47 protein-coding genes and 1 pseudogene (2 of these 48 running past the window's edge) are annotated in these 57,671 nt (G+C 65.4%); 19 read left to right on the plus strand and 29 right to left on the minus strand.

Translation table 11 applies throughout. The features are described from left to right. The 4 genes from QCE83_RS02385 to QCE83_RS02400 form a co-directional block, all read left to right on the plus strand. Positions 1-777 carry the 3' portion of a carbohydrate ABC transporter permease gene (locus QCE83_RS02385; RefSeq protein ID WP_404984110.1) on the plus strand. The gene continues 87 nt to the left of window position 1, outside the view, so only the last 777 of its 864 coding nucleotides appear in the window; the start codon falls outside the window, past its left edge; the stop codon is at positions 775-777. Positions 778-787: 10 nt separating this feature from the next. Beyond that, positions 788-1,516: an HAD-IA family hydrolase gene (locus QCE83_RS02390; protein WP_309807403.1), complete on the plus strand. Its 729-nt coding sequence runs from the start codon at positions 788-790 to the stop codon at positions 1,514-1,516. Beyond that, positions 1,509-2,645 (plus strand): sn-glycerol-3-phosphate ABC transporter ATP-binding protein UgpC, encoded by a 1,137-nt coding sequence (locus QCE83_RS02395; RefSeq protein ID WP_309807404.1) that lies wholly within the window; start codon positions 1,509-1,511, stop codon positions 2,643-2,645. Before QCE83_RS02390 ends, QCE83_RS02395 begins: the two co-directional genes overlap by 8 nt. Positions 2,646-2,791: 146 nt before the next feature. Then, positions 2,792-3,643, plus strand: a complete 852-nt coding sequence (locus QCE83_RS02400; RefSeq protein ID WP_309807405.1) for an MOSC N-terminal beta barrel domain-containing protein — start codon at positions 2,792-2,794, stop codon at positions 3,641-3,643. A gap of 4 nt (positions 3,644-3,647) precedes the next feature. Here QCE83_RS02400 and QCE83_RS02405 read toward each other — a convergent pair whose 3' ends face one another. From QCE83_RS02405 to dalD, 3 genes are all read right to left on the minus strand, one after another. Further along, on the minus strand, positions 3,648-4,595 hold the full coding sequence (locus QCE83_RS02405) for a sugar-binding transcriptional regulator (RefSeq protein ID WP_309807407.1): 948 nt from the start codon (positions 4,593-4,595) through the stop codon (positions 3,648-3,650). 115 nt (positions 4,596-4,710) lie between these two features. Further along, the gene (gene xylB, locus QCE83_RS02410; protein ID WP_309807410.1) at positions 4,711-6,192 is read right to left on the minus strand and encodes a xylulokinase; all 1,482 of its coding nucleotides are present in this window, start codon (positions 6,190-6,192) and stop codon (positions 4,711-4,713) included. Between the two features lie 195 nt (positions 6,193-6,387). After that, entirely contained in the window at positions 6,388-7,776 is a 1,389-nt protein-coding gene (gene dalD / locus QCE83_RS02415; RefSeq protein WP_309807411.1) for a D-arabinitol 4-dehydrogenase, read from the minus strand. A gap of 394 nt (positions 7,777-8,170) precedes the next feature. Between dalD and QCE83_RS02420 the strand changes: the two genes are divergently transcribed. Beyond that, positions 8,171-9,715: an FGGY-family carbohydrate kinase gene (locus tag QCE83_RS02420; RefSeq protein ID WP_309807412.1), complete on the plus strand. Its 1,545-nt coding sequence runs from the start codon at positions 8,171-8,173 to the stop codon at positions 9,713-9,715. Between the two features lie 23 nt (positions 9,716-9,738). On the opposite strand, the gene QCE83_RS02425 is transcribed toward QCE83_RS02420, so the two are convergent. Next, a complete protein-coding gene (locus QCE83_RS02425) occupies positions 9,739-10,560 on the minus strand; it encodes an EAL domain-containing protein (RefSeq protein ID WP_309807413.1) in 822 nt (273 codons plus the stop codon). Between the two features lie 272 nt (positions 10,561-10,832). Here QCE83_RS02425 and hmgA point away from each other — a divergent pair, with 272 nt between their 5' ends. From hmgA to QCE83_RS02445, 4 genes are all read left to right on the plus strand, one after another. Next, positions 10,833-12,158: a homogentisate 1,2-dioxygenase gene (gene hmgA / locus QCE83_RS02430; RefSeq protein ID WP_309807414.1), complete on the plus strand. Its 1,326-nt coding sequence runs from the start codon at positions 10,833-10,835 to the stop codon at positions 12,156-12,158. Continuing rightward, positions 12,155-13,441 carry a fumarylacetoacetase gene (gene fahA / locus QCE83_RS02435; RefSeq protein ID WP_309807415.1) on the plus strand — a complete coding sequence of 429 codons (1,287 nt, stop codon included), beginning with the start codon at positions 12,155-12,157 and terminating at the stop codon, positions 13,439-13,441. Before hmgA ends, fahA begins: the two co-directional genes overlap by 4 nt. Positions 13,442-13,466: 25 nt before the next feature. Then, a complete protein-coding gene (locus tag QCE83_RS02440; RefSeq protein WP_309807416.1) occupies positions 13,467-14,804 on the plus strand; it encodes an MFS transporter in 1,338 nt (445 codons plus the stop codon). Positions 14,805-14,904: 100 nt separating this feature from the next. Continuing rightward, entirely contained in the window at positions 14,905-15,186 is a 282-nt protein-coding gene (locus QCE83_RS02445) for a hypothetical protein (RefSeq protein ID WP_309807417.1), read from the plus strand. A gap of 31 nt (positions 15,187-15,217) precedes the next feature. On the opposite strand, the pseudogene QCE83_RS02450 reads toward QCE83_RS02445, so the two are convergent. Further along, a pseudogene (locus QCE83_RS02450) lies at positions 15,218-16,387 on the minus strand (MFS transporter); the annotation flags it as partial. 16 nt (positions 16,388-16,403) lie between these two features. Continuing rightward, a complete protein-coding gene (locus QCE83_RS02455) occupies positions 16,404-17,576 on the minus strand; it encodes an MFS transporter (RefSeq protein ID WP_309807419.1) in 1,173 nt (390 codons plus the stop codon). 310 nt (positions 17,577-17,886) lie between these two features. On the opposite strand from QCE83_RS02455, the gene QCE83_RS02460 reads away from it, so the two are divergent. Beyond that, on the plus strand, positions 17,887-18,330 hold the full coding sequence (locus tag QCE83_RS02460; protein ID WP_309807420.1) for a hypothetical protein: 444 nt from the start codon (positions 17,887-17,889) through the stop codon (positions 18,328-18,330). On the opposite strand, the gene pdeM is transcribed toward QCE83_RS02460, so the two are convergent. The 4 genes from pdeM to QCE83_RS02480 are packed head-to-tail and all read right to left on the minus strand — an operon-like array spanning position 18,293 to position 24,302. Further along, positions 18,293-18,982, minus strand: coding sequence for a ligase-associated DNA damage response endonuclease PdeM (gene pdeM, locus QCE83_RS02465; RefSeq protein ID WP_309807421.1), 690 nt, complete (start codon positions 18,980-18,982; stop codon positions 18,293-18,295). The genes QCE83_RS02460 and pdeM overlap by 38 nt on opposite strands. After that, the gene (locus QCE83_RS02470; protein ID WP_309807422.1) at positions 18,983-21,601 is read right to left on the minus strand and encodes a ligase-associated DNA damage response DEXH box helicase; all 2,619 of its coding nucleotides are present in this window, start codon (positions 21,599-21,601) and stop codon (positions 18,983-18,985) included. Beyond that, positions 21,598-23,265, minus strand: coding sequence for an ATP-dependent DNA ligase (locus QCE83_RS02475; protein WP_309807424.1), 1,668 nt, complete (start codon positions 23,263-23,265; stop codon positions 21,598-21,600). The genes QCE83_RS02470 and QCE83_RS02475 overlap by 4 nt, the downstream gene beginning before the upstream one ends. Continuing rightward, positions 23,262-24,302, minus strand: coding sequence for a ligase-associated DNA damage response exonuclease (locus tag QCE83_RS02480; protein WP_309807426.1), 1,041 nt, complete (start codon positions 24,300-24,302; stop codon positions 23,262-23,264). Before QCE83_RS02480 ends, QCE83_RS02475 begins: the two co-directional genes overlap by 4 nt. A 264-nt stretch (positions 24,303-24,566) precedes the next feature. On the opposite strand from QCE83_RS02480, the gene QCE83_RS02485 reads away from it, so the two are divergent. Further along, entirely contained in the window at positions 24,567-25,064 is a 498-nt protein-coding gene (locus QCE83_RS02485; protein ID WP_309807428.1) for a plasmid fertility inhibition factor family protein, read from the plus strand. Between the two features lie 83 nt (positions 25,065-25,147). Here the strand turns inward: QCE83_RS02485 and QCE83_RS02490 are convergent, their stop codons facing one another. After that, on the minus strand, positions 25,148-26,200 hold the full coding sequence (locus QCE83_RS02490) for a LysR family transcriptional regulator (RefSeq protein ID WP_309807429.1): 1,053 nt from the start codon (positions 26,198-26,200) through the stop codon (positions 25,148-25,150). Between the two features lie 516 nt (positions 26,201-26,716). On the opposite strand from QCE83_RS02490, the gene QCE83_RS02495 reads away from it, so the two are divergent. Next, positions 26,717-27,562, plus strand: a complete 846-nt coding sequence (locus tag QCE83_RS02495; RefSeq protein ID WP_309807430.1) for an aldo/keto reductase — start codon at positions 26,717-26,719, stop codon at positions 27,560-27,562. A gap of 25 nt (positions 27,563-27,587) precedes the next feature. Here the strand turns inward: QCE83_RS02495 and QCE83_RS02500 are convergent, their stop codons facing one another. The 10 genes from QCE83_RS02500 to QCE83_RS02545 form a co-directional block, all read right to left on the minus strand. Then, on the minus strand, positions 27,588-28,019 hold the full coding sequence (locus QCE83_RS02500) for a hypothetical protein (protein WP_309807431.1): 432 nt from the start codon (positions 28,017-28,019) through the stop codon (positions 27,588-27,590). A gap of 99 nt (positions 28,020-28,118) precedes the next feature. Continuing rightward, the gene (locus QCE83_RS02505) at positions 28,119-30,185 is read right to left on the minus strand and encodes an ABC transporter ATP-binding protein (RefSeq protein ID WP_309807432.1); all 2,067 of its coding nucleotides are present in this window, start codon (positions 30,183-30,185) and stop codon (positions 28,119-28,121) included. After that, complete coding sequence (locus tag QCE83_RS02510) at positions 30,182-31,048, minus strand: ABC transporter permease (RefSeq protein WP_309807433.1); 867 nt, start codon at positions 31,046-31,048, stop codon at positions 30,182-30,184. Before QCE83_RS02510 ends, QCE83_RS02505 begins: the two co-directional genes overlap by 4 nt. Then, entirely contained in the window at positions 31,045-32,076 is a 1,032-nt protein-coding gene (locus QCE83_RS02515) for an ABC transporter permease (RefSeq protein ID WP_309807434.1), read from the minus strand. The genes QCE83_RS02510 and QCE83_RS02515 overlap by 4 nt, the downstream gene beginning before the upstream one ends. A 22-nt stretch (positions 32,077-32,098) precedes the next feature. Beyond that, positions 32,099-33,763: an ABC transporter substrate-binding protein gene (locus QCE83_RS02520; RefSeq protein ID WP_309807435.1), complete on the minus strand. Its 1,665-nt coding sequence runs from the start codon at positions 33,761-33,763 to the stop codon at positions 32,099-32,101. 138 nt (positions 33,764-33,901) lie between these two features. Beyond that, the gene (locus QCE83_RS02525; protein WP_309807436.1) at positions 33,902-34,384 is read right to left on the minus strand and encodes a cupin domain-containing protein; all 483 of its coding nucleotides are present in this window, start codon (positions 34,382-34,384) and stop codon (positions 33,902-33,904) included. Positions 34,385-34,517: 133 nt separating this feature from the next. Further along, positions 34,518-36,623, minus strand: coding sequence for an elongation factor G (fusA, locus tag QCE83_RS02530; RefSeq protein ID WP_309807437.1), 2,106 nt, complete (start codon positions 36,621-36,623; stop codon positions 34,518-34,520). 210 nt (positions 36,624-36,833) lie between these two features. Next, positions 36,834-37,313: a DUF192 domain-containing protein gene (locus QCE83_RS02535; RefSeq protein ID WP_404984704.1), complete on the minus strand. Its 480-nt coding sequence runs from the start codon at positions 37,311-37,313 to the stop codon at positions 36,834-36,836. A gap of 265 nt (positions 37,314-37,578) precedes the next feature. Then, positions 37,579-37,782, minus strand: a complete 204-nt coding sequence (locus QCE83_RS02540) for a hypothetical protein (protein WP_309807438.1) — start codon at positions 37,780-37,782, stop codon at positions 37,579-37,581. 396 nt (positions 37,783-38,178) lie between these two features. Then, a complete protein-coding gene (locus QCE83_RS02545) occupies positions 38,179-38,754 on the minus strand; it encodes a pseudouridine synthase (RefSeq protein ID WP_309807439.1) in 576 nt (191 codons plus the stop codon). Between the two features lie 221 nt (positions 38,755-38,975). Here QCE83_RS02545 and icd point away from each other — a divergent pair, with 221 nt between their 5' ends. Then, positions 38,976-40,232: an NADP-dependent isocitrate dehydrogenase gene (icd, locus tag QCE83_RS02550; protein WP_309807441.1), complete on the plus strand. Its 1,257-nt coding sequence runs from the start codon at positions 38,976-38,978 to the stop codon at positions 40,230-40,232. A gap of 169 nt (positions 40,233-40,401) precedes the next feature. On the opposite strand, the gene cspD is transcribed toward icd, so the two are convergent. Beyond that, a complete protein-coding gene (cspD, locus tag QCE83_RS02555) occupies positions 40,402-40,608 on the minus strand; it encodes a cold shock domain-containing protein CspD (RefSeq protein WP_008351201.1) in 207 nt (68 codons plus the stop codon). Positions 40,609-41,134: 526 nt separating this feature from the next. On the opposite strand from cspD, the gene clpS reads away from it, so the two are divergent. After that, positions 41,135-41,449, plus strand: coding sequence for an ATP-dependent Clp protease adapter ClpS (clpS, locus tag QCE83_RS02560; protein ID WP_016344488.1), 315 nt, complete (start codon positions 41,135-41,137; stop codon positions 41,447-41,449). Continuing rightward, the gene (gene clpA / locus QCE83_RS02565) at positions 41,446-43,749 is read left to right on the plus strand and encodes an ATP-dependent Clp protease ATP-binding subunit ClpA (RefSeq protein ID WP_309807442.1); all 2,304 of its coding nucleotides are present in this window, start codon (positions 41,446-41,448) and stop codon (positions 43,747-43,749) included. Before clpS ends, clpA begins: the two co-directional genes overlap by 4 nt. A 94-nt stretch (positions 43,750-43,843) precedes the next feature. On the opposite strand, the gene QCE83_RS02570 is transcribed toward clpA, so the two are convergent. From QCE83_RS02570 to QCE83_RS02600, 7 genes are all read right to left on the minus strand, one after another. Then, the gene (locus tag QCE83_RS02570; RefSeq protein ID WP_309807443.1) at positions 43,844-46,357 is read right to left on the minus strand and encodes a hypothetical protein; all 2,514 of its coding nucleotides are present in this window, start codon (positions 46,355-46,357) and stop codon (positions 43,844-43,846) included. Positions 46,358-46,667: 310 nt separating this feature from the next. After that, positions 46,668-47,114, minus strand: a complete 447-nt coding sequence (gene dut, locus QCE83_RS02575; RefSeq protein ID WP_309807444.1) for a dUTP diphosphatase — start codon at positions 47,112-47,114, stop codon at positions 46,668-46,670. A gap of 11 nt (positions 47,115-47,125) precedes the next feature. Next, positions 47,126-48,127 carry an LLM class flavin-dependent oxidoreductase gene (locus tag QCE83_RS02580; RefSeq protein WP_309807445.1) on the minus strand — a complete coding sequence of 334 codons (1,002 nt, stop codon included), beginning with the start codon at positions 48,125-48,127 and terminating at the stop codon, positions 47,126-47,128. Positions 48,128-48,131: 4 nt separating this feature from the next. After that, positions 48,132-49,343, minus strand: coding sequence for a bifunctional phosphopantothenoylcysteine decarboxylase/phosphopantothenate--cysteine ligase CoaBC (coaBC, locus tag QCE83_RS02585; protein ID WP_309807446.1), 1,212 nt, complete (start codon positions 49,341-49,343; stop codon positions 48,132-48,134). A gap of 75 nt (positions 49,344-49,418) precedes the next feature. Next, on the minus strand, positions 49,419-49,925 hold the full coding sequence (lspA, locus tag QCE83_RS02590; RefSeq protein ID WP_309807447.1) for a signal peptidase II: 507 nt from the start codon (positions 49,923-49,925) through the stop codon (positions 49,419-49,421). Next, a complete protein-coding gene (ileS, locus tag QCE83_RS02595; protein WP_309807449.1) occupies positions 49,925-52,756 on the minus strand; it encodes an isoleucine--tRNA ligase in 2,832 nt (943 codons plus the stop codon). The genes lspA and ileS overlap by 1 nt, the downstream gene beginning before the upstream one ends. A 104-nt stretch (positions 52,757-52,860) precedes the next feature. After that, positions 52,861-53,856, minus strand: a complete 996-nt coding sequence (locus QCE83_RS02600) for a bifunctional riboflavin kinase/FAD synthetase (RefSeq protein ID WP_309807450.1) — start codon at positions 53,854-53,856, stop codon at positions 52,861-52,863. Between the two features lie 183 nt (positions 53,857-54,039). Between QCE83_RS02600 and purN the strand changes: the two genes are divergently transcribed. The 4 genes from purN to QCE83_RS02620 all read left to right on the plus strand — a co-directional run. Further along, entirely contained in the window at positions 54,040-54,690 is a 651-nt protein-coding gene (gene purN / locus QCE83_RS02605) for a phosphoribosylglycinamide formyltransferase (RefSeq protein ID WP_309807451.1), read from the plus strand. Then, a complete protein-coding gene (locus tag QCE83_RS02610; protein WP_309807453.1) occupies positions 54,687-55,988 on the plus strand; it encodes an RsmB/NOP family class I SAM-dependent RNA methyltransferase in 1,302 nt (433 codons plus the stop codon). The genes purN and QCE83_RS02610 overlap by 4 nt, the downstream gene beginning before the upstream one ends. Positions 55,989-56,000: 12 nt before the next feature. Continuing rightward, complete coding sequence (locus tag QCE83_RS02615; protein WP_309807455.1) at positions 56,001-57,365, plus strand: mechanosensitive ion channel domain-containing protein; 1,365 nt, start codon at positions 56,001-56,003, stop codon at positions 57,363-57,365. Positions 57,366-57,627: 262 nt separating this feature from the next. Continuing rightward, positions 57,628-57,671: the 5' portion of an acyl-CoA desaturase gene (locus tag QCE83_RS02620; protein ID WP_309807458.1), read on the plus strand. Its footprint extends 1,153 nt past the window's final position; 44 of the gene's 1,197 nt are visible here — the first part of the coding sequence; it begins with the start codon at positions 57,628-57,630; the stop codon falls past the right edge of the window.

Raw genomic sequence — 57,671 nt, forward strand, 5'->3', positions numbered from 1 at the left:
GTGGCGTGGATCGCGTCGATCCTGCTGTTCTTCCCGATCTTCTGGATGACGATCACGGCGTTCAAGACCGAGCAGCAGGCGTATTCGTCGTCGCTGTTCTTCACGCCGACGCTGGACAGCTTCCGCGAAGTGTTCGCGCGCAGCAATTACTTCGGCTTCGCGTGGAATTCGGTGCTGATCTCGGTCGGCGTCACGGTGATCTGCCTGCTGCTCGCCGTGCCCTGCGCCTACGCGATGGCCTTCTTCCCGACCAAGAAGACGCAGAAAGTCCTGCTGTGGATGCTCTCGACCAAGATGATGCCGTCGGTCGGCGTGCTCGTGCCCATCTACCTGCTGTGGAAGAACACGGGCCTGCTCGACACGGTGTCCGGCCTCATCATCGTCTACACGCTGATCAACCTGCCGATCGCCGTCTGGATGGCCTACACGTACTTCAACGAAGTGCCGAAGGACATTCTCGAAGCGGGCCGCATCGACGGCGCGTCGACCTGGCAGGAAATCGTCTTCCTGCTGATGCCGATGTCGCTGCCGGGCCTGGCCTCGACGGGCCTGCTGCTCATTATCCTGTCGTGGAACGAGGCGTTCTGGAGCATCAACCTGTCGAGCTCGAACGCGGCGCCGCTCACGGTGTTCATCGCGTCGTATTCGAGTCCGGAAGGGCTGTTCTGGGCCAAGCTCTCGGCGGCCTCGCTGCTGGCGGTCGCGCCGATCCTGATCGTCGGCTGGCTGTCGCAGAAGCAACTGGTGCGCGGTCTCACCTTTGGCGCGGTGAAGTGAGGGCGCGCTCGTGAATCTCACACCCTCCAACGAAGCCAATCTCGACGATCGCCTGCTGATCTGCGATTGCGACGGCGTGCTCATCGACAGCGAGGCGGTCGCCGCGCGCATGCTCGTCACCGAGCTGCAGGCGCTGTGGCCGGGCGTCAATGTCGAGCCGGTCGTGATGCCGCTGCTCGGGCTGCGCATCGAGGCGGTGCTCGCGAGCGCCGCCGACACGGTGGGCCGCACGCTGACGCACGATCAGGTGGTCACGATCCGGCGCGCGGTCGAGGCGGCGGCGATCCAGGCGCCCACGGTGCCGGGCATCGCCGAGGCGCTCGCGGCCGTGCCGTTCATGAAGGCCTGCGCGAGCAACAGCTTCTCGACCTATGTCGATGCGGTGCTGCAACGCACCGGCCTCGTGCGCTTCTTCGGCGCGCGGCGCTTCTGCGCGGACATGGTCGAGAACCCGAAGCCCGCGCCCGATGTGTATCTCGCGGCGGCCCGCGCGATGCGCATCGATCCGCTGCGCTGCCTGGTGGTCGAGGACAGCGTGACGGGCGTGACGGCGGCGCGCGCGGCGGGCATGCCGGTGCTGGGTTTCATCGGCGGCGGACATGCGACGGAAGGACAGATTGGCGCGCTCCAGCAAGCGGGCGCACACGTGGTATTCGACGACATGACGCGCTTGCCGGCGCTCGTGGCGCAATGGCTGCAAGACGCGTCGTTCGACATGGGAGACACACATCATGGCTAGCCTGACCCTGCGCAACATCAGCAAGCGTTATGAAGAAACCGAGGTGATGCGCAACATCAACCTCGACATCAACGACGGCGAGTTCGTCGTGTTCGTGGGCCCGTCGGGCTGCGGCAAGTCCACCCTGATGCGCATGATCGCCGGGCTGGAGGACATCAGCGGCGGCGAGCTGATGATCGACAACACGCGCGTCAACGAACTCGCGCCCGCCAAGCGCGGCATCGCGATGGTGTTCCAGTCGTATGCGCTCTATCCGCACATGACGCTGTACGACAACATGGCGTTCGGCCTCAAGCTGGCCGGCGAGAAGAAGCCGGCCATCGACGCCGCCGTGAAGAACGCCGCGAAGATCCTGCACATCGACCATCTGCTCGATCGCAAGCCGAAGGCGCTCTCGGGCGGCCAGCGGCAGCGCGTCGCCATCGGCCGCGCCATTACGCGCAAGCCGAAGGTGTTCCTGTTCGACGAACCGCTGTCGAACCTGGACGCCGCGCTGCGCGTGAAGATGCGGCTCGAGTTCGCGCGCCTGCACGACGACCTCAAAACGACGATGATCTACGTGACGCACGATCAGGTCGAGGCGATGACGCTCGCCGACAAGATCGTCGTGCTGTCGGCGGGGAACATCGAGCAGGTCGGCACGCCGAACACGCTGTATCACGCGCCGGCGAACCGCTTCGTTGCGGGTTTCATCGGCTCGCCGAAGATGAACTTCATGTCCGGCACCGTGGCCGCCGTGCAGAACGACGGCGTGCTGGTCAAGTACGCGACGGGCGAGACGCAACTGGCCGGCGTGCTGCCGGGCAATGCCAAGCCGGGCGATACCGTGACCGTCGGCGTCCGTCCCGAGCACTTGCAGCCGAATTCGCCCGAAGCGGGCGAGTACGGCGTGTCGGCTTCGGCGATGACCGTCGAGACGCTCGGCGACGCGGCCTATCTCTATGCCGAAACCGATGTCGCGCCGGATGGCCTGATCTCGCGCATCCCGCCGCTCGAAAAGCATGCGCGCGGCGAGAAGCTCAAGCTCGGCGCCTCGGCGGAACACTGCCATCTGTTCAACGCGGAAGGGCAGGCGTTCACGCGCAAGGTCGTGGATGGCTGGCAGCGTGAGCACGCGACGGCGGCCTGAAGCGTCGAACCATCGCACCATCGCGGCACAGGGGCATGACGACGGCGCCGTTCGCAGGAACGGCGCCGTGTTTTTTAGCCGACGTAGGATAATCGCGTGTGCGACCGGCTGCGTCCGACAGCCGGCGCGCTCCCACCGACATCGCCATGCCCGTCCTGAACGAACTCTTTGTCTATCCGGTCAAGTCCTGCGCGGGCATCGCCCTGAAGCGCGCGACGCTGCTCGAAACCGGTCTCGAATACGACCGCCACTGGATGATCACCGATCCGTCCGGCGGCATGCTCACGCAGCGCGCGCATCCGCGCATGGCGCTGATCCGGACAGCCTTCGCTGACGATTCACTCGTGCTCGACGCGCCCGGCATGCCGACGCTGCGCACGCCCTTGCGCGCCGAAGCGCTCGTCGATGCGCAGCCCTTGCGCACGACCGTCTGGCGCGACAGCTTCGATGCGCTGGATACCGGCGAGGAAACGGCGCAGTGGTTCAGCGCGTTCCTCGACATGCCGGCACGGCTGGCCCGTTTTGCGCCGCAGGTGCGGCGTGTGGTCGATGAAACCTGGACCGCGCCGCTCAGCACGCATACGCGCTTCGCCGACGGCTTTCCGCTGCTCGTGATGAGCCAGGCCTCGCTCGATGATCTCAACGCGCGTCTCGTCGCGAAGGGCGCGCCCGCGATTCCCGCGAACCGCTTCAGGCCGAACCTGGTCGTCGGCGGACTCGATGCGTATGAGGAAGACTTCGTCGGTGAGATGCGGATCGGCGATGCGCAGCTGAAGCTCGTCAAGCTCTGCTCGCGTTGCCCGATGCCGACCATCGATCAGGACACGGGCGCGGCGGATCCCGCGTGGCCGCACGAGCCGCTCGACACGATGAGCGCCTACCGCGCCAGCGAGCAGATGGGCGGCAAGCTCACCTTCGGCAAGAACGCGATTGTCCTCGCGGGCGAGGGCATGGCGCTGCACGTGGGGCAGGACGTCGAGGCCGAGATCGACTTCTGAGGCGTTACGCTTCGAGCGCGGCCTTCGCGCACAGTTCGTCGGTGACGAGACCCGACAGCCATTGCCCCTGCAACGCGGCGATCAGCGCATCGAGCTTGCGCTGGCCGCCCGCGAAGCCGATCGTGGGACGCCGCGGCGGCGAGTCGAGCTTGAGGCTCGTCACGCGCGCGCCGGTGCTCGACTGCACGCGCTTGCCAGCGGCGTCGATCGGCAGCCCGAGCCATTCGGCCACTGCGCCGGCCTCGATCATCTCTTCCACTTCCGCGCGCGTGATGAAGCCGTCTTCATGAAGCGGACAGTTCACGGCCACGTTGCCGATGCCGACGAAGGCCACGTCCGCGCCTTGCGCGAGTTCATCGACGATGCGATACAGCCGGTGATTGACCCACTGGGCGCGCTCGGATTCGCTGTCGGCCATCAGCGGTGCGGGCAGCATGAAGTGCTTGCCGCCGGTCTTCTCGGAAAGCTGCTGGGCCACGTCATAGCGGTTCGATGAACCGTCCTGCGCGATGGCGCCGACCATCGACACGAAGCGATGCTGCGGCCGCTCGATCTGCCCGATCTGCGCGACGCAGGCCTTCAACGTGCGCCCGCTGCCGATCGACACGACCAGCGGTTTCTCGTCGAGCAGATAGCGCTCCATCACTTGCGCACCCGCGACGGCGAGCTTGCGGTCGACCTGCTCGGGCGCGTCACCGTCGACGGGCACGACTTCGCACATCGCGAGGCCGTAGCGGTCGCTGAGCGCGCGCGCGAGCGACAGGCAATCGGCGATGCGATGATCGACCCGCACGCGGATCAGGTTTTTCTCGACGGCAAACGCGACGAGCCGTTGCGCCACCGGGCGCGAGATCTGCAATTTCTCCGCGATCTCGTTCTGGGTATTGCCGGCGACGTAATAGAGCCAGGCTGCGCGCGTGGCGAGGTCGAGTTTTTCGGTGGATTTGGGCACTGTGGTTGCGCGGCTGTCTGCTCTTAAGTTTTAGTTCTTATTTTGGACAACGTGATGCCAAATTCAGAACCACCCATGGACTCGATCGCCCTCACGAGCGCTCTTGGCGTCGACGTTATGCCAGCCTCGGCCGCGCCGGATCGAACAGCGGCCGCACGTGCTGGTACAGCTCCCGGAAACTTTTCAGCCGCTGCCTCAACAACGCATGGCGTTGCGCATCCGGCGTGAACTCCTGCTTGATCTCGGGTTTCGCGAGCACCGTCGCCGGGTCGCCGCCCGCCGCGAGCCAGCCGAGCCGCGCCGCGCCCAGTGCCGCGCCGGTTTCGCCGCCGCCGTGGGTGCGCGTCGGGGTATCGAAGGCGTCGGCGAACATCTGCGCCCAGTACGCGCTGCGTGCACCGCCGCCGAGCATCGACAACGCGCGCGCCTGCGTGCCCGCCGACTGCAGCGCGTCGAGACCATCGGTCAGCGAGAGCGTGACGCCTTCGAGCACCGAATAGCCGAGCAGCGCACGATCGGTCGCGTGCGTCATGCCGAAGAACACGCCTTGTGCGTAGGGATCGTTGTGCGGCGTCCGCTCGCCGCTCAGATACGGCAGGAACAGCGGCGCAGAGGACAGGATGTCGGCGGGCAGCGCCTCGATCTCGGCGAGCAGCGTGGGCTCGTCGGTCGAGGTCAGCTTGCAGACCCAGCGCAGGCAGCTCGCCGCCGACAGCACCACGCTCATCTGGTGCCAGCGGTCCGGAATCGCATGGCAGAACGCATGCACCGCGGAGGCCGGATTGGGCCGGAAGCGGTCGCCGATCACGCACAGCACGCCCGAGGTGCCGAGCGACAGGAAGCCGTCGCCCGGATCGGTCGCGCCGATGCCCACCGCGCTCGCGGCGTTATCGCCGCCGCCCGCCGCGACCACCACGCCTTCCGGCAGGCCGAGTTCACGCGCGAGCGCCGGCAGCAGGGTGCCGGACGGCGCGCTGCCTTCGGCCAGCGCGGGCATCTGCTGGCGCGACATGCCGCAGGCCGCGAGCAGTTCGTCCGACCAGTCGCGCCGCGCGACATCGAGCCAGAGCGTGCCGGCGGCATCGGAGGGATCGGACACCTTGGTGCCGGTCAGATGCATGCGCAGATAGTCCTTCGGCAACAGCACGCACGCGGTCTGCCGGAACAGGTCGGGTTCGTTGTGCGCGACCCAGAGCAGCTTCGGCGCGGTGAAGCCGGGCATCGCGAGATTGCCGGCGATTTCATGCAGATTGGGCGCGCGCTCGTACAACTCGGCGCACTCCTTGTCGCTGCGCATGTCGTTCCAGAGAATCGCGGGGCGCAGCACGCGGTCCTGCGAATCGAGCAGCACCGCGCCATGCATCTGACCCGAGAGCCCGATGCCGCGCACCTGGGCGAATTCAGCAGGGAATTTCTCGCGCAGCTTGAACAGTGCGGCGCGCGTGCCTTCCCACCAGTCGAGCGGATTCTGTTCTGACCAGCGCGGCTTCGGACGCGACACGGTGAAGGGCGTGCCCGCCGTGCCGATCACGCTGCCGTCGGCGGCGAGCAGCAGGACTTTCACTTCGGAGGTGCCGAGGTCGATGCCTAAGTACATGAACGTACCCTTGGGTCGTGGCCAGGTTCGCGCCCGGCGGAAAACGGGAAATGAGCGAGGTGTGAGGCCCGCGCAGCGGGAGGCGCTAATTTAACGCCACGCGCGGCGCCGCGCCATGGGCACATTACCCGAGCGGCGCGGCGCGCAGTTGACGCTGCGATTACGTTGGCGATAACCGCGCGCTGATGGAACGTCTCACGGACGGTTGGCGAGCCACGCGTCGACCTTGGCGACGGCATCGCGCATCACGCGTTCGAGTCCCTCGCTGCCGGCCATCTTGCCCCACAGCTGCTTGTCCGCGACGAAGGCCTTGACCGTATCGGGCGACGTGAAATAGCCATGCGCGACGGCCGGATCCATCACGCCGTCCTGATAGGCATAAGGCAGCTTGCCTTCGTGCCAGCGTTCGAGAAAGCGCAGGAAGAGCGCGGGCAGGATGGCGGTCGAAGCGGGATCGACGTTGCGCGCGAAGCACTCGGACAAGGTGGGCGCGATGAAGCCCGGCAGCTTCGAGAAACCGTCGGCCGCGACGCGCTGGTTCGTGTCCTTGATATACGGATTGCTGAAACGGTCGAGCACGATGTCGCGATACTTCGCGAGATCGATCGGACTCGGCGTGAGGCAGGGAATCACGTCGTCGGTGACATAGGCCTCCGCGAGCGCGCGAATCTCCAGGTCCTGCGTGCCTTCATGGATGTACTGCAGGCCGACCAGCGTCCCCGCCCATGCAATGCAGCTGTGCGGGGCATTGAGCACGCGGATCTTCGCTTCCTCGTACGCATGCACCGAGTCGACCATCTCCGCGCCAACCTTTTCCCACGCAGGCCGGCCGTCGATGAAGTCGTCTTCGACCACCCACTGGATGAACTTCTCGCCCATCACCGGCGCGCGGTCGTCGAAGCCGGTCGCCGCTTTCACGCGCTCGGCGACGTCGGGCGTCGGACGCGGCGTGATGCGGTCGACCATCGAGTTCGGGCACGACGTATTGGCGAGCATCCAGTCGCGCAGGTCGGTCTCGCCGCGCAGGCTCAGGAATTCGAGCATGCCTTTCTTGAAACGATCGCCGTTGCTGCGCAGGTTGTCGCAATTCTGCAGCGACACCTTGCCCGCGCCGTTCTTCATGCGCGCGGCGAGAATCGCGGCGATCGCACCGTAGATGGTCGTCCGGCCGCCTTTCAGGTCGGCGGCGAGATCCGGGTTCGAGGGATCGAGCCGATCGTGATCGTCGAGGTAATAGCCGCCTTCCGTCACCGTGAACGACACGATCTTGCACGACGGATCGGCGCCCGTGGCGATCAGCGCATCGAGGTCCGCCGACCACGGCAGAACCTTCTTGATGGCCTTGATCCGCTCGTAGTCGCGCTCGCCCTTGGGCGTCACGGTCTCGAGCGTGTACTCGCCGTTCTGGGCCGCGAGCGCGTCGAGCACGGCGTTCATGTCGCCGCGGATGTTGCCCACCGCGAGCGACCAGCGCTTGTCATTCGCATCGCCGGTCTCGATGAGGCGGTGCAGGTACCACGCCTGATGCGCGCGATGAAAAGACCCGGCGCCGATGTGCAGGATCACGTTGGCTTCGCTAGTCATGTCGTCTCTTCCTCTGATGGGCTGCGCGCCCGTTCTTCGCGGACGCTGGTCGCAACGGCGCGCGTGCGCGGGACATTGCGGCGGAGTGAGCATTTGCTCGTTTGATGATCTAATGATCGAATAATCGTATTCGCTCGAGGGAATGTCAAGGCGTGATGTGTCGTGCAACGCGGCGCAATTCGCGCGCCTCGGCGTGTGCAAGAGGGCAGCAACGCGAGGATGGAGACGACGCTGCGCCGCAGCAAGACAGCGCGCATGCACGTCTCCGGAATAACCCGGATAGGCAAGCCGGCGGCCATTGGACGAAGGTGCGTGAGCGCCTCGCCGGGGCCTGACTCGGAGCCTGAGCGGCACATTAGACGATAGGCGAAAAAACATCATGCAGGAGACAGAGATGAATTACGTGATCGGCATCGACATCGGCACGCAGAGCACGAAAGCCTTGCTCGTCGATACGCATGGCGCGATCGTCGCGCAGCATGCGAGCGCGTACCACCCGGACACGCCGAAGCCGTTGTGGGCGGAGCAATGGCCGTCGGTCTGGTTCGATGCGGTGAGCGCGTGCATCGCGGGCGTCACAGCCAAGGCGCGCGAGAAGGGCGTAACAGCCGCCGACGTGAAGTCGCTCTGCGTGAGCAGCCTGTACGGCGGTTCGGGCATTCCCGTCGATGAGCACATGGAGCCGCTGCATCCCTGTCTCATCTGGATGGACCGCCGCGCGACGGCTGAAGTGGACTGGGTGCGCGCGAACGTCGACGTCGAGCGCCTGGAGAAGATCACCGGCAACGGCGTGGACAGCTACTACGGCTTCACGAAAATGCTCTGGCTGCGCGAGCATCGTCCGGAGGTGTGGCAGAAGACGCGCTGGTTCCTGCCGCCCAATGCCTTCGTGATCCAGCGCCTGACGGGCGAACTGGCGGTCGATCACAGCTCGGCGGGCAATCTCGGCGGCGTGTACGACGTCGCGCAGCGCGCATGGTCGGCGCAGGCGCTCGACATGCTCGGCATCCCGGCGTCGATGATGCCGGAGCGTCTGGTGGAGTCATCGGAGATCGTGGGCGGCCTGTCGGCGCAATGGGCCGAGGCGCTCGGACTCGCCGCCGGCACGCCGGTCGTCGCGGGCGGAGTCGATGCCGCGGTGGCGACCTTCGCCGCGGGCGTCACGCAGGCGGGCCATCACGTCGCGATGATCGGCACGAGCATGTGCTGGGGCTACATCAACCAGACGGTGGATGCGCGTCACGGACTCGTGTCGATGCCGCACGTCTACAACGGCACGCGCGATCTCTATGTATTCGGCGGGGCGAGCACGGCGGGGCAATGCGTCGCGTGGTATCGCGACCAGTTCTGCCAGGCCGAGGTCGAAGCCGCGAAGCAGCTGCCGCACGGCGACCCGCACCGCTTGCTGGAAGAAGCGGCGTCGAAGATCGCGGCGGGTTCGGACGGCGTCGTGTTCCTGCCTTACCTGATGGGCGAACGCAGTCCCGTATGGGATGCGCGCGCCAGCGGCACGTTCGTCGGGCTGAACCTGTTCCATACGCGCGCCACGCTGTATCGCGCGGTGCTCGAAGGCGTCGCGTTCGCGCTGAAGCACAACATGGAGGCGGGACGGCGCGGGGCGCAGTCGCTGGATGACCGGCTGATCGTCGTGGGCGGCGCGGCGCATTCCGATCTGTGGATGCAGATCATCGCGGATGTGACGAACTACCCGGTGCTGTCGATCGAACAGGATGTGGAGGCGGCGATGGGCGCCGCGTTGCTGGCGGCGCTCGGGGCAGGACTGGTGTCGCGCGAAACGGCCGAGGGCGGCTGGGTCACGCTCGTCGAACGGGCGCAGCCGGATGCCGAACGACAGCGGGTCTATGCGGACCGGTTCGAGGTGTATCGCGAGCTGTATCCGGCGTTGAAGCCGCTGATGCATCGGTTGCGCAGCACGTAGCGCCGTGCAGGGCGCGCCGCGTTTTAACGCCCATGCACCGGATGCGCATCGAACACGGGTCCCTGCACGAAATGCACATCGAACTGCTGCAGGGCGTCGAACTGCGCTTCATCGGCGACGTTCGAGAAGATGAGCGGAATCCGCAGCCGATGCGCATACGCGACGAGATGCTTCACTACCGAATCGCGCAGGGCCGCGCCCGCATCCATCTTGATGAAGTCCAGGCGCGCCATGTCGGACACGGCCATGATCTGCCCGGCATTCGGCAGGTTGCCCGCCACCTTGAAGCCGTAGTGCTGATAGCTCTTGGTGAGATAGCCGAGAAAGGTCTTGTGCGCGACCGCGGCCGCCGGCAGTTCGATCACCACGCGCGACGGGCTCATGCCGAACTCCATCAGCACCGACGAGAAGTGCAGCCCGTGGTCGTACTTCACGCTCTTCAGCAGCCGTTCATGCACGCGCAGGAACAGCAGCCCCGGCCGATGCGGCCCGAAGAAATTGAACGCATGCAGCGCCCGCGACAGCCGGTCCAGCGTCACCAGCTCCTGATCGTCTTCCAGTTGCCCGAAGGGATCGCGCGGCGCATCGCCGTGAATGAGCGTCAGTGCCTGCACGCCGAGTTCGTCGCCGAAACGCTCGGCGCTTTCCGGCGACGCACTCAGCGTCTGCGGAAAGCTGTGCGTGCCGACATCGAAGATCGGCTCGTACGCGCTCGCAATGCACACGTCCCGATAGTGCGCGAAGGCCTCCTCCGTCTTGTCGTCGTCGCCCAGCACGATATGCGCCCCGAGGAAGGGATGTTCCTTGGCGCGGGCAACGAGTTCGGGCAGCGATGGGGAGATCATGAAAGCGGCGTCGGTTTTATAGGGGCGTGGCTAAGGGCGGATGCGCACTAGCTTCGATTGAATGGTCGATGGTATCAGCGCGTCATGCCGCGTCCAGCACCAAATTCACATATTGATATGCCGGATGAAACACGGTGCCTAGGGTTTACGATCAATTTCACTAAACGTAATTGGTTTTACCATTCGTAAATCGCGTCACGGGCACGAGTTTTATGCCGTACTGTTTCGCCCTGCCGCATTCGAATCGCGTTCACTCGCCGAGGACTTCGACCATGTCAACGTTCGACACCCACACGGACGCCAGCCGGCACTACCAGTCGGGTTTCGCCAACGATTTCGCCACCGAGGCGCTGCCCGGTGCGCTGCCGATCGGCCGCAATTCGCCGCAGCGCGTGGCCTACGGCCTGTACGCCGAGCAGTTGTCGGGCACCGCGTTCACCGCGCCGCGCGCGCATAACCGCCGGTCGTGGCTGTACCGCATCCGGCCGGCGGCGGTGCACCTGCCTTTCACGCAGATCGGCCGGGGCCGGCTGGTCGCGAATTTCGCCGAGGTGCCGCCGACGCCGCCCAACCAGCTGCGCTGGGATCCGCTGCCGATGCCGTCCGCGCCGACCGATTTCATCGACGGCTGGGTGACCATGGCCGGCAACGGCGCCGCCGAGTCGATGAGCGGCTGCGCCATTCACGTCTACGCGGCCAACCGCCCGATGCAGGACCGCTTCTTCTACAACGCGGACGGCGAGTTGCTGATCGTGCCGCAGCAAGGCCGTCTCGCGATCCGCACGGAACTGGGCAACGTCGATGTCGAGCCGAACGAGATCGCCGTGATTCCGCGCGGCGTGCGCTTCACGGTCGCGCTGCCGGATGGCGAGGCGCGCGGGTATATCTGCGAGAACTTCGGCGCGCTGTTGCAACTGCCGGATCTCGGTCCGATCGGCTCAAACGGTCTCGCGAATCCGCGCGACTTCCTCACGCCGCACGCCGCCTACGAAGACCGCGAAGGACGCTTCGAGCTGGTCACGAAGATGAACGGCGTGCTGTGGCGCGCGGAGATCGGCCATTCGCCGCTGGATGTGGTCGCGTGGCACGGCAACTACGCGCCGTACAAGTACGACCTGCGGCACTTCAATACCATCGGGTCGATCAGCTTCGACCATCCGGATCCGTCCATCTTCCTGGTGCTGCAATCGCCGAGCGATACGCCGGGCGTCGACAGCATCGACTTCGTGATCTTCCCGCCGCGCTGGCTCGCGGCCGAGGATACGTTCCGTCCGCCCTGGTTCCATCGCAACGTGGCGAGCGAGTTCATGGGCCTCGTGCAGGGCGTCTACGACGCGAAGGCCGAAGGCTTCGTGCCGGGCGGCGCGAGCCTGCATAACTGTATGTCGGGGCACGGGCCGGACGCCGAGACCTTTGAGAAGGCCTCGCACGGCGACACGACGCGTCCGGCCAAGGTCGGCGCAACCATGGCCTTCATGTTCGAGACCCGCACGCTGATCCGGCCGACGCAGTTCGCGCTCGACACCGCGCAACTGCAGGCCCACTACTACGAATGCTGGCAAGGCCTCACGAAACATTTCAACCCGGAGCAACGATGAACGACGCGCTGCAAGCCACCCTCGCGCCCTCGCTGAAGAGCTGGATCGAGTCCGCGAACGATCCGGCGAGCGACTTCCCGATCCAGAACCTGCCGTTCGGCATTTTCAGCGACGCCGTGAATGCGCAGCCGCGCGCGGGCGTCGCGATCGGCGACTGGATCGTGGACCTCGCCGCGCTGGAGGACGCGCGCCTGCTCGACGCGCACGGCACGCTGCACGCGCCGCGCCTGAACGATTTCATCGCGCTGGGCCGCGAGCACTGGCGGGCGGTGCGCATCGCGCTGAGCGGCCTGCTGGCGCACGGCAACGCCACCCTGCGCGACGATCCGGCGCTGCGCCGCCGCGCGCTGGTGCCGCGGGCGGACGCGACGCTGCATCTGCCGGTCGAGATTCCGGGCTACACGGACTTCTATTCGTCGAAGGAGCACGCCACCAACGTGGGCTCGATGTTCCGCGACCCGAAGAACGCGCTGCTGCCGAACTGGTCGGAGCTGCCGGTCGGCTACAACGGACGCGCATCGTCGGTGATCGTGAGCGGCGCGCCGGTGCGCCGCCCGAACGGCCAGATCAAGCTGCCCGACGCGGAACGTCCTGTGTTCGCCGCGTGCCGCAAGCTCGACTTCGAACTGGAGACGGGCTTCATCATTGGGCGCGGCAATGCGCTCGGCGAACCCATCGCCTGCGAGCAGGCCGAGGCGCATATCTTCGGCATGGTCCTGCTCAACGACTGGAGCGCCCGCGATATCCAGCAATGGGAATACGTGCCGCTCGGGCCGTTCAACTCGAAAGGCTTCGCGACCACCATCTCGCCGTGGATCGTCACGCTGGACGCGCTCGAACCGTTCCGCACCGCGACGCCGGCGCAGGACCCGCAGCCGCTCGACTACCTGCGTCATGCCGGCGATCACGCCTTCGACATCGACCTGCGCGTGACGCTGCAAGCCGAAGGCGCGAGCGAAGCCACGACGATCTCGCGCACCAACTTCCGGCTGATGTACTGGTCGATGGCGCAGCAGCTCGCGCATCACACGGTGAGCGGCTGCAATACGCGCGTCGGCGACCTGATGGGCTCGGGCACGATCAGCGGCCCGACGCCGGACTCCTGCGGCAGCCTGCTGGAAAGCACGTGGAACGGCCAGCGGCCGCTGCGGCTGGAAGGCGGCGGCGAACGCGCGTTCCTGCAGGACGGCGACGAAGTCGTGATCACCGGCGTGTGTCAGGGCGACGGTTATCGCGTCGGCTTTGGCGAATGCGCCGGCCGGATTCTGGCGGCGCGCGGTTGATTTCCGAATGAACAAGGACAAAGACATGAGTGAGACGACCATCGACGTCGAGCGCGCGCTCGGCAACGCGCACCGGCCCGGTTTCCAGTGGATGCTGCTCGCGCTGTGCGGGCTGTGTCTCGTCATCGACGGCTTCGATGCACAGGCCATGGGCTATGTCGCGCCCGCCGTCATCGCGGACTGGCATGTATCGAAGGCGGCGCTCGGGCCGGTGTTCAGCGCGAGCCTGTTCGGCATGCTGCTGGGCGCGCTCGGGCTCTCGGTGCTGGCGGACCGCATCGGGCGGCGTCCGGTGCTGATCGGCGCGACGCTGTTCTTCGGCCTTTCGATGATCGCCACCGCGTTCACCCACGACCTGACCGTGCTGACCGTGCTGCGCTTCGTCACGGGGCTCGGCCTCGGCTGCATCATGCCGAACGCGATGGCGCTGGTCGGCGAGTTCTCGACGCCCGAGCATCGCGTCAAGCGGATGATGCTCGTGTCGTGCGGCTTCACGCTCGGCGCGGCGCTCGGCGGCTTCGTCAGCGCCGCGCTGATTCCGGCGTTCGGCTGGCGCGCGGTGTTCTGGGTCGGCGGCGCGGTGCCGCTGCTGCTCGCGTTCGCGATGATCGCCGCGCTGCCGGAGTCGCTCCAGTTCCTCGTGCTGAAGGGCCGCGAGGCGCGTGCGCGGGACTGGCTCGCGAAGTTCGATCCGACGCTGCGCATCGACGCCTCGACGCGTCTCGTCGTGCGCGAGAAGGCCAGCGGCGGCGCGCCCGTGGCTGAACTGTTCCGCGCCGGCCGCGGACCGGTCACGCTGATCCTGTGGGCCATCAGCTTCATGAATCTGATCGACCTGTATTTGCTGTCGAACTGGCTGCCCACCGTGATGCGCGACGCCGGCTATTCGCCCGGCATGGCGGTGCTGGTCGGCACGTTGTTGCAGACGGGTGGCGTGATCGGGACGCTGTCGCTCGGCTGGTTCATCGAGCGGCTTGGCTTCGTGCGCGTGCTGCTCGCGTGCTTTGCGCTCGGCGCGCTGTGCGTCGGCATGATCGGCGGCGTCGCGCCTGTGCAGACCTGGCTGTTCGTGGCGGTGTTCGCGAGCGGGTTTTGCATCGTCGGCGGACAGCCGGCGGTCAATGCGCTTGCCGGCCATTACTATCCGACGGCGCTGCGCTCGACCGGCATCGGCTGGAGTCTCGGGATCGGGCGCGTGGGCTCGGTGATCGGACCGCTCGTCGGCGGCCAGATGATCGCGCTCGGCTGGAGCAACGTCGCGCTGTTCCATGCGGCGGCGCTGCCGGTGCTGTGCTCGGCGGGGCTCGTGATGGTGCTCGCGTTTGTGCGGCGGGAAAAGGGCGGGGCGGTGCAGGCGGTGTGATGCTGCGCTGCGCCGCGCCGAGTTAGGACAAATCGTATGGTCTCCGCGGTTCGAGTCGCGATAGAAACATGCATCGCAAAATACTCGTACCGGAGACCCAATGAGCGACCTTACTTGTCCGCACTGTCCTTACGGCGTACCCCGCGGAGCCCGCGTCTGTCGGGGCTGTCAGGCCGAGGTGTACTACGGCTTGCCGAAGCAACAGTCCCTGGCGATCTTGTTTGCCGCCGGGGTCACTGTCTTCCTGGGCTGGAAAATCTCGAACAATGCGCCTGCGGCCATGGTCGTGGGCCTGATCGTCGTAATCGCGCTGACGGTGGCAGCCAAGCGGAAATATGCGGATCACGTCGAATTCAAACGGCCCTATCGAACGCGAAAGTAGCGAACGTCGCGTTGATTCGACGTCTCGGGTTTCAACCTGAGGCACGTTCCGTCCCGCGTCGCCTTTCCCACCACGCCGCGACCAGGAACGCCCCCGCCGCCGCCGTCAGCACGCCGACCAGCGCATCTGCGCCGACGCGCTGCATCAGCGTTCCCGCGATGATCGGCCCGCCAAAACTCGCGACGCTCCAGGACGCCCCGACGATCGCCGTCGCGGACACGAGCGACGGTCCGCGAAAGCGCTCGCCGCAGGCTACCAGCGAAAGCGTGTAGACACTGCCCGCCGCCGCGCCGGTTACGAACAGCAGCGGCCAGCAGAGCCACGGAGTCGACACCGCCCACGGCAGCACCGGCAGCAGCGCGACGACGACGATCCCCGCGCCGGCGTGGACCTTTGCGCGCCCGAAGCGGTCGGCGAGCCAGCCGATCGGAAACTGCATGGTCGTGTCGCCCAGCAGGATCGCGGATGCGAACAGCACGCCGAGGTCCTGACTCACGCCGTGCGCCATCGCGAACAGCGGCATCAGGGAGAGCGCGAGCGTATCGAAGAGCGCGAAAAAGCCCGTGCCGATCACGAGCGCCGGCATGCGCGGCAGCACGTCGCGCCAGTTGCCGTGCCCGCTTTCGTCCGGGTCCGGCGCGAGCGTGTGCGGCTGACCGCGGATCGACGCCAGCGCCGGCAGCGCCAGCAGGAAGATCGCGCCGCAGATGGCGAAGCGCCACGCCGGCCAGCCGCCGATCACGCTCACCAGCACCGGGCCCGTCATCTGGAAGAGGGTGAAGTTCGTCGCGTAGATCGCGACGACGCGGCCGCGCGTGGCATCGTCGGCGAGCTGCGTGACCCAGGCTTCGCCGATGGTGAACAAGAGCATCAGCGCCGCGCCGAACACGAGCCGCAGCGCGGCCCACAGCCACAGGTTCGAGGTGAACTGCATCGCGATGGTGGCGCACGCCGCGAGCAGTACCGTCACGATGATGATCTCGCGCGCGCCGTAACGCGCCGTCACGCGGCCCGCGAACGGCGCGACCAGCAGGCCGCCGCCTGCCTGCATCGCCGTCATCAGGCCGACGACGCCGCTGCCGTGACCCGACTGCGTCAGTGCGAGGGCGGTCAGCGGCAGCGTTGCGCCGAGTCCCAGCCCGACGACCGCGACGCTCAGGATCAGCGCGAGAAAATCACGCGAGAGGATGCCCTTCATGCATTGCCGTAGGCGGCGTTCAGGCCGCCTGCCCGATCGCCAGACGGCGGGCGCGCTTGTCGAGCGTCGCCGACACGAGCGTCAGGCCGAACGCGCTCGCCGCCATCAGGATGCCGACCCAGGGCAGCGCGGTAAGCGGCGCGCCCGCGCTGATCACGCAGCCGCCGAGCCACGCGCCCGTCGCGTTGCCGAGGTTGAAGGCGCCCTGGTTCAGGGTCGATGCCAGATTGGGCGCGTCGCTCGCGCGGTTGACGATGAGGATCTGCAGCGGCGGCACGATCGCGAACGCGAGCACGCCCCAGAAGAAAATCGTCACCATCGCCGAAATGGGCTCGTGCATCGTGCCGGCGAAGATCATCAGGATCACGACGATGGCCAGCAGGAACGACAACAGCGAGCGCAGCAGCTTCCAGTCGGCCAGCTTGCCGCCCAGCGTGCTGCCCACCGTGAGGCCGAGGCCGAACAGCAGCAGCACGTAGGTGACCGCATGCGGCGTAAAGCCGGTTACGTCTTCGAGGATCGGCGTGATATACGTGAACACCGAGAAGAGACTGGCCGAGGCGAGCACGCTGATGCCGAGCACCATCAGCACTTGCGGATTCTTGAGCACGTCGAATTCGCGCAGGATGCTGGTTTCGCGCATCTCGATGTGCTTCGGCAGGCAGACGGCGAGCGCGCCGGCCGCGGCAATGCCGATCAGCGTGACGACCCAGAAGGTCGAGCGCCAGCCGGCCGCCTGGCCGAGCGCGGTGCCGAGCGGCACGCCGAGCACGTTGGCGAGCGTGAGCCCGGTGAACATCAGCGCGATGGCCTGGGCGCGGCGGTTCGGCGCGACGAGATCGGCGGCGACCACCGAGCCGATGCCGAAGAACGCGCCATGGCAGAACGCCGTGACGATGCGCGCGCCCATCAGCACCCAGTAGTTCGGGGCCAGCGCGCACAGCATGTTGCCGACGATGAACACGCCGATCAGTCCCATCAGCGCTTTCTTGCGGGGCATTTTCGCGGTGACCACGGCGAGGATCGGCGCGCCGATGGTGACGCCGAGCGCGTAGCCGGAGACGAGCATGCCGGCTGCGGGAATCGATACGGCGAGATCGCGTGCGACATTGGGCAGCAGGCCCATGATGACGAACTCGGTCGTACCGATGCCGAACGCGGCAATGGCGAGAGCGAAAAGAGGCAGGGGCATGGTGGAGACGGAGCGGGGTCACGCCGCGCGCGCATCGTCGGACTGAGCGATGCCGGCGTCGGGGCGGTTTGAAGGCTCGAATTGTACCGAAAGGCTTTTTGCGATGCTGGTATAAACCCTAGGTCGTCTGTCCCGGACGAGGCTCGGCGGCGCATGGAAATTCTTTTGTCGAGCACGCTGGCGCATGAGTCTTGCGAATGTCGCGCCGGCTTGCGTCAGATGTTTCCGGTAACAGTGCCGCTGCCGCGCATTCGTTGCGGATCGCATGACCGGGCCATTGTTGGAAAAACGCAGCAACTACTGAATAACGATGTCACCGACAAAATTCCGTATTCACGCCGCCTTAGCGGCCACGCTCATGCTCGCCGCACAGGCGTTCGCGCAAAGCAACGCGGCCGGGCCGATCCCCACGCCGGCGGGCACGCTGCATTTCCTGCAGGACGAGTCCGGCATGGCCGCGCTCATCGGCACGCAGGTGTTCGATCGCTTCGACGCGAAGCGCATCGTCCATTTCGACGACACGCCGGGTGCAGGCGATACCGTCACGCGCATGCTGGTGCAGACCGACACCGGCCCGGTCCTGTACGACCTGCGCCGCAATCCGCCGCTGGTGCAGCGCACCGGACAGCGCATGACGGTCAAGCGGGTGTTCTGGCAAGGCGAGGAAGCGGTGATGCAGTCGAATCTCGGCTGGTACGGCTTCACGCGCGGCAAGCTCACGAAGCTCCAGTCATCGACGAAGATCTATCACTGACCTGCAGCACCCGCTCGCCGGCGATCACATAGACCGCTTCGCGGCGCACGTCGTCGTTCACCTCGAAGCCGCCGGTGAACGCGCCGAATGCCGGCAGCACGCCCGCGCGCGCGCCGAAGCGGAAGCACGGCAGGCGCGCGCGGTCGAGGCGCGTCGCGAGCCGGTACACCGGATGTTCATGGCCCGCGAGCGCGTACGCGCCGTCCACCGTCTGCGGGTGATGACACAGCGCCCAAGGGCCGAGCCGGTACGGTTCCTTCACGAGTTCGACGCCGAATGCCGTGGGCAGCGCACCCGCGTGCCGGTCGTGATTGCCCTCGACCAGCACGAGCCGCAAGCCCCGATGTCTCTCCCGCCAGGCGCCGAGCGCCTCGAGCGTTTCCTGCGCGTGGGACTCACGTGCATGCAGCAGGTCGCCGAGAAACACCACGGATTCCGGCCGATGCGCCGCGACCAGCGCATCGAGCCGCGCGAGGCTTTCGCCGGTGGTGCCGGCCGGCACCGGAATGCCGCGCGCGCGAAACACGGCGTCCTTGCCGAAATGCGCATCGGCGATGAACAGACTCCCCAGGACGGGATCGAATGCCGCGCGGTCTGCCGAGAGCACGAGCGCGTGGCCGTTCACATCGATGGTCAGTGCTTCAATTGCCATTTACTTGTCCGCTGCCTTCTCCAGATCCGCGAGCATACGCTCCACGCGGTCCGACAGCTTTTCCGTGCTGACCTTTTCCCGCAACCGCGCGATGATCAGCGGGAAGGCGAACGGCGTCGGCTTCTTCGGATGGGTCAGCGCAAGGCGGCTCTCGCTCATGCGCTGCAGCGCCGCGCGGATGCGTCCGAGTTCGAGTTCCTGCAGCATGACTTCCTGATCCGCCTGCGCGAGCAGCAGATTGCCGCTGTCGTGCTTGCGGAAGACTTCATAGAACAGTCCGCTCGACGCCTGCAACTGACGCGCGCTCTTCTGCTGTCCGGGATGCCCTTGATAGATCAGCCCCGATACCCGCGCGATTTCGCGAAATCGCCGCGACGACAACTCCGATGCGTTGAGGCTGGCGAGAATGTCGTGTTCCAGGTTGTCCGGTGAAAACAGCCCGTCGGCGATGAGCGTCTCCCAGTCGAACGGCCGCGCTGACAACAGTTCGAAGCCATAGTCGTTCATCGAGATGGAGAAGGTGCTCGGCTGGTCGCGCGCGACGCGCCAGCCGATCAGAGATCCCAGCCCGATGTGCGCCATGCGTCCCGCGAACGGATAGCAGAAGAAGTGATGCCCTTCGCGCGATCGCACGCATTCCACCACGAGCACGCCCGGTCCCGGCAGCGCCGACCACTTCGCCTGCAAGTCGAGCAACGGTTCGACGGCGCGCATCTCGGGCTCGTCATAGATGCCGTCGCTGGCGCGGGCGAGCATCACGAGCGCGGCCTCCGCGAGTTCCGACGACAGCGGCATCTTGCTGCCGGCCCATTGCGGCATCGCACCGCGCGACGAGGTCGCGCGCTTCACGTAAGCGGTCATGTCGCGCACGCGCACGAGTTCGAGCGAGCGTCCGCCGAAGGTGAAGACATCGCCGGGTTTGAGACGCGAAATGAACGACTCTTCCATCGCGCCGATGCGTCCGCCCGTCATGTACGCCACGTTGATGGTTGCATTCGCAACGATCGTCCCGACGTTGTTGCGATGGCGGCGCACGAGGTCTTCGCGCGGCACGCGATACACGCCGTCATCGCCCTGTGCGACGCGATGAAAATCCGGATACGCGCCCAGCGATGTGCCGCCGCGCTCGACGAACGCGAGCGCCCAGTCGAACTCGGCCTGCGTGAGATCGCGATACGCGTAGGCGCGGCGCACTTCGTCGAACATCTCGGCCGCCGTGAAGCCGCCGCCGATCGCCACCGTCACGAGATGCTGGACCAGCACGTCGAGCGGCTTGAGCGGCATGTCGCGCCCCTCGATGCGTTTCTCGCCGATCGCCCAGCGCGCCGCCGCGGCCTCGACGAGTTCGAGCGCGTGAGTCGGCACGATGGTCACGCGCGACACGCGTCCGGGCGCGTGGCCCGAGCGCCCGGCGCGCTGCATCAGCCGCGCGACGCCCTTCGGCGAGCCGATCTGGAACACGCGATCCACCGGCAGGAAGTCGACGCCGAGATCGAGACTCGACGTGCACACCACGGCCTTCAACTGGCCGTTCTTGAGCCCGAGTTCGACCCAGTCGCGCACTTCCTTGTCGAGCGAGCCGTGATGCAGCGCGAGCAGGCCGGCCCATTCCGGGCGCAGTTCCAGCAGCGCGCGATACCAGATTTCCGCCTGCGAGCGCGTGTTGGTGAAGACCAGCGAGCTTTGCGCCTGATCGATCTCGGCGGCGACCGGCCCGACCTGGCGCACGCCGAGATGCCCGCCCCACGGAAACCGTTCGATGGTGTCGGGAATCAGCGTATCGACGACGAGTGTCTTCGGTTGCGCGCCTTGCACGACGACGCGCGGCGTCCTGACGGGATGCAGCAGCGCATCGTGCGCGAGCGCGAGGTTGCCGAGCGTCGCGGAAAGGCCCCAGATCTGCAGGTCCGGACGCCAGTGCGCGAGGCGCGCGATGGCCAGTTGCGTCTGCGTGCCGCGCTTGTTGCCGAGCAGCTCGTGCCATTCATCGACGACGATCATGCGCAGATGCCTGAGCTCTTCCTGCGCGTTGGCGCGCGTCAGCATCAGCGTGAGACTCTCGGGCGTGGTCACGAGCGCGGACGGCATGCGGCGGTTCTGGCGCGCGCGTTCGGTCGAGGTCGTATCGCCGGTGCGCAGGCCTACGCTCCACGGCACCGCCAGCACCGTGACTGCCGTTTGCAGCGCGCGGGCGCTGTCGGCGGCGAGGGCGCGCATCGGCGTGATCCATAGCACCGTGAGTGGCGCGGGCAGCAGGTTGTGCTGCGCGTTGTGCTGCGGCTTCGGCGCCTTGTCCGCGAAGGCGGCCAGTGCACCGAGCCACACGGCCCAGGTCTTGCCCGCGCCGGTCGTCGCATGGAGCAGGCCGCTTGCGCCCCGGGCGATCTCGCGCCACGCCTCGCGCTGAAAGGGAAAGGGCTGCCAGCCGCGGGTCTCGAACCAGCGCGCGAGGCGGGCCTCGAAGGGCTGCGCGGCCTCTTTCTCGTCGACGGCAAATGGCGCGGGAACGAACAGCTCGGCCGCGGCATCGAGCTTGGCCTGCGCGGCGCGCGTGCGCGGAATCCGGCGCGGCCGGGGCGCGCGGCGGCGGTCCTTGCCGCTGGCATCGGTCTCGCTCATGCCGTGACCTCGTTGAGGAAACCTTTGAGCATCTCCAGCGTGTCGGCGTCTTCGATCGCCTTGTCGGTGCGCCAGCGCAGCATGCGCGGAAAGCGCACCGCGATGCCCGACTTGTGGCGCGGGCTCGCCTGGATGCCCTCGAAGCCGATCTCGAAGACCAGGGTGGGCGTGACGCTGCGCACCGGGCCGAATTTCTCGATGGTCGTCTTGCGCACGATGGCATCGACGCGGCGCATCTCTTCGTCGGTGAGGCCCGAATAGGCCTTGGCGAACGGCACGAGCGTGCGCACGCCGTCGGTCTCATCCCAGACGGCGAAGGTGAAGTCCGTGTAGAGGCTCGCGCGCCGTCCATGGCCGCGTTGTGCGTAGAGCAGCACGGCATCGATCGAATACGGATCGATCTTCCATTTCCACCACGTCCCCGACGATTTCGTGCGCCCCACGCCATACATCGACTCGCGCTCTTTCAGCATCAGCCCTTCGACGCCGCGTGCACGGCTCTCGTCGCGCAACACGGCGAGCGCGCCCCAGTCGGATGCGCTCACCAGCGGCGACACGCGCAGCAGGTCGACCGCGAGCGTACTGGACATCGACTGGGCAAGCGCGTCGAGCCGCGCCCGCCGTGCGTGCAGCGGTTCGGTGCGCAGATCGCGGCCGTCCGCTTCGAGCAGGTCGTAGGCAAGCAGCGCGGCCGGTGAATCCGCGAGCACTTTCTTCGTCAGCGACTTGCGCGCGATGCGCGGCTGCAGGCGCGCGAACGGCAACGGCGCGGCAGCGCCGGGCTCCCACGCGAGGATTTCGCCGTCGATCACGGTGCCGTCGGGCAGCGCCGCGCCCAGCGACGCGAGTTCCGGGAAGCGGTCCGTGACGAGGTCCTCGCCGCGCGACCAGACCCACACGCGCCCTCCGCGTTTCACCAGCTGGGCGCGGATGCCGTCCCACTTCCATTCCGCGAGCCAGCCGGAGGGCGGCCCGAGCGTCTCCGGGTCGGCCTGCAACGGATGCGCGAGAAAGAACGGGTAGGGCAGGCCGAGATCGCTTTCATGCGGCGTATCGACGTCGTCGCCCTCGGCGGCCGGGGCGATCAGCCGCAGATAGCGCGCGGCGCTCGGCGCCTGGCGCGAATCGGTCCAGCCGACCATGCGCTGCGCGATGCGCTTGTGATCGACACCCGCGACTTGCGCCAGCGCGCGCACGACCAGCTGCCGCGCGACGCCCACCCGAAAGCCGCCGCCGATCAGCTTCGTCAGCAGGAAGCGCTCGCTCCAGTCGAGTTCGTCCCAGTAGGCGAGCAGGCGCGCGCGCAGTTCCGCGGGATCCGTGCCGCGCAATGTCAGCACGCGCTCCTCGATCCATTGCGCGAGCCCCAGTGTGGATTCGCCCGTTGCCGGCGGCAGCACATGCGCGATGGTTTCCGCGAGATCGCCCACGGCCTGATACGACTCTTCGAAGAGCCAGTCCGGCAGACCCGCGCGCTCGCGCGCAAATTCGGCCAGCAGACGCGCGGGCACCGACTGGCGCGGCTTGCCGCCCGCGAGGAAATACGCGGCCCATGCCGCATCTTCCGGCTCCGCCGCCGAAAAGTAGGCAATCAGCGCCTCGAGCTTTTCGTTGGTCGAGGTGGTGGCGTCGAGCGCGGTGTAGAGCGTCGCGAAGCGCTTCATGACGAGGCGGGTTCGGGTTGAGCGGTGTCGGCTTCGATGGCGTCGTCGCCGTATTCGGTCGTGAACGCGCCGGCTTCGAGGCCCTGCTCGGTGAGCCAGCGGACCATCGGCTCGATCTGTCCGTGCGTGACGATCACGCGTTCGGCCCGGCTCGCGCCGATCGCGAGTTGCAGGCCCGGCCAGTCGGCGTGATCGGACAGCACGAAGCCGCGGTCCACGCCCTTGCGCCGCCGCGTGCCGCGCAGGCGCATCCAGCCGGACGCGAAGGCGTCGCTGTAGTCGCCGAAGCGGCGCATCCAGGTGCTGCCTTGCGCGGACGGCGGCGCGACGATCAGCGCGCCCTTGAAGGCGGCCTTGTCCTTCGCGGCGATGTCGCTGACCGGGCGCGTCGGCGGCAGCGCCACGCCCGCTTGCGCATAGGCGCGATTGAGCGGCTCGACCGCGCCGTGACAGAAGATCGGCCCGATGGCGGCATCGACGCCGGCCAGCACGCGCTGCGCCTTGCCGAACGAATAGCAGAACAGCACCGATGCACGCCCTTGCGCCGCATTGTGGCGCCACCAGGAATCGATGCCGTCGAACAACACGCGCGGGTGATCCCAGCGATAGATCGGCAGGCCGAAGGTGGACTCGGTGATGAAGGTGTCGCAACGGACCGGTTCGAAGGGCGCGCAGGTGGGATCGGGTTCGACCTTGTAATCGCCGGACGCGACCCAGACGCGCCCTTTGTATTCGACGCGCACCTGCGCCGAGCCGAGCACGTGTCCCGCGGGATGCAGCGACACGCGCACGCCGTTCACGTCGATGGCTTCGCCGTATGGAAGCCCTTGCACGTCGATGCCCGGCAGCCGCGACAGCAGCACGCCGACGCCCGGTTCGGCGGCGAGATAGCGGGCGTGCCCGAAGCGCGCGTGATCGGCGTGAGCATGCGTGATGACGGCCCGTTCGACCGGCCGCCAAGGGTCGATATAAAAGTTGCCCGGAGCACAGAAGAGACCTTCGGGCCGCGCGACGATGAGATCGGAAGCGTTATCCACTTGAGCGTCCACGAGGCGTGTATGACGGTCGCGTGACAGCCGCGCCGCCGCTTTCGCCAGTCTGTTCAATTCTGGCAACAAAAGCACGCCACGTGCCCGTCACGGCGCTTTCATGAATCGCGTCTAGGGTGTAAAAGTTTAGCTGGGCCCGAGGTTCGCCGAGAGAGAACCGCGAGGCTGGTCAAGCAGAACGTTCAAGCGAAGCATGGATGCGAAACACGCGCGCACGGGGCGCGCGCGCCGCAGTCTTCATCAGATACCGACATGGACACGATGGTTACGCCGACCGCCGCAGAAGCGGTCTGGATCGTCAGGCTCCAGAGCCATCCGCAGTATGACTTCGTGCGCCTGAAGCGGGTTTTCACCGGTCGCGACTCGCGTCACCGGGTCGTGCTCGTCGACGTGAGGAAGCTGCTCGCGTGCGCCGATCGCGACGACACCGACTACGTGCTCAAGGCCGTCGACGACTGGCATGCCGGCAAGGTGCGCGGCATCCGCGAGTTTCTCGACCCGGACAATCCGCGCGTGCCGGAAATGCCCTACGTGACGATCTGCGTGCGGCGTTCGCCCGGCTTGCTCGGGTTGCTCGGCGTGCATCGGGAAGGGGTCGTGGCCTTTCGCAACGGGCAGCATCGCGCGCGCTACATGGCGTATGCGGGCGCGTTGTGCATGCCCGTTGAAGTGCACGAGCGCGAAGCGCCGCTGCTGCACGAGATGTGCGCGGCGCCGGATGTGGCCAGCGCCGAATACGGCGAGACCTGAGTACGGCGCGGCCTGCGCGCCGCACCGGCAGGGCGGGACGGGCTTCGATCGCGCCGTCCGGCCGCGGGAATCAGGACGCCACTTTAATTCGCGGCGGCCGGCACCGCGTTGACCGACGCCGGCACCGGTTTGAGCGCCAGGTGCGGCGCACGGAAACTTTCGTCCGGAATGCTCGTGGACGTCGCGAAACGCTGGCTGAGATAGTCCAGTGCGTAGTCAACGAAGAAGCGTGTCTTCGCCGGCAAGTACTGGCGTCCCGGATAGACGATCGACATCTTGATGTCCGGGTCGTCGATGGCGTAGTCGGGCAGCAGGCGGACCAGCGTGCCTTCCTTCAGGTCCGCATTGACGATGCCCTCCGGCAGGATCGCGAAGCCGATGCCCTTCAGCGTGCCCAGCCGCACCATCAAGCCGTTGTTCACCGTATAGACCGGCGCGAGCGTAATCTGGTCGGCGGCGCCGAGGTGATGCCGGAAATGCCAGGTCAGATTGCGCATCTCGTTCGGCAACGCGACCGAGGGCAGTCCGAGGAGATCGGCGGGCGCAACCGGCGCGCCGTGCTGCGCAATGAACTCGGGCGTAGCGACCGGCACGAAGGTGTTGGTGCCCACCGGCCGTTCGACCAGCGCCGTGCTCGACACCATGTAAGCCGTGACGATGCCGACGTCATAGCCGTCCTCGACGAGATCGACGTGGCGCTCGGCGAGCGTCAGGCGCACATTGACCTTCGGATGCAGCCTGCGGAAGCCGTCGATGAGCGGCGTGAGCGTCAGCAGCGACAGCGCGCTCGATGCCACGACACGCAGCGTGCCGCTCGGTTCACCCTCGGTATGGGTAATGGCGGATTCGAGATGATCCAGTTCTTCGAGTAACGCGCGGCAGCCTTCGAGATAACGGGTGCCGGCTTCAGTCAGCGAAAGATTTCGTGTGGTTCGATTAATCAACCGGGTTCTCAAATGCGCTTCCAGCATCGCGATTGCCCGCGTGACCAGTGCATTCGATACATCAAGTTGTTGAGCAGCCCGGCGAAAGCTTTCAGTATCCGCCACCCGCACGAAAACCCGCATTGCATGGATCTGGTTCATTGTTGCCCTCTCACTGTTGGAGTTATACAGGCACGCACTTGCCTGCCTCATATCCCAGGCGTGCGTCCAGTATTTGAACACCCCCGTTTCTTGTAGAAATAATATTGAGCGCCGACGCGAATTGCAATATCGATTTCTTTAAAGTTTTGCTACGAGTTTCTGATTTTTTCGTCATTTTCGAATATTCTTTTATGAGCATTCTCCCAGACGCGTTTTTTGGTGCAAAAAATGAAACCGGAGCGGGGGATTAGCAGATGATTGTTCGGCAGCAACGAATTTCTCTTTCATCGAATTCGAAATCGTATGTTGCATTCATTTAACGACGTTTGCATTAATTGAAGCGTGCGCTGGAATTAACTTCGGAAGTCATGCGTGAGCGCGTCGGAGTATGCGTAGTCAATGCTCTAAAAGAGGACTTGCTTTCGGCTTCTCGAATGCGAGTCGCCTTCTTCTGTGGTTCAGACATTCGGTATCGGACTTGTAATGAATGACTCGTCAAGCCGTCTTACTCAGGCGCTTCGGGCGTGTTCCGTGCTTCATGCTCTGCTGGCTTATCAGGAGGCTCGAATGACCCTTGCCGAATCAACCGTCACGCTGCCGAGCGGCGAAACCCTTCCGAAACTCGGACAGGGCACCTGGGAAATGGGCGAGCGCCCGAATGCGCGTGCCAAGGAAATCGCTGCCTTGCGCGAGGGCGTCGAGCTGGGCATGACGCTCATCGATACCGCGGAGATGTACGGCGACGGGGCAAGCGAGCAATTGATCGCCGAAGCGCTCGGCGACCGGCGCGACGCGTTGTTCATCGTCAGCAAGGTGTATCCGCACAACGGCAGCGAGCGCGGCGTTCAGGCCGCCTGTGAGCGCAGCCTCAAGCGGCTGAAGACCGACCGCATCGATCTGTATCTGCTGCATTGGCGCGGCGGCGAGGATCTGGAGGGCGTGCTGGCAGGGTTCGAGAAATTACAGCGCGACGGCAAGATTCGCCACTGGGGCGTGAGCAACTTCGATACCGTCGACATGGAAGAACTCTTCTCCCTCGACGGCGGCAACGCCTGCGCAACCAATCAGATTCTCTACAACGTCGCGCGGCGCGGCGCGGAATTCGATCTGCTCCCATGGCTGCGCGACCACCGCATGCCGGCCATGGCGTACAGCCCCGTGGATCACGCGCGCCTGCCGCGCGGCGGCGCGCTGGAAAAGATCGCGGCGGCGCGCGGGGTGTCGGCATTCCAGGTGGCGCTGGCGTGGGTGCTGAAGCAACCGGCGGTATTCGCCATTCCGAAGGCGGCGGACGTCGCGCATGTCCGTGAGAACCGCGCGGCGCTCGACCTGAAACTGTCGGCGGACGAACTCGCCGACATCGATCAGCAGTTCAGGCCGCCCCAGTCCAAGCGTCCGCTCGAAATGCTGTAGCAGATGGCCGTGAAGCCATGCCTGCTCAACTGCAGGCGTGATGCGCGTGCACCGAGCCCAGCACCGCCACTTCGGCGGGCGTGCGCTTCAGGTCGTCTTCGTTGACCTGCTTCGCGTCGGCGACGAAATCATCGATGATCGACGAGACCTTCGTGTCCATCAGGCACAGCGACACGCGCTTGGTCTCGGCCTCCGGCAGCGACATGCGTTGCGACAGGAACAGTACGCCGTACTGATAGCCGCGCACGATGCCGCGCACCGCGCCCAGGCATTGCGCCAGCGCGGCGTTATCCGACTTGTTGGCGCACTGCTGCGCGAGCGTGTAGGCGGAGAAGGTCGGGTCGGAGGCGCCGGGCGTCGGGGCGGGCGCGGTGGTCTGTGCCTGCGCAGCGAGGGTGACGGCGAAAGCAGCGCCGGCGACGAGCGATGCGCGGGCCATGGAACGGGCGGGTTTCATCGGTTGAATCCTCATTGTTGTTGAACGTCGAACCGATGAGAGACGTCGCGGCCCGCTTTGGTTCCGGCCAATGCTTGCGCCGGGCGGCCCGCGGCGCAATCAAATCTCCCGGCGCTGCAACGCCCGCAACTCTTCCACCGGAATGTGGCAATGAATCGCGTGATCGTTGCCGGCGGCGCGGCAGGGCGGCGTTTCGGTTTCGCACACCGCTCCGATCTTGCGCGGACAGCGCGTATGGAACACGCAGCCCGACGGCGGATGGGCCGCGCTCGGCAGGTCGCCCGACAAACGAATGCGCTGCGCATGCGTGCCGTCAAGCGACGGCGCCGACGACAGCAACGCTTCGGTATACGGATGCTGCGGGCCGCCGAAGACATCGGCGGCGCGGCCGATCTCCATGATGCGGCCGAGATACAGCACCGCGATGCGGTCCGACAGATACCTCACGACATGCAGATCGTGCGAAATGAACACATAGCTGACGCTGCGTTCGCGCTGCAGGTCGGCGAGCAGGTTGAGGATGGCGGCCTGCACGGACACGTCGAGCGCGGAGGTCGGTTCGTCGCACACGACCACACGCGGATCGCCCGCGAACGCCCGTGCGATCGCCACGCGCTGCTTCAGGCCGCCCGACAATTGCCGGGTGCGCGCGCCGAGATAGCGCGCCGGCAGCCGCACGGCTTCGGTCAGCTTGTGCAGGCGCGCCTCCTTCGCCGGGCCATGCAGCGCGGCGAGCTTCGACAGCGAACGTGCGATCAGTTGCCGCACCGAATGCGCGCGGTTGAGCGCCGAGTCCGGATTCTGGAAGACGATCTGCAACGACTTCACCTGCTCGTCGCTGCGCTGGGTGACGCGCTCGGGGAGGCTGGCGCCGTTGAGTTCGAGCGTGGCGCCCTTGTCGGGCGAGACGAGGCCGAGCAACAGCTTGGCGAGCGTCGTCTTGCCGCTGCCCGATTCGCCCACCAGCCCGAGCGTTTCGCCCTGCACGAGGTCGAGTGAGACATCGTGGACGGCGCGCACGTCTTCATCGCCGACCCGGAAGGTCTTCGACAGATTGCGCGCCGCCAGCGCAAGCTGTCCTGTGCCGTTCGCGACGGGCACCGGCGCTTCGTCGGTGGCGCGCGGCAGGTCTTGCGCACGCTCGTGATAATGGCAGCGCGCCATCTGGTCGCCGTGTGCGGCGGCGACGCGATACGGCGGCGGCGCGTCCTTGAGACAGCGCTCGTCGGCGAGCTTGCAGCGCGGCGCGAAGATGCAGCCCTGCGCGATCGCGCCCGGCAGCGGCAGCGAGCCGGGAATGGTGTCGAGCCGGCCGGTTTCCTTGCTGCGTCCCGCGCGCGGCAGGCAGCGCAGCAGACCCACCGTGTACGGATGACGCGGCTGCGCGAACACGTCGGCGGTCGCGCCTTCCTCGACGAGCTTGCCGGCATAGAGCACGCCGACACGCTCGCACATGCGCCCGATCACCGCGAGGTTGTGGCTGATGAAGAGCACGGCCGTGCCCAGCTCGGCGCGCAGCTGCGCGATCAGATCGAGCACTTCGGCCTCGACGGTGGCGTCGAGTCCGGTGGTCGGTTCGTCGAGGATCAGCAGTTCGGGATTGCAGGCCAGCGCCATCGCGATGACGACGCGCTGCTGCATGCCGCCCGACAGCTGATGCGGATAGCTTTCCATCACCCGTTCCGGCGACGCGATGCGCACGCGCCGGAGCATGTCGGCGGTGCGGGCGAGGGCTTCGTCGGCGGAGGCGCCCGTGACTTCGAACGCTTCGGAGACTTGCCGCGCAATCGTCAGCGACGGATTCAGCGCGCGCCCCGGGTCCTGATAGACCATCGAGACGGCGTTGGCGCGCATGCCGCGCAGCGCGTCGGGGCTGAGCCCGGCGACGTCGTTGCCGGCAATCGTGATCTTGCCCGCCTTCACGCGGCCGTTGCGCGGCAGATAGCGCAGCACGGCGAGCGCGGCGGTCGACTTGCCGCAGCCCGATTCGCCGACGAGCCCGTACGCCTCGCCGCGCTTCACGCGCAGGGTGACGTCCTGCAGCACGTCGCGCTCGCGTCCGCGCGACCGGTAGGCGACCGTCAGCCCGACGACGGTCAGCGCGTCGGCCTGATCGCCTTTCGCGGCGCCGAAGGTGGGGAAAGCAGAGGGCGGGGGGCCGTTCATCGGTCGAGCACTCCCTGCACGGCGTCCGCGACCAGATTCACCGCGACCACCAGCGTGGCGATCGCGGCGGCATCGAACACGACCGTCCACCACGCGCCGCCGGCCATCAGCGTGTAGCACTCGGAAAGGGCGAGACCCCAGTCGGCGGACGGCGGCTGGATGCCGAAACCGAGGAAAGAAAGCGTCGCGACGGCGAAGATCGCATAGCCGAGCCGCACGGTTGCTTCGACGATGATCGGCGGCAACACGTTCGGCAGGATCTCCGCGAACATGATGTACAGCGCGTTCTCGCCGCGCAGCTGCGCCGCGAGCACGTAGTCCAGGTGACGTTCGCCGAGCACGGCGGCGCGCACCGTGCGCGCGGTGATCGGCGCGAAGGTCAGGCCGATGACGAGGATCACCGTGGTATTGCTCGCGCCCACCGCGGCCAGCGCCAGCAGCGCGACGATCACGAGCGGCAGCGCCAGCAGCGCGTCGATGGCGCGGCCGATCACGGCGTCGACCCAGCCGCCGAAGTAGCCGACCATCAAGCCGATCGCCGTGCCCGCCGCGGTGCCGAGCAGCGTCGCGAGCGGCGCGATGGTGAGGATGTCGCGCGAGCCGACGATCACCCGCGCGAACACGTCGCGGCCGAGCTGATCGGTGCCGAACCAGTGTTCGGCGGAAGGCGGCGTGAGCGAATTGAGCGGGTCGGAGGCGAACGGGTCCTGCGGCACGAGCCAGTGGCCGAACAGCGCGCACAGCACCCAGAACAGCAGGATCAATACGCCGAGGTCGAAGCTGGCCGAACGCGCGAGCGCGCCGAGTGCCTCGTAGCGGCGCGGCGCGACGGGCGGGGAGGCCGGGGCGGTGCTTGTGCTCATGGTGCGTCTCCGCTGGATTCGGAGGTGCGCAGACGCGGATTCAGCACCACATACAAAGCGTCCGCGATCAGGTTCGCCCCGGTGTAGATCACGCCGATCGTCAGCACGCCGGCTTCGAGCATCGGAAAGTCCTTGCCTTGCGCGGCGGTGTAAATGAGTGAGCCGATCCCCTGATAGTGAAACAGCGTCTCCACCACCACGAGGCCGCCGATCATGTAGCCGAGCTGCGTGGCGGCGACGGTGATGGTCGGCAGCAGCGCGTTGCGCAGCACGTGCCGCAGGATCACGACGCGCTGCGGCAGGCCTTTCAGGATCGCGGTGCGGGTGTAGTCGGCGTCGAGCGCCTCGACCGTGCCCGCGCGCGCCATCCGCGCGATATAGCCGAAGAACACGAAGACGAGCGGCAGCACCGGCAGGACCAGATGTTCGAGCTGCGTGAAAAAGCCCGCGCCGGCGGGCGCGGTGGCTTCGATCGGCAGCCATTGCAGCCACACGCCGAAGATCAGGATCAGCACGATCGACGAGACGAACTCCGGCACGACCGTCGCCGTCAGTCCGCCGATGCTGATGAGCCGGTCGATCCAGCGGCCCGCGTGGAGCGCCGCGTACACGCCGCCCGCGATGCCGAGCGGCACCACGACGACGAAGGCCAGCGCGCCGAGCTTCGCCGAGTTCCACAGCGCGCCCGCGATGAACGGCGCGACCGGCGCGCGGAACGCATAGGACTCGCCCATGTCGCCGCGCAGGAAGTGGCTGATCCAGCCGGTGTATTGCGTGAGCAGCGGCCGGTCGACGCCCAGCTGGTGATTGAGCGCCGCGACCGCGCGGGCATCCGCGAGCGGGCCGAGGATCGCGCGGCCGACGTCGCCCGGCAGCAACTGGCCGCCCGCGAAGACGATCATCGACAGCAGCCAGAGCGTGATGAGCGCGAGCAGCAGCCGCACGCCGACGAAGCGCGCGATGCGGCGCAGTTTCGCGGCGCCGTTGCCCGGCGTGGCCACGCGCGTGGTGGGCGTGAGGGTGCTCATCGCGTGAACCTCCTTGCCGCGCTCAACCGGCCGCCACCGTCGCGCGGTCGAACCACATTTGCGAGATCGCGTTGAAGCGCACGCCCGAGACGGTCGCGCGCGTGACGATCAACTGGTCGTAGAAATAGGGAATCACGACCGGCGTTTCGTCGAGCAGCAGGCGCTGGATCTGCCCGGACAGCTTCTTCTGCGACGCGGCATCCAGTGCGGCCACGAACTGCGTGACCAGCCTGTCGTACTCCGCGTTCTTGAAGTGCGCCGCGTTCCAGGTGCCGCCGCTCGTCAGCGGCGCGTTCAGGAACACGTTCGGCACGCCGCGATGGCCGTAGTCCGTGATGCCGAGCGGCGAATCGAGCCAGTCCGACTTGCCGAAGGTCCCGGAACCGTAGTACAGGTCCTGGCTTTCCACCTTGAGCGTGATGCGGATGCCGATCGCCTTCGCCGCGTTCTGCACGACCACCGCGAGATCGGGAATCTCCATGTACTTCTCGGTGGTCAGCGTGATGTCGAAGCCGTTCGCCACGCCCGCTTCGCCCATCAGCTGTTTGGCCTTCGCGATATCGAACTTGCGCTGCGGCACGCTCAGATCGCTCGACGGAAACACCGGCGCGAACGGGCTGTCGTTGCCGACCTGCGCGCGTCCGCGGAACAGTCCCTTGACGATCACTTCGCGATTGATCGCGAGCGCCAGCGCCTGGCGCACGCGCTTGTCCTTGAACGCGCCCATGTCGCAGCGCATGTGGATCTGCCGGTGCGAACTGGACTTGGTGCCGAGCACCTTGAACTGCGGATTGGTCAGCATCGAGACGCCGCCCTGCACCGTGAAGTCGCCCATCACGTCGGCCTGGCGGCCCTGCATCGCGAGCAGTTGCGCTTGCTGGTCCGCATAGAACGAGAAGTTCACGCGATCCGGCAGCGACTTCTCCCCCCAGTAGTCGGGATTGCGCACGAACGATGCGCCGACCTTCGGCGTGTACTTCTCCAGCTTCAGCGCGCCCGTGCCCATGAAGCTTTTTTCATACGGACCGGTGAAGTTTGCCGGCAGGATCACCGCGTTATACGTATTCGAGGACACGTAATACGGGAAATTGCCGTTCGGGGCGTCGAGGTGGAATTCGACCGTGTGATCGTCGACGGCCTTCGCCGAATCCTTCGACAGCACGCCCTTCAGCACCGACAGCGCCGCCGAGCCTGCGCCCGGATCCGACAGACGGTTGAAGGTGGCGACCACGTCTTTCGCGCTCATCGGCTGGCCGTCGTGGAACTTCACGTTCGGGCGCAGCTTGAAGGTCCAGACGTCGCCCTTGTCGTTGGACTTCCACGAGAGCGCGAGCGCCGGACGCAGCGTCAGGTGCTCGCTGTCGTCGTCGATCAGGAATTCGCCGGTCTGGTTGATCAGCGCGAGACCGGCGGCGTCGGTGACGGTGAGCGGATCGACCGCGCCCGCCGGCGTCAGATGCGCGACGCGGATCGTGCCGCCCGGTTTGCCCGTGCCCTGCGCGCGCGCCGACGGCATGCCGAACAAGCCGCCGGCCGCGAGCGCGAAGCCAAGCATGCTCGCATGGCGCAGCAGCTCGCGGCGCGTGAGGCGGCCGGCCATGAATTCGTCGATCGCATGATTGCCCAGTTCTCCCGCATGCGGGCGGGCGAGGTCGAGGAGAGACGCGTCGGTGGAAGATGTCTTCATCGTGTGCGGATGTTGTAGTTGTCGCGCCCGCGCCGGGTTGCGCCGGGCGGGCGATCAGTTGAGCCGCGTCGAAAGCGCCGCCGCGTCTGGCCTGGGTAGCAAGATACGCGCCGCGCCGCCGTCCTCAGCGTGCCGCCTTCAATGGTCGTGCGGATGCTTGTGAATCGGATCGACCCAATAGACTTCCTCAGGCTGCTCCACGGCATCGATATTCAGATTCACGACGACCGCTTCGTTGTCGCTGCGCACGAGCACGCATTCGAGCGGCTCGTCGGTCCTGGCGTTGATTTCCTGATGCGGCACATAGGGCGGCACGAAGATGAAATCGCCCGGACCCGCTTCGGCCGTGAATTCGAGATGTTCGCCCCAGCGCATGCGCGCCTGGCCGCGCACGACATAGATGACGCTCTCGAGCGCGCCATGATGATGCGCGCCGGTCTTCGCATTCGGATGGATGGTGACGGTGCCGGCCCAGATCTTCTGGGCGCCGACACGCGCGGCGTTGATCGCGGCAGCGCGGTTCATGCCGGGCGTCTGCGCGGTGTTGGTGTCGAGCTGATCGCCCCGGATGACCTTGACGCCGTGCTCGCGCCAATCGATATGCTGATGTGCGTCGCTCATGTCGTGCCCGTGTCGCGGTGGGTTGTATCGTCTGCGGATAGAGAAAGTCCGTTGCGGCCAACCCAGCGCCGGCAACGGACCTCGAGGCTACAGGCATGCTACACGCATTTGCGCGCGCGCCTGCCTGGCGTTTCTACTTCGACTTCGAGTTGATGATCGCCTCGGAGACGTTCGACGGGGTCTCCGCGTAGTGCTTGAACTCCATCGTGTAGGTGGCGCGGCCCTGCGTCAGCGAGCGCAGCGACGTGGAATAGCCGAACATCTCGGCGAGCGGCACTTCGGCGCGCACCAGCTTGCCGCCGCCGCCCGCGATGTCCTCCATGCCCTGCACGATCCCGCGCCGGCCGGACAAATCGCCCATCACGTTGCCCATGAAGTCCTCGGGCGTCTCGACTTCGACGGCCATCATCGGTTCGAGCAGCACGGGCCGCGCGCGGCGCATGGCTTCCTTGAAGGCCATCGAGCCGGCCATGCGGAACGCGTTTTCGTTTGAGTCCACGTCATGGTAGGAACCGAAAGTCAGCCGCACTTTCACGTCGACGACCGGATAGCCCGCGAGCACGCCGGCCTTCAGCGTTTCCTGGATGCCCTTGTCCACGGCCGGGATGTATTCGCGCGGGATCACGCCGCCCTTGATCTGGTCGACGAACTCATAGCCCTTGCCCGCGTCCGGTTCCAGCGCGATCACCACGTGACCGTACTGGCCGCGTCCGCCCGACTGCTTGACGAACTTGCCTTCGACATCTTCGACCTTGTTGCGCACCGTCTCGCGATACGCGACCTGCGGCTTGCCGACGGTTGCCTCGACGTTGAATTCGCGCCTCATCCGGTCGACGAGAATTTCGAGGTGCAGCTCGCCCATGCCGGAGATGATGGTCTGGCCGGATTCCTCGTCGCTGGTCACGCGGAACGACGGATCTTCCTGCGCGAGCCGGTTCAGCGCGATGCCCATCTTTTCCTGGTCGGCCTTCGTCTTCGGCTCGACGGCCTGCGAGATCACCGGCTCCGGGAAGATCATCCGTTCGAGGATGATGACCTTGTTCGGATCGCACAGCGTGTCGCCGGTCGTCGCTTCCTTCAGGCCGACCGCCGCGGCGATGTCGCCCGCGCGCACTTCCTTGATTTCCTTGCGTTCGTTGGCGTGCATCTGCAGGATCCGGCCGAGGCGCTCCTTCTTTTCCTTGACCGGGTTGTAGACCGTGTCGCCCGAATTCACCACGCCGGAATACACGCGGAAGAAGATCAGCTGGCCGACGAACGGGTCCGTCATGATCTTGAAGGCGAGCGCGGAGAACGGCTCGTCGTCGCTTGGATGACGCTCGGCTTCCTGGTCGTCTTCCGTGTGACCGAGAATGGCGGGGACGTCGACCGGCGAGGGCAGGTAGTCGATGACGGCGTCGAGCATCGCCTGCACGCCCTTGTTCTTGAACGCGCTGCCGCACAGCATCGGCACGATTTCATTGGCGACGCAGCGCTTTCTGAGTGCCGCCTTGATTTCGTCCTCGGTCAGGCTCTCGTGATCTTCCAGATATTTCTCGAGCAACTCCTCGCTGGACTCGGCCGCGGCCTCGACCATCTTCTCGCGCCACTCGTGTGCGAGTTCCCTGAGGTTGTCGGGAATCTCCTCGTAGCTGAACTTGATGCCCTGGCTTTCGTCGTCCCAGACGATCGCTTTCATCTTCACGAGGTCGACCACGCCCTGGAAATGCTCTTCCGCGCCGATCGGAATCTGGATGGGCACGGCCACGCCCTTCAGGCGCTCGCCGATCTGCCGCTGCACGCGAAAGAAGTCCGCGCCGACGCGGTCCATCTTGTTGACGAACGCAATGCGCGGCACCTTGTACTTGTTCGCCTGACGCCACACGGTTTCGGACTGCGGCTGCACGCCGCCGACCGAGTCGTACACCATGCAGGCGCCGTCGAGCACGCGCATCGAACGCTCGACTTCGATGGTGAAGTCCACGTGTCCCGGCGTGTCGATGATGTTGATGCGATGTTCCGGATAGTTGCCCGCCATGCCTTTCCAGAAGGCGGTGGTGGCGGCGGAAGTGATCGTGATGCCGCGTTCCTGCTCTTGTTCCATCCAGTCCATCGTGGCCGCGCCGTCGTGAACCTCGCCGATCTTGTGCGTCACGCCGGTGTAGAAAAGGATGCGCTCGGTAGTCGTGGTCTTGCCGGCATCGATGTGAGCGCTGATTCCGATGTTCCGATAGCGCTCGATGGGAGTCTTGCGGGGCACGTGAACCTCCTGTGGATGAAACGACCGGAACAGGCAGTGCAAAGCCCGTTCCGGCCCATGCGAATCTTTGAAGAATAGCGCGTCGGCAGGCTTTTTGCAGGAATCACGGAAGGCGCGCGGCAGGTTCGGCAGGCGAAAAAAAACCGGCGGGATGCGCCGGTTTTGATCGTCGGAGGCGGTCTCTTCAGACGCTCAGCTTCACTGCACACGTCATTGCGCGCGCGGCAGCCCCTTGATCTGCATGCCCGGCTTGATGCCCTTCGCAGCGAACCAGCCCTTGCTCATTTCGAGCGCATACACGCCGTTGTTGCGCGGGCAGTGATTGTTCTCGGTTTCGGCCTGCATCTCGTCGATATCGGTGATCGTGCCGTCCGCGCGGATGAAGGCGATCGACAGCGGAATCAGCGTGTTCTTCATCCAGAAGCAATGCACGGCGTTCTCGTTGAACACGAAGAGCATGCCTTCATTCGGATTGAGCTGGCTGCGGTACATGAGGCCTTGCTCGCGATCGGCGTCGTTGGCGGCGACCGCTGCATCGATCAAGAACATGCCGGCGGTCAGCCTGGCGCGCGGGAAGTCGGAGGGTTGCTTGGCGCCGGGCGGCATGGTCTGCGCCTGGGCCGTCTGCGCGAGCGGCAGTGCCGCGCACGGCAGGGCGAGCGCGATCACGCACGCGCGCACCAGCTCGATGAGGTTGAGTCGTTGATTCCGGAAACGCGCGACGGCACGCAAGACGAGATTCACGGCAAAGCTCCCTTGTTCATTCGATTGCAACTCTGTTGCCCACTGTTGCTCACATTCTCGTTCGAGCGCGATCCGGGCAAACCCCGCGCATGTTACTCGATGCGGCAATACAAAACAAAAGGGCAGACGCCTTGCGGCGGTCTGCCCTGCAACGCCGTAAGGACGGCGGTAAGACTCGTTCTTTACAGCTATACGGCGTATTGCACCAAACTTACTGAGCTGCCGAAGCGGCTTCCGGAGCCGAAGCTGCCTTCTTGTGCGACTTCTTCGACGACTTGTGCGACTTCTTGTGAGCCGACGACTTGTGAGCCGACGAAGCAGCTGCCGGAGCAGCAGCGGCCGGAGCCGATGCGTCTTGTGCGAAAGCAGCGGTTGCGAACAGGCCAGCGACGAGAGCAGCGATCAGTTTGTTCATTCTGTAAATCCTCAGCTTGAGTTGATTTAACCAAGACGACCCGGTCATGGAGTCATGTCGGTAAACGAGCCACCTACCTTTCGGTTGACAGCCGTATCGATTGATTTAAAGACGACACGCCTGTGAACGTTGAACCTTTCAAACACCCTGGAGCACACAGCGTGCTGTAATCGGTTATTCGCTCATGCCGGATAGCTTTTCGCGGCATCTGGGGCCCTTAACGCAGCGCGCGAAGAGTCGGTTGACGCGGATTTCAGGAAATTGCACAGCAGAACCGAAAAAAATCCGGCCGACGTGAAACGCCGCGAACTGCATTAGCCGATCTTCATGACACGCGTATTCAAGCGCGCATCGACGCTCACTCAGCGAAGCATTTTTGCGAACGATGAATGGGATTCACCGAAGGCGTTGCCAGGGCGCGGCGGGCGGTACATCGACGGACTGACCCGGCGCAAGCCCGAGCGTGAAGATGTCCAGGGCGCCGATGGCAATGCGCACCAGTCGCAGCGTCGGAAAGCCGACCGCCGCCGTCATGCGTCGCACCTGGCGGTTCTTGCCTTCGGTGATGGCGAGTTCGATCCATGTCGTCGGAATCGCCGCGCGATAGCGGACCGGCGGCGTGCGTGGCCAGAGCGCCTGCGCGGCCTCATCCGCGACGAAGGCGGCGCGGCATGGACGCGTGACATAGTCGCCGAGATCGACGCCGCGCGCGAGATGCGCGAGCGCCGCGTCATCGGGCGTGCCTTCCACCTGCGCCCAGTAGCGCTTGACGAGCTTGTGGCGCGGTTCGGCGATGCGCGCCTGCAGGGCGCCGTCATCGGTGAGCAGCAACAGGCCTTCGCTGTCGGCATCGAGCCGTCCCGCCGGATAGACGCCCGGCGTGCTGACCCAGTCCGCGAGCGACGCGCGCGTTTCATGCGCGGAGAACTGGCAGATGGTGCCGAAGGGTTTGTTGAGGGCGATCAATGGCATGCGAAGCGTGCGCGGCTAAAGTGACGGGTTCGGCCCGGAGAATCCGGCATCTTAAAGCATGCGTGGCTCGGGTCCTCGCGGTCTCCGCGCCGCCCGCAGGCCGTCCGGCGTGGTTAGAATGACGGTCTCGCCATGCTGGCATGCACACACGCGCGCATGCCTGAAGGCGCGCTCTCCATCCAGTTTGCTTCCATTCAGCCCGGCCTTCTCTGGAGTCGACCATGCCGTATCAGCACATCAAGGTTCCGGCGGACGGTGACAAGATCACCGTCAACGCGGATTTCTCGCTCAACGTATCGGACCAGCCGATCATTCCGTTCATCGAAGGCGATGGCACGGGCGTCGATATCACGCCGGTCATGATCAAGGTCGTCGATGCGGCGGTGGAGAAGGCCTACGGCGGCAAGCGCAAGATCCACTGGATGGAGATCTACGCGGGCGAGAAGGCCACCCGCGTCTACGGCCCGGATGTCTGGCTGCCGGACGAGACGCTCGACGCGGTGAAGGACTACATCGTGTCCATCAAGGGCCCGCTGACGACGCCGGTCGGCGGCGGCATCCGCTCGCTGAATGTCGCGCTGCGCCAGCAACTGGATCTGTATGTATGCCTGCGTCCGGTGCGTTATTTCAAGGGCGTGCCGTCGCCGGTGCGCGAGCCGGAGAAAATCGACATGGTGATCTTCCGCGAGAACTCGGAAGACATCTATGCAGGCGTCGAATGGCCGGCGGAGTCGCCCGAGGCGAAGAAGGTCATCCAGTTCCTGCGCGACGAGATGGGCGTGAAGAAGATCCGCTTTCCGGATTCGTCGGGCCTGGGCATCAAGCCGGTGTCGCGCGAGGGCAGCGAGCGTCTGGTGCGCAAGGCGATCCAGTACGCGATCGACAACGACCGCCGCTCGGTCACGCTGGTGCACAAGGGCAACATCATGAAGTTCACGGAAGGCGCCTTCCGTGACTACGGCTACGCGCTCGCGCAGAAGGAATTTGGCGCGGAACTGATCGATGGCGGTCCGTGGATGAAGGTCAAGAGCCCGAAGACGGGCAATGACATCGTCGTGAAGGACGTGATCGCCGATGCCTTCCTGCAGCAGATCCTGCTGCGTCCGGCCGAATACGACGTCATCGCCACGCTCAACCTGAACGGCGACTACATCTCGGATGCACTCGCGGCGCAAGTGGGCGGCATTGGCATTGCACCGGGGGCGAACATGTCGGATTCGGTCGCGATGTTCGAAGCGACGCACGGCACCGCGCCGAAATATGCCGGCAAGGATTACGTGAATCCCGGCTCGGAAATTCTTTCAGCCGAAATGATGCTGCGTCATCTCGGCTGGTTCGAAGCCGCAGATCGCGTCATTCACTCGATGGAACAATCGATATTGTCGAAACGCGTGACTTACGATTTCGCCCGACTCATGGAAGGCGCGATTCAGGTTTCCTGTTCGGGCTTCGGCGAGGTGATGATCGAGAATATGTGACAGCTCACCGTTATTCGAGCGCGCATTATGAAAACCCCGAAAGACTTATGCCTTTCGGGGTTTTTATTTGGCGAATCCGCTCAATATGTGAGTCATCGCCAATGCGGAACCAGACATGAAAAAACCCGGCGCGGAGGCCGGGTTCACGAGGCAGGTTCTGATCGAACGGTCAGGCAGCGTCCTGGATGTTCGAAGCTTGTTTGCCTTTCGGTCCCTGGACAATCTCAAAGCTGACCTTCTGGCCTTCCTTGAGTGTCTTGAACCCATTCATTTGAATCGCCGAGAAATGTGCGAACAGATCCTCGCCGCCTTCATCGGGCGTGATGAATCCATAGCCTTTCGCGTCGTTGAACCATTTGACCGTACCTGTAGACATTCGTACTTCCCCTCTAACTCTCGTCGCATCCCAAGAGCCCTTGGAAAAGATTGGAACCCACCCCTCATTGCGAGTGCCCTCTTTTCTTCACTGGCTCACCTCGGGCATTTCTTATCCGTGGAGTGGCCCCCGGAAAAAAGTGCCAGTTTGATTGTTGAATCTCTTAAATCGGGTGTCAAGGAATTTTTGGGATGGCCGATAAGCTCGTTGCAAAGAGCACATTTGTAGGGGTAATTCCTGCTTTGCGTGTGCGGCGCCGTCCAAGCAGGGCACCTTGAAAAGACGCATAATCGACTCACTTGTGTGATACGGCCAGCACTCGCGGCGGGCGGCGCAGCCGGTTTTTTTGAAGCTGTGCGATACTGGGTTTGACGAGGTGCAAGCGGGCCGCGCCGGACCACAGGGGCCGCGGCAGGATTCGATGGACCTTCGCTGCGCGAGCACGTTTCCAGTCATTCATGCCGTGTCTTCGGGCCGGTGCTGGAGCGGCGATTGCGGGGATGTCCGTGTTGTTTAGAATGGGTGTATGGCGACCAATCCCAACAAGCAGGACGGCACGGTACTGGAGCGGCAGGAGCAGAAGCTCAAGAAGCCGGCCATGTACAAAGTGGTGCTGCTGAATGACGACTTCACGCCGATGGAATTCGTCGTGATGGTCGTGCAGGAATACTTCAATAAGGATCGCGAGACTGCGACGCAGATCATGCTGAAGGTTCATCGCGAAGGCAGGGGAGTTTGTGGGGTCTACACGCGGGATATTGCGTCGACCAAAGTTGAGCAAGTCGTTAGCCATGCACGGCAGGCGGGGCATCCGCTGCAGTGCGTGATGGAGGAAGCATGATTGCCCAGGAACTGGAAGTCAGTCTGCACATGGCGTTTATGGAAGCACGTCAGGCGCGGCATGAGTTCATAACGGTCGAGCATCTGTTGCTTGCCCTGTTGGACAATCCGACCGCGGCTGAGGTGTTGCGCGCCTGCGCAGCCAACATTGAAGATTTGCGGCAGAACCTGCGCAATTTCATTCATGACAACACGCCGACCGTGCCGGGCACGGACGACGTCGATACTCAGCCGACGCTTGGTTTCCAGCGCGTGATCCAGCGCGCGATCATGCATGTGCAATCGACCTCGAACGGCAAGAAGGAAGTGACCGGCGCGAACGTGCTGGTGGCGATCTTCGGTGAAAAGGATTCGCACGCGGTGTACTACCTGCAGCAGCAGGGCGTGACGCGGCTCGACGTGGTGAACTTCATTTCCCACGGCATCGCCAAGACGAACGGCGGCGAGTCCGCCAAGGCGAGCAGCGAGGCCAATCCGGAATCGGAAGACGCAGCCGCGCAGAAGGAAACACCGCTCGCGCAATTCACACAGAATCTCAATCAGCTCGCCAAGGACGGCAAGATCGATCCGCTGATCGGCCGCGAGCTGGAAGTCGAGCGCGTCGTGCAGGTGCTGTGCCGCCGGCGCAAGAACAATCCGCTGCTGGTCGGTGAAGCCGGCGTCGGCAAGACCGCCATCGCGGAAGGTCTCGCCTGGCGCATCACGCGCGGCGAAGTGCCGGATATCCTGGCGGATGCGCAGGTCTATTCGCTGGACATGGGCGCATTGCTCGCGGGCACGAAGTATCGCGGCGATTTCGAGCAGCGCCTGAAGACGGTGCTGAAGGAATTGAAGGAGCGTCCGCACGCCATCCTGTTCATCGACGAGATTCATACGCTGATCGGCGCAGGCGCGGCATCGGGCGGCACGCTCGACGCCTCGAACCTGCTGAAGCCGGCGTTGTCGTCGGGACAGCTGAAGTGCATCGGCGCGACTACGTTCACCGAATACCGCGGCATCTTCGAGAAGGACGCGGCGCTCTCCCGCCGCTTCCAGAAGGTCGATGTCACCGAGCCGTCGGTTGAACAAACCGTCGCCATCCTGCGTGGTCTCAAGACGCGCTTCGAAGAGCATCACGGCGTGAAGTACTCGTCGGGTGCGCTCTCGGCGGCCGCGGAACTGTCGGCGCGCTTCATCACGGACCGTCATCTGCCCGACAAGGCGATCGACGTCATCGACGAAGCGGGCGCGGCGCAACGCATCCTGCCGAAGTCGAAGCAGAAGAAGACCATCGGCAAGAGCGAGATCGAAGAGATCATCTCGAAGATCGCACGCGTCCCGCCGCAAAGCGTGTCGCAGGACGACCGCAGCAAGCTCCAGACGCTCGACCGCGACCTGAAGGCCGTCGTGTTCGGCCAGGATCCGGCCATCGACGCGCTGTCGGCGTCCATCAAGATGGCGCGCGCGGGTCTCGGCAAGACGGACAAGCCGATCGGCGCGTTCCTGTTCTCCGGCCCGACGGGTGTCGGCAAGACCGAAGTGGCGAAGCAGCTGGCGTTCACGCTGGGCATCGAACTGCTGCGCTTCGACATGTCGGAATACATGGAGCGTCATGCGGTCAGCCGGTTGATCGGCGCGCCGCCGGGCTATGTCGGTTTCGACCAGGGCGGCCTGCTGACGGAAGCCGTCACGAAGAAGCCGCACTGCGTGTTGCTGCTGGATGAAATCGAGAAGGCGCATCCGGACATCTACAACGTGCTGCTGCAGGTGATGGATCACGGCACGCTGACGGACAACAACGGCCGCAAGGCGGATTTCCGCAACGTCATCATCATCATGACGACGAACGCGGGCGCCGAGGCCATGGGCAAGTCGGTGATCGGCTTCACTTCGCGCCGCGAGTCGGGCGACGAGATGAACGACATCAAGCGCATGTTCACGCCGGAGTTCCGTAACCGTCTGGATTCGATCATCAGCTTCCGCTCGCTCGATGAAGAAATCATCCTGCGCGTGGTCGACAAGTTCCTCATGCAGCTGGAAGACCAGTTGCACGAGAAGAAGGTCGATGCCGTCTTCACCGACGCGCTGCGCAAGCATCTGGCCAAGCATGGCTTCGACCCGCTGATGGGCGCGCGGCCGATGCAGCGTCTGATCCAGGACACGATCCGTCGTGCGCTGGCCGACGAGCTGCTGTTCGGCAAGCTGATGAATGGCGGCCGCGTCACGGTGGATGTCGATGCCGAGGACAAGGTGCAGATCACCTTCGACGAGAATTCGGCGCCGCCGCGCAATCCGAATCCGGAGACGATCGAAGTCGAATAGGTCTTCAGAAGAGAGTAGAGAAAACGGCGCGAGTGACCCTCGCGCCGTTTTCGTTTGCTGCGTCAGCTGGTCAATCGATCAGTCAATCAATCGATCAGTCGCGCGACGAATCGAAGGCCAGCGGCGCCTCCATGTAGGCGCTCAGCTTGTCGCGCGTCCACGACTCCGGGTTGCCGATCGACGACACGATGCCCGTCGTCGATCCACCGCCCAGCAGCACCGCGAAGATGCCGCGCAGCGGGAAGTCGCCGTACAAGGGCGCGGAGATGTCGAACGGTTCCGAGCGGATGAACATGGCCTCGGCGTTCGCGCCCATGTCCGGGAACGACGACGAGAACGGCAGCGCGAGGATCGTCGGGTTCACGTTGTGATAGTCGCTGCCGATCGCCGCATCGCCCATGATGCAGCTGCCGCCCGTGCCCCAATGCTGGCTGTCGAAGTTCGCGTTGACCTGATCGTTCGTGTTCGGCGTGCGGCTTGCCGGAATCTGCCACGGCATGACGGGCACGCGCAACGCGCGGCTCACGTGCTCGCAGAAGTCGAAGTAACGCTGCCATTCACGCGGACCGTAGCAGTAGCCGTTCACGTAGGCGCGCTGCGTGAAGTCGTCGGCTTCATAGCGATCGATCGCCAGGAAGTCCGGCGCATACGGGCCGTCGCAGGCGCCGAGGCTCTTCACGTAGTCAGCGGTCTGCTGCGCCATCGAGGCCGTATCGACGTCCTTGTAGATCCACTCCGAATAGCCGACGCCCCACAGATTGATCTGCCAGCCGAAGGTCACCTTGGGCGCCACCGTGCGCGTCAGCCAGTTCACCGCCAGCACGTAGCCCGCGATCGTATCGGTGATGGACGAAGGCACCGCAGCCTGAACGTTCCAGTGCGCGAGCGCGGTCTTCAGCGGCTCGATCACCGGCATCGCGTAGCTCGCGCCGAAGCCGGCCTGCTGACAGGCGCCGAGGAAGTCGGGATTGACGATGAAGCCCGCCGGCACATCATGCTGCGCGTCCGCATTGCTCATCGCGATATTCAACGCGAGGATGTAATTCGCGAAGCTGTGCGCGTGCGCGTCGGCGTTGGCGAGAATGCCGGGCGTGTTGCCGAGCGACAGGTTGCACGTGTACGAGATGGCGACCGGCAGCACGGCTTGCGTATTGCCCAACTCGCTTTCCGTGTCGCGTGCGAGCTTGATCAACGCGCGGGTTTGCGGATCATCCGACAGATAGACGTTCGAATCGCCCGCGCCATCGGTGCCGGCATAGACGAAGATCGACGTGGCGCGCGCCGCGGCGAGATCGGCCTTGTTACCGGGCGTCAGGTCCACGCAGCCGCCGAAGCTCAGGTACGACGGGAAGCCGCGCACGTTGAGGTTCGCCGATGCCTCGATCGACACGTCGAGCACGCTCGAACCGTTAGCGGCGACGGCCAGCGAGGCGGGCGCATCGACGACGCGAACAATCCCGCCCGACACGAACGCGGGCGCCGTGACCGTGTACGTGCCCGGCTTGACGGGCGTCGCGAAGGAGGTCGTCTGGGTCGTGGCCGTGATCGTCTGCGAGTAGTTCATGTCGGCGCCTTGCAGACGCAGCACGATGTTCTGTGACAGCGGCGTATCGGCGGTGACGTGAATGGGCAGATTGACGAAGCCGGTGGTATCGACCTTCTTGGTCTTGACCTGCGACTGGCCGACCGTCACCGTCTGCAGCGCGTTTTCGAGCTTCACGTCGTGGATGTCGAACGTGTATTGCGCGTTGTTCACGTCGATGGCGTCGATCGCGATACGCACGTTGTCCGAAACCGGCAGCGAGCGCAGCGATGTCGTGGTGCCGGTCGTGGTGTCGAAAGCAGCCAGCGTCGCGCCGCTGTTCTTGTCCGTTACCGTGACTGAGAGGGTTTCGTCGGCGAGACCTTGAAGCGTGTCGATCACGATATCGAGCGCCGCCGTGCGCTGCACCGCGCCGAAGGCCACGTCCATGTCGACCGTCGCGCCGGCCGCGAGCGTGAACTGCATCGGCGCGACGATCAGCGGCGCCGCGACGGTCTGGTCGGCGGTATGCACGTCGCCGGTTTGCACGGTGTAGTCGCCTTGCTCGAGCGTCACCGAGGTCTTGGCCCCATACACGAGCGTGACCGGCGTCGCCTGCGAGCCGCGCAACAGCTTGATGACCGGCGACACGTCTTGCAGCGCGGCATCGGGTGCCGCGTCGCAGGCGATCTGGACGGTCGCGTTGACCGCCGGAGCCTGGTCCGCTGCGATGACGAACGAGTTCAGATACGTGTCGGGATTGGCGGTCAGGTCACCGTTGATGGAAATGGTGATCTGATCCTTCGGATCGATCCGGTGCGGCGCGTCGAAGTCCATCTCCAGCGCGATGGAATACAGGTTGTCGCCGATCGAAGTCGATTGCACCTGATTGGACGTCGACACCCACGAGGTGAAGCTCGGCCAGACGTCGGTAGCGCTCACGGCCACCGGCGACGAAAAGTTCAGCGCGAGATACTTGTTGACCTGAACCTGGCTGCCGTCTTCATAACGGAGATTGGAGACGATGATCTGGCCGTACCACTGGCCCGCTCCCGGGGCGACGACGGCGTCATATTGGATGTTCATAGTGTGGTTTCCTGAAAAATATAAAAACGAATTGATCGACGGCACGAAGCAAATCGGCCGATGCGATCACGCTTATTTGGATAACTGAATGAAATCTGTCTCAAGCAACGAAACAGATCAAAGGGAAGGACGTAGCTCCTGACGGAGCGACGGCGTCGTGACGGTTCAACCCGGAAGAGGGTTCGAATGAGCCGTCACTTGCCGATCAGAATAAGAAGCCGGGAGCAAAAGCAGCAGAGAGGACGCGCTACTTTTGTATAGGAGATGCTAGGTCAGGCGACGGGCGTCGCCTGCTTGCTGACTGATGACTTCAGTGCTTGCCAGTACTGCCGAAGCCGCCGGCGCCGCGCGCGCTGGCATCGAAGTCATCGACGATATTGAATTGCGCCTGCACCACCGGCACGATCACCATCTGCGCCAGACGCTCCATCGGATTGAGCGTGAAGGCCGTGTCGCCGCGATTCCACGTGGAGACCATCAACTGGCCCTGGTAGTCCGAGTCGATCAGGCCCACCAGATTGCCCAGCACGATGCCGTGCTTGTGACCCAGTCCCGAGCGCGGCAGGATCATCGCGGCATAACCGGGGTCGGCGAGATGGATCGCGAGACCGGTCGGCACGAGCACCGTCTGATGCGGTTCGATCACGAGCGCCTCGTCGAGACAGGCGCGCAGGTCGAGGCCGGCGCTGCCGGGCGTGGCGTAGGCAGGCAGGAAATCGCGCATGCGCGTGTCGAGGATCTTGACGTCGAGTTTCATGGAATCGGGTGTCAGCGGCCGAGCTCGAAAGCGTCGGCCAGGAGTTGATAGGACCGCGTGCGCGCGGCGTAGCTGCCGGCGACCGTCAGGACGATCAGTTCGTCGGCGGCGTACTGTGCCTGCAACGCGTGCAGTTGTTCCGTGACGCGCTCCGGCGTACCGATGATGCTGCGAGCCTTCTCATGCGCGATCACGGCGAGTTCGCGCTCGCCGTAGCGTTGCGCGATGCCCTGTTCGATCGATGGAATCGGCTGATTCAACCCATAGGCCATCTGCACGCGACGCAGGTCGACGGCCTTTTCGAGCGCCTCGGCTTCCTGCTTGGTATCCGCGCAGATCGCGAACACCGCCGCCGCGAGATAGGGCTGCGCTTCGTGTCCGGCCACGAAGCGCTCGCGATACGCCTGCGCCACGTGCTCGCCCATTCGCGGATTGATGAAGCTCGCGAAGGCGAAGCGGATGCCGAGCTGCGCGGCAAGCAGCGCGCCGAAATCGCTGGAACCGAGCATCCACAGTTCCGGACGCGTATCGATGCGCGGCTGCAGCAGCACGCCGTGCGCCAAGGAATCTTCCGGCACGGTGCCGTCGAACAGCGCGATGAGTTCCGCGACCTGCTGCGGGAAGATATCGCCGCGGTTATACGCGCCCGCCGCGACCGCCTGCGCCGTGCGCATGTCGCCGCCTGGCGCGCGCCCGACGCCGAGATCCACGCGTCCCGGGAACAACGCTTCGAGCATCTGGAACTGCTCGGCGACCTTGAACGACGCGTAGTACGGCAACATGACGCCGCCCGAGCCGATCCGGATGCGCTTCGTCAGACTGCCGATGCGCGCCAGCATCACTTCGGGACACGGATTCGACACGCCGTGCAGGCCGTGATGCTCCGCGCACCAGAAGCGGGTGAAGCCGAGGTCGTCGGCGAGTTGCGCGAGATCGAGCGTGGCGGCGATGGCGTCGGCCGCCGTGTGGCCGTGGATGACCGGCGTCTGGTCGAGTACGGAGAGCTTCGTCATCGCGTCAGGAGAGCAGCGCGCCGCCGGTCTTCGGCGCGCGTCGGGCAATCTCCGCAATCAGCGTGCGGGCAAGTTGCTGTTTGTCGGCGCGCGGCAGCGGCGTCGTGCCGCTTTCCTCGAAGAGCACGACTTCATTGTCATCGCGGCCAAACGCCAGCTGTCCAATGTTGCCGATGAGCAGTGGAATGCCCTTGCGTTTGCGCTTCTCGGCGCCATTGACGTCCAGATCGCCGCTCTCGGCCGCGAAGCCGACGCAATACGGCGGATTCGGCAGTCGCGCGACCGTGGCGAGGATGTCCGGATTCTCGACGAACGTGAAGCTGGGTTGCGGCGCGCCCGGCACCTTCTTGATCTTGTGTTCGCTGACCTGCTCAGCGCGCCAGTCGGCGACCGCCGCCACCGCGATGAAGATGTCGGCGTCGGGCGTGGCCTGCATGACGGCGTCGTGCATCTGCTGCGCGGTCTGCACGTCCTCGCGGAACACGCCCCACGGCGTCTCCAGCGCGACCGGACCCGCCACCAGATGCACGTCCGCGCCCGCCTGCGCCGCCGCGCGCGCCAGCGCGAAGCCCATCTTGCCGGACGAGCGGTTGGTCAGGCCGCGCACCGGATCGAGCGGCTCGAAGGTCGGGCCCGCGGTGATCAGCACGCGCTGGCCGCGCAGGATCTTCGGCTGGAAGAACGCGCAGATGGCCTCGAAGGCCGCTTCCGGCTCGATCATGCGGCCGTCGCCGACTTCGCCGCACGCCTGCGAGCCCGAGTCCGGCCCGAGCACTTCGATGCCGTCCGCACGCAGCTGCGCGACGTTGCGTTGCGTCGCGGGGTTTTGCCACATCTGGCGGTTCATCGCGGGCACGACGAGCAGCGGACAGTCGCGTGCGATGCACAGCGTGGACAGCAGGTCGTCGCACCGGCCGTGCGCGAGCTTGGCCATGAAATCGGTGGAGGCGGGCGCGATGACGATGGCATCGGCTTCGCGCGAGAGATCGATATGCGGCATGTTGTTCGGCATGCGCGCGTCCCATTGCGACGTGTACACGGGACGGCCCGACAATGCCTGCATCGTGACGGGCGTGATGAACTGCGTCGCCGCTTCGGTCATCACGATCTGCACGGTCGCGCCGGCCTTGATCAACAGGCGCGTGAGCTCGGCGATCTTGTAGCAGGCAATGCCGCCGGTCAGGCCCAGAACGAGATGTTTGCCTGCAAGTTCCACTTTGCCTCCGTCGCAATGAACGCGCGGCTCCGTGAAAGGAGCCGCGCTGCATACTTCACTTCACGTCACCTCGCGTCACTTCGAACCGCGTACGCGCCGCAGCTCGTCGAAGATCAGCAGCACCGCGCCGACGGTGATGGCGCTGTCGGCGAGATTGAACGCGGGCCAGTGCCACGTGTTCACATGGAAGTCCAGGAAGTCGATGACATGGCCATAGGCGAGGCGGTCGATCACATTGCCGATCGCGCCGCCCATGATGAGCGACAGCGCCGTGCAAAACAGCCGCTGGCCCGAATGGCGCTTGAGCAGATAGCAGATCACGATGGCCGCCACTACGCCCAGCGCCGTGAAGGCCCAGCGCTGCCAGCCGCCGGCCATGGCGAGAAAGCTGAAGGCCGCGCCGCGGTTATAGACCAGCAGCAGGTTGAAGAACGGGGTGAGTGCGTGCGGGTCGCCATAGGCGAACACTTTCTGCACCGCGATCTTCGTCAGCTGGTCGAACAGGATCACGATCAGCGCGACGCCGAGCCACGGCGCCAGCGATCCACTGCTTGTGCTTTGTTTTGCCATCGTCCTTGCCATTATGCTGCGCCTCGCGATTCGCCGGCGCCGAACAGGTTCGAGAAGCAGCGGCCGCACAGACCCGGATGATCCGCGTGAGCGCCGACGTCCGCGCAATAGTGCCAGCAGCGCTCGCATTTCAGATAGCTCGATGCCGTGACATCGACACCTTCTTCCGCCTCGCCCGCCACCTTCTCCACTTGCGCCGACGACGTGATCAGCACGAAGCGCAACGCGTCGCCGAGGCTGGCCAGCGCGTCGTAACGGGCGCCGCTCGCGCGCACCACGACTTCCGCCTGCAGCGACGAACCGATCAGGTTCGCCGTGCGCGCTTCTTCGAGCGCCTTGGTGACGTCGCCGCGCGCGCTGCGGATCAGGGTCCACTTGTCGAGCAGCTCGCCGCCGTTGGCGATGTCCGGATAGGTCGCATAGACCTCGGTGAAGATGGTGTCCTGACCCGGCTTGAGCACCTTGTACGCTTCTTCCGCCGTGAACGACAGATACGGCGCGACCAGGCGCAGCAGGCCGTGCGCGATATGGAAGAGCACGGTCTGTGCGCTGCGGCGCTCGCGCGAATCGGGCTTCGTGGTGTAGAGACGGTCCTTCAGCACGTCGAGATAGAAGCCGCCGAGATCTTCCGAGCAGAAAGTCGCGATCTTCGCGACCACCGGATGGAACTCGTACTTCTCGTAGTGCGCGAGGGCATCGTCCTGCAGGTTGCGGGTGAACGCGACCGCATAACGATCGATCTCGAGCCAGTCTTCCACCGGCAGCGCGTCCTTGTCGAAGTCGAAGTCCGACAGGTTCGCGAGCAGGAAGCGCAACGTATTGCGGATGCGCCGATAGGTTTCCGTCACGCGCTTGAGAATCTCCTCGGAGATCGCGAGCTCGCCGGAATAATCGGTCGACGCGATCCACAGGCGGATGATTTCCGCGCCGAGGCGGTTCGCGACTTCATGCGGATCGATGCCGTTGCCAAGCGACTTCGACATCTTGCGGCCTTCGCCATCGACGGTGAAGCCGTGCGTCAGCAGCGCGTCGTAGGGCGGGCGGCCATCGAGCATCGAGGCGGTCAGCAGCGACGAATGGAACCAGCCGCGATGCTGGTCCGAGCCTTCGAGGTACAGGTCCGCCGGGAACTGCAGCGAGTCCTTGTGCGAGCCGCGCAGCACGTGCCAGTGCGTGGTGCCGGAGTCGAACCAGACGTCGAGCGTGTCGCGGTTCTTCTCGTACAGATTCGCGTCGTCGCCGATCAGCTCGCGCGGATCGAGCGACTGCCACGTCTCGATGCCGCCTTGCTCGACGCGCTGCGCCACTTCCTCCAGCAATTCCAGCGTGCGCGGGTGCAGCTCGCCGGTTTCCTTGTGGACGAAGAAGGCCATCGGCACGCCCCACTGGCGCTGGCGCGAGAGCGTCCAGTCCGGCCGGTTGGCGATCATGCTGTAGAGGCGCTGCTTGCCCCACGACGGATAGAACGCCGTGTTCTCGACGCCTTCCAGCGCGATCTCGCGCAGCGTGCGGCCGCCGTCCTTCGGCGTGACGTCCATGCCCGCGAACCACTGCGACGTGGCGCGGTAGATGATGGGCGTCTTGTGGCGCCAGCAGTGCATGTAGCTGTGCGTGTACTTCTCGGTCTTGAGCAGCGAGCCCGCGGCCTCGAGCGCCTCGACGATCTGCGGATTCGCCTTCCAGATGGACAGCCCGCCGAACAGCGGCAGCGATTCGATATAGCGGCCGTCGCCCATCACCGGATTGATGATGTCCGAGTCCGACATGCCGTGCGCCTTGCACGACACGAAGTCTTCCACGCCGTACGCCGGCGACGAATGCACGATGCCCGTGCCGCTTTCGGTGGTCACGTAGTCGCCGAGATAGACCGGCGCGGTGCGCTTGTAGCCCGGGTGCGCCGCCGCCAGCGGATGATGGAAGCGCAGGTTGGCGAGCTTCTCGCCAGTCGTCGTGGCGATGACTTCGCCGCTCAGCCCGTAGTTCTTCAGGCACTCCTCGACGCGTTCCTGCGCGAGGATCAGCAGGCCGCGCGGGGTATCGACGAGCGCGTAGACGATCTCCGGATGCACGTTGAGCGCCTGGTTGGCGGGAATGGTCCAGGGCGTCGTCGTCCAGATGACGATGCCGCCCCCGGCCTTCGGCAGCGCATTCAGGCCGAACGCCTGCGCGGTCTTCTCCGGCTCGGCGAAGGCGAACAGCACGTCGATGGTCGGATCGGTCTTGTCCTTGTACTCGACTTCCGCCTCGGCCAGCGCCGAACCGCAGTCGAAGCACCAGTTCACCGGCTTCAGCCCGCGGAACACGAAGCCCTTCTCCATGATCTTGCCGAGCGCGCGGATCTCGCCGGCCTCGTTGGTGAAGTTCATGGTCTTGTACGGATTGTCCCAGTCACCCAGCACGCCGAGACGCCGGAAGCCGACCTTCTGCTTCTCGATCTGCTCGCCGGCGTAGGCACGCGCCTTCTGCATTACCTCGATGGCCGGCAGCGTCTTGCCGAACTGCTTTTCGATCTGGATTTCGATCGGCATGCCGTGGCAGTCCCAGCCCGGCACATAGACGGCGTCGAAGCCCGCCAGATTGCGCGCCTTGACGATCATGTCCTTCAGGATCTTGTTCACCGCGTGGCCGAGGTGGATGTCGCCGTTCGCATACGGCGGGCCGTCGTGCAGGATGAACTTCTTGCGGCCCTTGCTGGCCGCGCGGATCTTCTCGTAGATCTGCTTGTCCTGCCATTCCTTGACCCACGCGGGCTCGCGCTTGGGCAGGTCGCCGCGCATCGGGAAGGGCGTGTCGAGCAGGTTGACGGGGTACTTCGCGGAGGCTTTCTCTTTCTTGTCGCTCATGGGTGACTCGGTGAATTCGGTGAGGCGGCGCTTGTCTCGCGCGCGATGAATCGGGAGGCGGGGCAGCGGGCGGCGCCGGCGTGGTCAACGCGGGCGCCGCACGCTCACCTAATTCGGTCAGTCGCCGAAATGGCGAATCCCGTGGCGCGGCTGCCCGCGTTGCTGGCGGGCGGAAGGCCGAAATACGCGCGGGCGTTGTCGACGTCGCGCGAGATTGCAGCCGAGAGCGTTTCGAGGTCCACGTACTTTTCCTCGTCACGCAGCTTTTTCAGGAATTCGACCCGCACCAGCTTGCCGTAGGCGTCGCCGTGCCAGTCGAGCACGAAGACTTCGAGCAGCACGCGGCCGGAGTCGTCGACGGTCGGGCGCAGGCCCAGGCTCGCGACGGCGGGCAGCGGTTCGTCGGCGAGGCCGTGCACGCGCACGACGAAAATGCCCGCGAGCGCCGGACGCTTGTGCGCGATCGGCAGGTTCAGCGTGGGGAAGCCAAGATCGCGGCCGAGCTTCGCGCCGTGCACGACGTGCCCGCTGATGACATACGGACGTCCGAGCGCGACTTGCGCCGCGTCGAGATCGCCGGCGACCAGAGAAGCCCGCACCGACGACGACGAAATGCGCGCGCCGTTCGGATGCGCGACGGTGGCCATGCGTTCGACCTCGAAGCCGTATTTCTCGCCGGCGGCCTTGAGCGAAGCGAAGTCGCCCGCGCGTTTCGCGCCATAGCAGAAGTCGTCGCCGACCATGACCCAGCGGGCGTGCAAACCGTCGACGATCACGTTCTTCACGAAGGTGTCCGGCGACTGGCTTGCGAATGTCTTGTTGAAGTGCTCGACCACGACGCGGTCGACGCCGTTGGTGCGCAGCGCCTCCAGCTTGTCGCGCAGCATGGCGATGCGCGGCGGCGCGCCGGCCGGATTGAAGAACTCGCGCGGATGCGGCTCGAAGGTCATCACGCAGACGGGCAGGTTGCGCGCGTCGGCGGCTGCCCGGACGTGCGCGAGCAGCGCCTGGTGGCCGCGATGGACACCGTCGAAATTGCCGATGGTCAGTGCGCAGGGCGCCCGGCTTTCGGCATTGGGAAGGCCGCGAAAGACTCTCACGATAGGCGTTGGTCGGTGAGGCTGAGCGATGAGGGGCAGATGCTGCAAAGCGTTAGATTATAAACGCTCGCGCCGGCGCACGGGCGCGCGGGGCGGCGGGGCGTCCTGTGCGAGGCGCGCGCGGCCGCCCGCGCCGGCCTCTTTGGCACGATTTTCTCCCCGGCCGGATGATAAAATCGGCGGATGAAGAAAATCGTCATTCTGATCTCCGGACGGGGCAGCAACATGGAGGCCGTCGTGCGCGCCTGCGCGCGCGAAGGCTGGCCGGCCCGGGTCCAGGCGGTCATTGCAAACCGGCCTGATGCCGCCGGCCTGGGTTTCGCCCAGGCGAACGGCATTGAAACCATTGTGGTAGATCATCGTCAGTTCGAAAGCCGGGCGTCGTTCGACGCGGCGCTTGCCCGGGAAATCGACCGCTTCGCGCCGGATCTCGTCGTGCTGGCGGGCTTCATGCGGGTGCTGACCGACGCTTTCGTCGAACGCTATGCCGGGCGCATGCTCAATGTGCATCCGTCGCTGCTGCCGTGCTTTGCCGGACTGCGCACGCATCAGCAGGCGCTCGACGCCGGCGTGCGCGTGCATGGCGCAAGCGTGCATTTCGTGACGCCGACGCTGGATCACGGGCCGATCGTCGCGCAGGGCGCCGTGCCGGTGCTCGCCGGCGACGACGCCGCCGCGCTCGCCGCGCGCGTGCTGGCCGTCGAACACGTCATCTACCCGCGCGCGGTGCGCTGGTTCATCGAGGGGCGTCTTTCTATCGAGGGCGAACGCGTCGCTCTCACGCCGTCTGAGCCGCAATGGCTCTTTGCCGACATTGCCGGGGAGGGCGTATGAGGCTGCATGGATTTCTGATTGGACAAACCGAAACGCTGCTGGCGGATGTGCTGCGCTTCTCCGGCCCCGCCGATGCCGCGACCAGCCGCTTCTTCCGCGCGCATCCGAAGCTCGGGCACAGCGAGCGCGGCGTGATCGCCGAGGCGGTGTTCGCGGTGCTGCGCCGGAAAATGGAGTTTTCGCATCTCGCGGAAAGCGGCAGCGGCAACCAGGCGCGCCGCCTGGCGCTGCTCGGCCTGATGCAGACGGCCGGCCTGACGGCGCTGAAGCCGTTCGTGTCGGCGGATGAATATCAATGGCTCGCGCAGGTGTCGAAGATCGACCCGGCCAGCCTGCCGGTGCGCGTGCGCACGAATCTGCCGCAGTGGATCTACGAGGCGCTCGGCAAGCGTTTCGAGCCCGAGGAGCTTGCACAGCTCGCCGCTGCGCTGAACTATCCGGCGCCGCTCGATCTGCGCTCGAACCCGATCAAGGCAAGCCGCGAAGAGGTGCTGAAGGCGCTGGCCGCCGCCGGTATCGACGCGGGCGAGATGCCGTTCGCGCCGTTCGGCGTGCGCGTCGGCGGCAAGCCCGCGCTGACGCGGCTCGCGCCGTTCCAGGAAGGCTGGATCGAGGTGCAGGACGAAGGCAGCCAGTTGCTCTGCTCGCTGATGGCGCCGCGGCGCGGCGAGATGATCGTCGACTTTTGCGCGGGCGCGGGCGGCAAGACGCTGGCGCTCGGCGCGATGATGCGCTCGACCGGCCGGCTCTACGCGTTCGATGTCTCAGACCGCCGTCTCGCCAAGCTGAAGCCGCGGCTCGCGCGCAGCGGCTTGTCCAACGTGAATCCCGTGCTGATCGACAGCGAGCAGGACGCAAAAATCAAGCGTCTCGCGGGCAAGATCGACCGCGTGCTGGTCGACGCCCCGTGTTCCGGTCTGGGCACGCTGCGCCGCAATCCGGATCTCAAGTGGCGCCAGTCGCCGGATTCGGTTGCGGAACTGACGCCCAAGCAGCTGTCGATTCTCACCAGCGCCGCGCGCCTCGTGAAAAACGGCGGCCGTCTCGTCTACGCCACCTGCTCGATGCTCGAGGCGGAGAACGAAGGCGTCGTCAAGCAGTTCCTCGAGACGCATCCGAACTTCCGCGTCGTGCCCGCGCGCGACGTGCTCGCGGAGCAGCGCATCGACCTGGACACGGGCGACTATCTGTCGCTGTGGCCGCACAAGCACGGCACCGACGGCTTTTTCGCCGCCGTGCTGGAACGCGTGCCGGACGCGTCGAAGAAGCAGAAGCCCGCCGAAGAAGAGCCGGCGTAAGCCGCCGCGCGCATGGACGCCCGCTTCCTGCCCGAACTGACCGCGCGGTTGTCGCGCGATTTCGGCGAGCCGCAGGTGATCTGGCAGGTCGCGGCGCTGGCCGGGCTGCTGGCGGTGGCGTGGTGGTGCGCGCGCATTTTGCGCAAGAAGCTCGACGCGCGCCGCCAGTCGCGCTTCGAGGCGGTGCGCTTCGGCGCCGAGAGCCTCAACAAGGCGCTGTTCCCGCTGCTGGGCGCGGTGTTCGTGTCCATCGCGCAGGTGGCGCTCGCGCCGTTCATCCACACCGCGTTCCTGCGTCTCGCGCTGGTGCCGCTGTGCGGCATCGCCGTCATCTATTCGATGTTCTACGTCGTGCGGCGCGTGTTCCGGCGCGGCGAGACGGAGGACGACGCCGGCGCGCTGCTCTATCTGTTCGAGAAACTCGTCACGGTGATCGTCTGGGTCACGATGGCGCTGACCGTGATGGGCATTCAGGACGATGTCGTCGCCTGGATGGCGAGCGTGCGCTTCAACGTCGCGAATGCGCACATGACGCTGCTGTCGCTCGCGTCGGGCGTGCTGTGGGTGTGCGTGACGCTGATCGTCGCGATGTGGGCCGGCGCGCTGCTCGACGACCGTCTGATGCGCGCCCGCTCGCTCGACGCCAATCTGAAAGTGGTGCTGGCGCGGGTCGGCCGCGCGCTGATGATCCTCGCGGCCATTCTGGTGAGCCTGTCGATCGTCGGCATCGACATCACGGTGCTCGGGGTGTTCGGCGGCGCGCTGGGCGTGGGGCTGGGTTTCGGCTTACAGAAGATCGCGAGCAATTACGTGTCGGGCTTCATCATCCTGCTGGACCGCTCGCTGCGGCTCGGCGACATGATCAACGTGAGCGGCAGCCAGGGCACGGTCACGCAGATCCGCACGCGCTATACGGTGGTGCGCGGGCTGGACGGCATCGAAACACTGATTCCGAACGAAAAGCTGATCACCGACGTGGTGCAGAACCATTCGTCGTACCTTACGCGCGGCAACGCGAAGATTGCGGTGCAGGTGAGCTATCGCAGCGACGTGGAGCGCGCGATGCAGCTTCTCGTCGATGCGACGCAGGGCATCGAGCGCGTCCTGCAGGATCCGGCGCCGGCTGCGCTGCTGGCGAGCTTCGGCGCGGACGGCATCAATCTGGAACTGAGCTTCTGGATCGTCGACGCCGCAAAGGGCACGGGCGGCGTAAGGTCACAGGTGAATCGCGCGGTTTGGCGTTTATTCTGTGAGCACGGCATTGAAATCCCGTACGCACAGCGCGAGATACGGATTGTCGAAGGCGCGGCGCCGGCCGCAGGCGATTCGGTACTTAATACCGCAGGCCGCGGCACGGGCGCTTCGCCGACGGCGTGATCCCCGGTCCGGATGTACCGCTCGTAGGCTGAATCGTCGATTTGGAGCCGGAAACAACATCAGTTCGAGGCGTGAGTTTTTTCTTGTTTTGCTAACATGCAAAAAATTCACCTTTAGGACAAAGACTTGGAACGCTTGCAGTAGAATGCGATCGAACTTGCGAATGATCCTTTCACGTGGCCAACAGGCTGCTTAGCGTCAGATTTAAACCTGTTTTTTCGGCCATTTTTTCCGAATTTCACAGCTACACAGGTAAATTGCCTTGCTGAATTCTTCCCTCGATTTTCTCGCCAACGGATTGCTGGA

The organism is Caballeronia sp. LZ034LL (assembly GCF_031451215.1).
Lineage (GTDB): Bacteria > Pseudomonadota > Gammaproteobacteria > Burkholderiales > Burkholderiaceae > Caballeronia.

Bases quoted from the DNA above. Each gene is read 5' to 3' on its own strand.
- QCE83_RS02395 (WP_309807404.1), top strand. From the start codon at position 1,509: ATGGCTAGCCTGACCCTGCGCAACATCAGCAAGCGTTATGAAGAAACC.
- QCE83_RS02400 (WP_309807405.1), top strand. From the start codon at position 2,792: ATGCCCGTCCTGAACGAACTCTTTGTCTATCCGGTCAAGTCCTGCGCG.
- xylB (WP_309807410.1), bottom strand. From the start codon at position 6,192: ATGTACTTAGGCATCGACCTCGGCACCTCCGAAGTGAAAGTCCTGCTG.
- dalD (WP_309807411.1), bottom strand. From the start codon at position 7,776: ATGACTAGCGAAGCCAACGTGATCCTGCACATCGGCGCCGGGTCTTTT.
- QCE83_RS02420 (WP_309807412.1), top strand. From the start codon at position 8,171: ATGAATTACGTGATCGGCATCGACATCGGCACGCAGAGCACGAAAGCC.
- QCE83_RS02425 (WP_309807413.1), bottom strand. From the start codon at position 10,560: ATGATCTCCCCATCGCTGCCCGAACTCGTTGCCCGCGCCAAGGAACAT.
- hmgA (WP_309807414.1), top strand. From the start codon at position 10,833: ATGTCAACGTTCGACACCCACACGGACGCCAGCCGGCACTACCAGTCG.
- fahA (WP_309807415.1), top strand. From the start codon at position 12,155: ATGAACGACGCGCTGCAAGCCACCCTCGCGCCCTCGCTGAAGAGCTGG.
- QCE83_RS02440 (WP_309807416.1), top strand. From the start codon at position 13,467: ATGAGTGAGACGACCATCGACGTCGAGCGCGCGCTCGGCAACGCGCAC.
- QCE83_RS02445 (WP_309807417.1), top strand. From the start codon at position 14,905: ATGAGCGACCTTACTTGTCCGCACTGTCCTTACGGCGTACCCCGCGGA.
- QCE83_RS02455 (WP_309807419.1), bottom strand. From the start codon at position 17,576: ATGCCCCTGCCTCTTTTCGCTCTCGCCATTGCCGCGTTCGGCATCGGT.
- QCE83_RS02460 (WP_309807420.1), top strand. From the start codon at position 17,887: ATGTCACCGACAAAATTCCGTATTCACGCCGCCTTAGCGGCCACGCTC.
- pdeM (WP_309807421.1), bottom strand. From the start codon at position 18,982: ATGGCAATTGAAGCACTGACCATCGATGTGAACGGCCACGCGCTCGTG.
- QCE83_RS02470 (WP_309807422.1), bottom strand. From the start codon at position 21,601: ATGAGCGAGACCGATGCCAGCGGCAAGGACCGCCGCCGCGCGCCCCGG.
- QCE83_RS02475 (WP_309807424.1), bottom strand. From the start codon at position 23,265: ATGAAGCGCTTCGCGACGCTCTACACCGCGCTCGACGCCACCACCTCG.
- QCE83_RS02485 (WP_309807428.1), top strand. From the start codon at position 24,567: ATGGACACGATGGTTACGCCGACCGCCGCAGAAGCGGTCTGGATCGTC.
- QCE83_RS02490 (WP_309807429.1), bottom strand. From the start codon at position 26,200: ATGAGGCAGGCAAGTGCGTGCCTGTATAACTCCAACAGTGAGAGGGCA.
- QCE83_RS02495 (WP_309807430.1), top strand. From the start codon at position 26,717: ATGACCCTTGCCGAATCAACCGTCACGCTGCCGAGCGGCGAAACCCTT.
- QCE83_RS02500 (WP_309807431.1), bottom strand. From the start codon at position 28,019: ATGAAACCCGCCCGTTCCATGGCCCGCGCATCGCTCGTCGCCGGCGCT.
- QCE83_RS02505 (WP_309807432.1), bottom strand. From the start codon at position 30,185: ATGAACGGCCCCCCGCCCTCTGCTTTCCCCACCTTCGGCGCCGCGAAA.
- QCE83_RS02510 (WP_309807433.1), bottom strand. From the start codon at position 31,048: ATGAGCACAAGCACCGCCCCGGCCTCCCCGCCCGTCGCGCCGCGCCGC.
- QCE83_RS02515 (WP_309807434.1), bottom strand. From the start codon at position 32,076: ATGAGCACCCTCACGCCCACCACGCGCGTGGCCACGCCGGGCAACGGC.
- QCE83_RS02520 (WP_309807435.1), bottom strand. From the start codon at position 33,763: ATGAAGACATCTTCCACCGACGCGTCTCTCCTCGACCTCGCCCGCCCG.
- QCE83_RS02525 (WP_309807436.1), bottom strand. From the start codon at position 34,384: ATGAGCGACGCACATCAGCATATCGATTGGCGCGAGCACGGCGTCAAG.
- QCE83_RS02540 (WP_309807438.1), bottom strand. From the start codon at position 37,782: ATGAACAAACTGATCGCTGCTCTCGTCGCTGGCCTGTTCGCAACCGCT.
- QCE83_RS02545 (WP_309807439.1), bottom strand. From the start codon at position 38,754: ATGCCATTGATCGCCCTCAACAAACCCTTCGGCACCATCTGCCAGTTC.
- icd (WP_309807441.1), top strand. From the start codon at position 38,976: ATGCCGTATCAGCACATCAAGGTTCCGGCGGACGGTGACAAGATCACC.
- cspD (WP_008351201.1), bottom strand. From the start codon at position 40,608: ATGTCTACAGGTACGGTCAAATGGTTCAACGACGCGAAAGGCTATGGA.
- clpS (WP_016344488.1), top strand. From the start codon at position 41,135: ATGGCGACCAATCCCAACAAGCAGGACGGCACGGTACTGGAGCGGCAG.
- clpA (WP_309807442.1), top strand. From the start codon at position 41,446: ATGATTGCCCAGGAACTGGAAGTCAGTCTGCACATGGCGTTTATGGAA.
- QCE83_RS02570 (WP_309807443.1), bottom strand. From the start codon at position 46,357: ATGAACATCCAATATGACGCCGTCGTCGCCCCGGGAGCGGGCCAGTGG.
- dut (WP_309807444.1), bottom strand. From the start codon at position 47,114: ATGAAACTCGACGTCAAGATCCTCGACACGCGCATGCGCGATTTCCTG.
- QCE83_RS02580 (WP_309807445.1), bottom strand. From the start codon at position 48,127: ATGACGAAGCTCTCCGTACTCGACCAGACGCCGGTCATCCACGGCCAC.
- lspA (WP_309807447.1), bottom strand. From the start codon at position 49,925: ATGGCAAGGACGATGGCAAAACAAAGCACAAGCAGTGGATCGCTGGCG.
- ileS (WP_309807449.1), bottom strand. From the start codon at position 52,756: ATGAGCGACAAGAAAGAGAAAGCCTCCGCGAAGTACCCCGTCAACCTG.
- purN (WP_309807451.1), top strand. From the start codon at position 54,040: ATGAAGAAAATCGTCATTCTGATCTCCGGACGGGGCAGCAACATGGAG.
- QCE83_RS02610 (WP_309807453.1), top strand. From the start codon at position 54,687: ATGAGGCTGCATGGATTTCTGATTGGACAAACCGAAACGCTGCTGGCG.
- QCE83_RS02615 (WP_309807455.1), top strand. From the start codon at position 56,001: ATGGACGCCCGCTTCCTGCCCGAACTGACCGCGCGGTTGTCGCGCGAT.